This window comes from Uliginosibacterium sediminicola, from assembly GCF_039631295.1.
Classification (GTDB): domain Bacteria; phylum Pseudomonadota; class Gammaproteobacteria; order Burkholderiales; family Rhodocyclaceae; genus Viridibacterium; species Viridibacterium sediminicola.
This window is the reverse complement of sequence record NZ_JBDIVE010000007.1, coordinates 115,344-173,014: the sequence shown is the minus strand read 5'-3', so window position 1 is coordinate 173,014 and position 57,671 is coordinate 115,344. Positions and strand designations below refer to the sequence as shown.

The window sequence follows — 57,671 nt, the reverse complement described above, 5'->3', positions numbered from 1 at the left end:
TGTCGACGCCAATATCGCCACCCTGCGCAGCAAACTCGACGCGCCTTGTCTGGGCATCGTGCCGCGCCTGTCGCAGCCAGATCAAGCCGCCGGCCTGCTCACGCTGCCCTGAAGCGGCGCGCAGGTATACAATCGCGCCCAACTGAAACGGCGGACACGCATCATGAAAAGATCAAGACTGGGGCGCCGCAACGGCTTGCCGCAAGAAGCCGAACAATTGCTGTGGCTGGCCAGCGGACTGGCCGAATCGGGCAGCCGCGCTGAAGACATGTTCTGGGATTCACGCCTGGGCGAGCTGGTCGACAGCCTGCTGCAAGCTGGCGATGAAGAAGTGCTCAATGCTGCGCTCGACCATCTGTTCGCCGCCAATGCCGGCGCCCATGACGCACTGGCCGATGCCATCGAATCGCGTGCCGAGAGCGGCGCCGCCGACCCCTCACATCGTCAGGCCCTGCTGATCGCTGCGCCGGTGCTGTGCTGGTCGCGCTTCAGCATTCCGGCGGCCACCCTGTCGCCGGGCGCGCTGGCCAATCTGCGCGTGCAGCTCGGCGCGCATGTGCTGGCCGACAAGGTCAAGCTGTCGCTGGCCAATGTGCTGTTCAGCCCCGATCAGTTACCGCAGGGCTATTGCGAAACGGCGCGCTTCACGGCCGAACTGGCGCAAGCGGCCGAACGCAACCAGGACTTGAAGATCGATCCGGAAACCCTGCCCGAGACCGCACGCTTTCTCTCCGATGTGCGCTACCTCGTCGGCACCGTCATCGCCGAAGCGGGTGCGCCGATTTTCCGCTGGCAGGAAAAGGACATCAGCCGCGAGCTCGCCGCCACGCAATGGCGCAGCCAGGGCGGCGCCTGCCTGAGCCCGCTGCTGGCCGGTTGCGCGACCGAGCTGGTGCTGCCGGAGGCGTATTTTGCGGCCTGCCGGCAAGCTGATCGCGCCTCGCGTCCGTATTCGGTGCGTGCTTCGGTGGCTTTTCTGGCAACCACGCTCGACATTCCGCCGGCGCGCCTGCGCGCCGTCGTCGCGCCCTTCTTCGACCGCCAGCTGGAGGAATACCGCATTTCCTTCACCGCGCTGGACAACGGCAATGTCATGCACGGCGTGGTGTGGCCGCTGCTCGGCGCCGAAGACGACAACTCCGATGTGCCGCAGCAGATTCAGCAGGTGCTGCGCGACTGCGGTGTGAACGTGATCTTGCAGCTCGATCAGCGCTTCCCGATGGAGTATTGCGACGACTGCGGCTCGCCGATGTACCCCTCACCCGATGGCGAGGCCGTGCATGCCGAGCTGCCGGAGGAGTCGGCCGAACAGGTGCCGCGCCACCTGCACTGAGCGCGGCAGCCCGCACGGCATTTACTTGGCGTTGAGAACCTCGGCGAGGTTCTTGCCGCTCACGCGCACCTGGGCACGCACGGTGCCGCTGTCATCGACCGATTCCGGCTCCACGGCCACCTGGCCGCTGTCGAGCGCCAGTTGCAGGCGCTGCTTGGCCAGATCGCTGCCGGCCGGTACCAGGCTCTCGTCAATACCGAGGACGCGGTACTTGCGCCCTTGATGAAAGAAGGTATAGCCGTCGACGGCATAGGCGCGATCCGGAATCGTGCGCGCCTTCAGATCCGCGCTCTTGCCGCTATCAAGCGGATCTGTCGCCCCGCCATGCAAGGCTGCAGCCTCAGCACCGCTGCACTTGCGCTGGGTGCGATAACCCTTGGAGGTCTTGACCCGCACGTTGCGGCAGCGCGGCGTCTCACGCTCGCTCGCCACGCTGTTATCGGCCCGGGGCACGCTTCGCCCACCCGAACCGCCGGTACTAGCCTTGGATTTGCTGGTTTTCTTGCTTGTCGTGCTCTTCTTGGTGCCGGTCGCCTTCTTGCTAGCCGTCGTCGGCTTTTTCACGCTGGCGGCGCTGCTTTTCTGACTGTTCTTATTGGCCGCTTCGGCCGGCACGCCGGCGGCAAGCGCCAGGACGCAAGCCAGCTTGAGCAGGCAGGGAATGATTTTCCGCATCGAATTCAGATCTCCGCTCAGACGGACTGAGCATTGCTGTGGCTGGAGCTTGCCAGCTCCACCACATTGGAAGTTTCAGTGGACTCGCCAAGCTTGGTCAGGCGGCCATCGACGGACGCACCGCAATCCATGCGCAGCTGACGGTAGCTGATATTACCGGTGACGCGCGCATTGGCCTGCAGTTCGAGAAAGTGTTCAACTTCCAGGTCACCAACGATCACACCATTGATCACCGCATCGTGGCTGCGCACATTGCCGGTGATGCTGCCATGATCGCTGAGCACCAGCAGACTCTTCACACCCGGACGGCTCTGCACATTGCCACGCACATTGCCATCGATGCGCAAACCATCGACGAACACCAGGTCGCCATGTGCTTCCACATTGCTGGCAATGAGACTGGAGAGCTTGGTCAGTTCGATCGATGCGTCTTTCTTTTTGCCAAACATGGTGTGCCTCTGAAGGAAGTGCCCGAAGGTGCGGCGATTTTACTTGGCGGCGCTCTTGCCGCGCTGGCTACGGAAAAAATTCAGCTCCTGCTCAGCCTCACGCAGCGCCTGGGTTTGGGCGTCAATCTGCCGCGCAAGTTCCTCACGCGTCGCCAGCTCCTGCTGCAGGCGCAACTCGCCGAGCTTGAGCTGGCTCTGCAAGGCCTCGATCTCGCGCTGCAGCCTGAGCGGGTCAAGCCCGCCGGAGACGCCACGCAGATCGTGCAGGAACCAGCCGGCGGCCAGGCCGATCAGCAAAGCCAGGGCCAACACCCAGGCGGCACGCTGACGGCGCTGCGGCGACAGTGTGAACACTGCGCTGCTCAGCCGCTGCGTGAGCCGTTCAGGAGCGCGGCGTGGCAGACGCACGAGGGAGCACGCTCGAAAGGTATTGCATGGGATCAATGTAACGACCGTCACGGATAATCTCGAAATGCAGGTGCGGGCCAGTCGAACGACCGGTCGAACCCACGGCGGCAACCTGCTGGCCAGGCACCACGATATCGCCCTCCTTGACCAGCAGACGGGAGGCATGGGCATAGCGGCTGATCAGGCCATTGCCATGGTCGATTTCCAGCACATTGCCGAATTCGTTGTGCCAGCCGGCAAAGCGCACCGTGCCGCCACCGGCCGAATGAATGGCGGTGCCAAGCTCGGCGCGGAAGTCCAAACCGGGGTGAAAGGCCAGATGGCCGGTGATCGGATCGATACGATTGCCGAACGGCGAACCCAGCTCGGCCCCCTGCACCGGGCTGCGGTTGGGCAAGGCCATGTAGGCCACGCTGCGCGGGCTGGACTTCTCATCAATGTGCTGGAGCAGGGTTTTCAAGCAGTCGAGCGAGCCCTCGGCGCGCTTGACGCTCTCCGCACCGGCATCGCTGAGCGAGGCTTTCAGGCCACTGATGTCGCACACCGGCGCCAGCTCAGGGCCACCGGCGGCATCCTTGGGACGTGGTGAGGGGGCAAGAGGGGGTTGTGGCGGCGCAATGCCCGCCTTGTCCAGCTTGTACAGGCTGCCCTGGATCTGTTCGATCCCGCTGAGTTTCTTGAGCAGGCCGCTGGCGTTTCCCTCCAGGGCCATGATGCGCGCCGAGATTTCACCGAGGCGTTGCACGGCGAAGCCGTCACGCTCGGCATCCGCCTGGATCGGGTTAACCGTCTGCTGGCGACCGAGCGCCAGACCGGCGGCAAAAGCCAGGCAACCGACCAGCAGGCAGGCAGCGGCCGCCATGCCGAGCACGCCGTGCAGGCTCACCGCACGCACACCGGCACGCGTAAGGGATCGACTGGATAGCAGAAGCAGTGCCATGTGGCTCCTTCCCCTGGAATATCGAACGCCGAACGGTCAATGACCGTCGCGCCCGGACAGGTCCAATCCGGTACAACCGGATCAGGGCTTGGTTCGGGTAAGCGCGCATTGCCAGACGCAAGTCTGATGCGCAACTACGGGGGCGGAGTTTAGCACGACTCCCGAACTTGGCTTTTAAGGGCGCACAGAGGAGGAGTCCAGCGCGCCGGGCATGAGCGGTCCGTCGTGCGGACCAGCGCATGCCCGGCGGGCGCGTCGATCAGCGCGACGCGTGACTGGCCAGCTTGAGCCAGGTGGAGACGACGGTGTCAGGATTGAGGGAGATGGTCTGGATGCCCTCGTCCATCAGCCACTCGGCGAAGTCGACATGATCCGAAGGGCCCTGACCGCAGATGCCGACATACTTGCCCAGCTTGTTGGCCGACTTGATGGCCATCGACAACAGCTGCTTGACGGCCGGATCACGCTCATCGAAAGCATGGGCGACGAGGCCCGAATCACGGTCCAGGCCCAGGGTGAGCTGGGTCAGGTCGTTGGAGCCGATCGAGAAGCCATCGAAGAATTCGAGGAAGCGATCTGCCAGCAGGGCATTCGACGGGATCTCGCACATCATGATCAGCTTGAGGCCGTTTTCGCCACGGCGCAGGCCATGATCTTCGAGCAGTTCGACTACGCCGCGGGCCTCGTCGAGATTGCGCACGAAGGGCACCATCAGCTGCACATTGGTGAGGCCCATCACATTGCGCACCTGCTTCATGGCCAGGCATTCGAGCTCGAAGCAATCGCGGAAGCTGTGCGCGATGTAGCGCGAGGCGCCACGGAAACCGAGCATCGGATTCTCTTCCTCCGGCTCGTAGGCCTTGCCGCCAAGCAGCTTGCGGTATTCATTGGACTTGAAGTCCGACAGGCGGACGATCACCGGCTTGGGCCAGAAGGCTGCGGCAATCGTCGCCACGCCTTCAGCCAGACGTTCGATGAAGAACTGGCGCGGCGTCGCATAGCCACGCGAACGACGCTCGATTTCCTCGGCCAGGCTGGGCGTGGCCTGGTCGACTTCGAGAATCGCCTTGGGGTGGATGCCGATCATGTTGTTGATGACGAACTCCAGGCGCGCCAGCCCTACACCGCCATTGGGAATCTGCGAGAACTCGAAGGCCAGCTCGGGATTGCCGACGTTCATCATGATCTTCAGCGGGATCTCGGGCATCGCGCCCATGTCGGTGGTCACCACCTCGTAATCGAGGCGGCCACGATAGACGTAGCCGGTGTCGCCTTCGGCGCAGGACACGGTGACGCTCTCGCCTTCTTCGAGCACATCGGTCGCGTCGCCACAGCCGACGATGGCCGGAATGCCCAGCTCACGCGCGATGATCGCGGCGTGACAGGTGCGCCCGCCGCGATTGGTGACGATGGCTGAAGCGCGCTTCATCACCGGCTCCCAGTTCGGGTCGGTCATGTCGGTGACCAGCACATCGCCATCCTGCACGCGGCTCATCTGCGAAGCATCGCTGACCAGACGTACCGGCCCCTGGCCGATCTTCTGCCCAATGGCGCGACCCGAAACGAGCACGCGGCCGTGATGCTTGAGGCGGTATTTCTCCATCACCAGCGAGGAACTCTGCGACTGCACCGTCTCCGGCCGCGCCTGCAGGATGTAGAGCTTGCCATCCTGCCCGTCCTTGCCCCACTCGATGTCCATCGGACGCTCGTAGTGCTTCTCGATGATGCGTGCGTAGCGTGCCAGCTCCAGCACTTCCTTGTCACTCAGCGAAAAGCGGTGACGATCTACTTCGGCGACATCCTGCAGCACCGTGGATTTGCCCGCTTCGCGCTTGTCGGCAAACACCATCTTGATCATCTTGGAGCCGAGGTTACGGCGGATCACCGCCGGATTGCCCAGATCGAGCATCGGCTTGTGCACATAGAACTCGTCGGGATTGACGGCGCCCTGCACCACGGTCTCTCCGAGGCCGTAGGACGAAGTGATGAACACCACATCCTTGAAGCCCGATTCGGTATCCAGCGTGAACATCACGCCGGCCGCGCCGGTGTCGGAACGCACCATGCGCTGCACGCCGGCCGACAAGGCGACTTCGGCGTGGCGGAAGCCCTTGTGCTCGCGATAGGAAATCGCACGGTCGTTGTAGAGCGAGGCGAACACTTCCCGCATGGCGTGGAGGATGTTCTCGAAGCCTGAGATGTTGAGGAAAGTCTCTTGCTGGCCAGCGAAAGATGCGTCGGGCAGGTCTTCTGCCGTCGCCGAGGAGCGCACCGCGAAGCTGCCCTCGCCTTCGGCCACCAGACGTTCGTAATGCGTGCGGATGTCCGCTTCCAGTTGCGCCGGCAGCGGCGTTTCCATGATCCATTGGCGGATCTGCGCGCCGGTCCTGATCAGCGCTTCAACATCGTTGATGTCGAGCGACTCCAGCGCGGCGCGGATGCGCTCGGCCAGGCCATTGGTGGCGAGGAACTCGCGATACGCAAAAGCCGTGGTCGCAAAACCACCGGGAACCCGCACACCCGCTGCCGAGAGCTGGCTGATCATCTCGCCCAGCGAGGCATTCTTGCCGCCTACCTGCTCCACATCGGTCATGCGGAGCGATTCAAAAGGAATGACGTAAGAACTCATGCGGGCACCTCGATCTGGGGTCAAAAAATGCCGGTTATATGCTTCAATCAGTTGCATCCGGCTCTGATCGCAAGCATTCTATAGATCTATTTTTGTGCACTGCATGAGAGCTTACCCCAACCGCCGTGCCATGAAGCCCGTCTAGTCCAGATAGAGGATATACACGATGGACAACAAGCCAAGAAGGACCGTTTTCTTCGTTTCCGACGGTACGGGCATCACCGCCGAAACGCTCGGACACAGCCTGCTGGCGCAGTTTCCGGACTGCAGCTTCCGCCAGGTGCGGGCACCTTTCATCGATTCGCTGGACAAGGCCATCGACTGTGCGCGCAGCATCCGCGAGGCGATGAAGCGTGACGGCGCCCGGCCAATTGTGTTCAGCACCCTGGTGCAGAACGACATCATTGCTGCACTGCACGAAGGTGATGCGCAGTTCATCGACCTGTTCGGCACCTTCATCGCGCCGCTGGAAGTGGAACTCGGCGTCAAATCCACCCATGCGGTCGGCCGCTTCCACGGCATCGCCGAGAGCGAGGATTACAAGACGCGCATCGAAGCGATCAACTTCACCCTCGCGCATGATGATGGAATCACCGACAAGAACCTCGAAGAAGCCAATGTCATCCTCGTCGGTGTATCCCGTTCGGGCAAGACGCCGACCAGCCTTTATCTGGCCATGCAATACGGCGTCAAGGCGGCCAACTATCCGCTGATCCCCGAAGACTTCGAACGCAACAAGCTGCCCGGCGAGTTGCAGCGCTTCCGTGGCAAGCTGTTCGGGCTGACCATCAACCCCGAACGCCTCTCGCAGATCCGCCAGGAACGGCGCCCCAACAGCCGCTACGCCGCCATCGAGAACTGTCAGTCCGAGATCGAATCAGCGCAGCGCCTGATGCGCCGCGAAGGCATTCCCTTCCTCGATTCGACGACCCGCTCGATTGAAGAAATCTCGGCCAAGATCCTGCAAGAAATCCGCTTCGGCAAGCCGGTTTACTGAATCGCCGCTGCGCCTGCGGAAAACCCTTAGCACTGCAGCATCGAGCAGCTGGGCGCACTGCTTTGCTTGATCCGAATCAAGCAGGCTGTGCCAGAATCATTGACAGTTAGCTGCTACAGGAGCCGGGGGCCGCCTCATGGATGAGAAGCACTATCTTTCGCCGCTTTTCGAACCACAGAGTGTCGCCATCATCGGCGCCACCGAGCGTGAGGGCGCGCTGGGCCAGGTGCTGATCCGCAATATGCGCCAGGCGCAGTTCAAGGGCACGCTGTACGCCGTCAATCCCAAATACACGGCGGTGCAGGAGGTCAAGTGCTATCCGCATATCGGTGATGTGCCGGGCAAGGTCGATCTGGCCGTCATCGCCACGCCGGCCAGCACGGTGCCGGATGTCATCGCCGAATGCGGCAAGGCCGGTGTGCGCTCTGCGGCGGTGCTCTCCGCCGGCTTTGGCGAGAGCGGCGCCGCCGGCGCCCGGCTGGAAATGGATGCCGTGCGCAATGCGCGCAAATACGGCATGCGCCTGCTCGGGCCCAACAGCCTGGGCGTCGCCCGCCCCGCGCGGGGCCTCAATGCGACTTTCGCCCATGGTCAAGCAATCAGTGGCTCGATCGGCTTCATCTCGCAATCGGGCGCGCTCTGCGCGGCAATTCTCGATTACGCGCAGCCCAACCAGGTCGGCTTTTCGAATGTGGTCTCGCTGGGCATGTCCAGCGATCTGGATTTCGGCGAAATCCTCGACTACATGGTCTGGGATTTCCGCACCGAGAGCATCCTGCTCTACATCGAAGGCATCCGCGATGCGCGTCGTTTCCTCTCCGCCCTGCGCGCGGCTGCACGCGCCAAACCGGTGATGCTGCTCAAGGTCGGCCGTCACCCGGTCGGCCTGCGCGCAGCCCAGGTACATACCGGCGTCAATGCCGGTGACGATGCGGTGTTCGACGCCGCCCTGCGCCGTGCCGGCGTGATCCGCCTGTACAACCTCAGCCAGCTGTATGCCGCCAGCAAGGCGCTGTTTGCGCACTTCCGCCCGCGCGGCAATCGCCTCGCCATCATCACCAATGGCGGCGGCCCCGGCGTGATGGCGGCAGACCGCGCCGGCGATCTGGGCATTCCGCTGGCCGAGCTGTCGACCGCCACGCTGACTCGGCTCGACAGCATCCTGCCGCCGCACTGGTCGCTCGATAATCCCATCGATCTGATCGGCGATTCGGATCCGGACCGTTACGCCGGCGCGCTGGCCGCCCTGCTCGACGATGAACATGTCGATGGCGTACTGTGCCTGCTCACCCCGCAGGCGATGACACGGCCGACCGAGGTTGCTCAGCGCGTCATCGAACAATACAAGCGCACCGAAAAGCCCATCCTCACCTGCTGGCTTGGCGACGACCAGACGCGCGAAGCACGCGAAGCTTTCCGCATCGCCGGCATTCCCAGCCTGCGCACGCCGGAGACGGCGGTCGAGCTGTTCTCGCACATCAGCGCCTATTACCGCAACCAGCGCCTGCTCACCCAGGCGCCCGCCCCGCTGGTCGATGCGCACGAGCCGCTGACCGGCGCGGCGCGCCTGATCATCGACACCGCGCTAGCGCGCCGCCGTACCACCTTGCTGCGCCAAGAGACGATGGCCATCCTCGCCGCCTTCCACATGCCCATCGTGCCGATGCAGGTCGCGCACTCGGCCGAAGAGGCTGGCGAGATGGCCAAGCAGGCCGGCTTTCCGGTGATCATGCGGCCCAATCTGCCGGTGCCCGGCACGCGCGGCGCGGTGCTCACGCGCAAGAACCTCGCCAGCCTCGCCGCCACCTACATGGCTTACGAAGAGCTCACGCTCGAACTGCGCGGCCGCATGCCCGAGGCGCTCGCGCACGGCATCTGCGTCGAGACCATGGTCGAGCGCGAGTACTCGCGTTCGCTGATGCTGCGCGTGTGGCGCGATCCGGTGTTCGGCCCGGTGATCGGCTTCGGCGAGCGCAGCCTGGACCCGCAATACTGGCCCGACCGCGCCGTCGCCCTGCCGCCGCTCAATGCCTTTCTGGTGCACGACCTGATCAGCGGCACCCGCGCCGCCAAGATCATGGGCCCCTACGCCGGCATGCCGGCGGCGCGCATAGATTTGCTCGAAGACATCCTGCTGCGCGTCTCCGCCCTGGTCTGCGAGCTGCCGTGGATTCGCGCGCTGGAGATCAACCCGCTGTTCGTCGACGAGCGCGAAGCGATGATTGCCGATGCCAGCATCGAAGTCGGCCAGATTCCGCCCGGCGCCGGCGCCTACGACCACATGGCGATCCACCCTTACCCGAGCACCCTCATCTCGCACTGGCAGCTGCGCGACGGCACGCCGGTGCTGATCCGCCCGATGAAGCCCGAGGACGCCGAGCTGGAGCAAGACTTCGTGCGCAAGCTCTCGCCCGAGACGCGCTACTTCCGCTTCATGAGCGCGCTGCGCGAACTCTCGCCCAGCCTGCTCGCCAAGCTCACCCAGATCGACTACGACCGCGAGATCGCCCTCATCGCCCTGATCGAACAGGAAGGCGAAACGGTGCAGGTCGGCCTCAGCCGCTACGCCACCAATCCCGACGCCACCAGCTGCGAATTCGCCGTCGTCGTCGCTGACGAATTCCAGCACAGCGGCGTTGGCCGCTACCTGATGGAACGCCTGATCGACACCGCCCGTGCGCGCGGCCTGCAGCAGATGAAGGGCGTTTTCCTGTCGAGCAACGAGCGCATGCTGCGCTTTGTGAAGCATCTTGGATTTGAATTGCACAGCGACCCGGAGGATCATTCGCTCAAGCACGGCGTGCTGCAGTTGCAGCAGCGCTGAATCGAGCCCACGAAAACAAGGAACTCCTGGATGAGCACACGCTGTACATGGCCCGGCAATGACCCGCTTTACCTCGCCTACCACGATGAAGAATGGGGCGTACCGGTCCACGATGATCGCAAGCTCTTCGAATTCCTGATTCTCGAGGGCGCGCAAGCCGGCCTCTCCTGGATCACCGTGCTGCGCAAGCGCGAGAACTACCGTAAAGCCTTTGCCGGCTTCAACCCGCAGCGCGTGGCCAGCTTCAACGACACCGACATTACCCGGCTGATGGCCAACGAAGGCATCATCCGCAACCGCCAGAAAATCCAGTCGGCCATCCTCAACGCGCAGGGCTTCCTCAAGATCCAGGCCGAATTCGGCAGTTTCGATCAGTACCTGTGGGGTTTCGTCAGCGGCAAGCCGATCATCAATCACTGGCAAAGCGGCCAGGTTCCGGCGCGCAGCGAGATCTCCGACGCCCTCTCGCGCGACCTGCAGCAACGCGGCTTCAAGTTTGTCGGCAGTACCATTTGCTACGCCTACATGCAGGCCATCGGCATGGTCAATGACCACACCACCGACTGCTTCCGCCACGCCGAGCTGGCCTAAGCTCGCCTGCAGCACTCCAGCGCCCGCCCACGCAGCCAGAGCGGGCGCGGCCGGCACCGCAGGTATAATCGGCCGCATTGCCGCACCCATCCGCACGGAGCCACACCCGCATGAGCAGTCCAGTCAGCCAGCCGCAACGCATCGATTTCCACGGCATGCCCGCCATCCACCTGCGCGCGCCCGACGGCGCCGAAGCCATCGTGATGGAGCACGGCGCCCACATCGTGTCCTGGAAGCCCGCCGGCGGCGTCGAACGCCTCTACCTCTCGCCCGATGCGGTCTTTTCCGAAGGCAAGGCGATCCGTGGCGGCGTGCCGGTGATCTTCCCGCAATTCGGTGACCGTGGCCCGCTGCAAGGCCATGGCTTTGCGCGCAACCAGGTGTGGGAAGTGGTCGCCAGCCGCGCCGGCGAGGATCACGCCATGGCCCACCTGTGCCTGCGCGATTCCGACGCCAGCCGCGCCCTCTGGCCGCATCAATTCCTGCTGGAGCTGACGCTGAGCATCTCCGGCGCGCGCCTCGACATCGAACTCGAATGCAGCAATCCCGGCAGCGAGCCCATCTCCTTCATGGCCGCGCTGCACACCTACCTCGCCGTGCGCGAGGTCGAACAAGCCAGCCTGCAAGGTCTGCACGGCCAGCGCTACTACGACGCGGTGAAGAAGAAGGACATGCGCGAAACCGGCACCGAGCTGGTGATCGAAGAGGAAACCGACCGCGTCTACTTCGACACCCGCAACCCGCTGCTGCTCAAGGAGCCACATCGCGCACTGGCCATCCAGTCCGAACGACTCCCCGACACCGTGGTCTGGAATCCCTGGGTGGAACGCAGCATCAAGTTCAGCGACTTCCCCGACAAGGGCTTCCGCCACATGCTCTGCGTCGAAGCCGCCACCATCGAGCACCCGGTCCAGCTCGCCGCGCAACACAGCTGGTGGGGCCGCCAGACCCTGATGGCGCTCTGATCCGCCCGCCCGCGCTCACGCAGGCATGAGCCCGCCCATCCTGCCCGGCGCCGCCGCCAACGTACAAGACGCGCCGCCCGCTGAACACGGCGCGGCGCTCGCCCAGCCGCACGGCCCGGCTTTCATCTACGCCGGCAACGGCGCGCAGTGGGACGGCATGGGCCGCGCCCTGCTCGACGAGCCCCTGTTTGCCGACAGCCTGCGCGAGATCGACGCCCACTTCACGCCGCTCGCCGGCTATTCACTGACGGACGAGCTGGCCGGCCGCAATGGCGCCGCCCGCTACGCGCTGACCGAAGTCGCCCAGCCGGCGCTGTTCGCCATCCAGGTCGGCATTACCCGCCTGCTGCAGCACCACGGCTTTAGCCCCATCGTCGTCGCTGGCCACAGCGTCGGCGAAGTCGCCGCCGCCTGGGCCGCCGGCGCGCTGACACTGCGCGACGCCATCGAGCTGATCCACCGCCGCAGCGCCCTGCAAGCCACCACACGCGGCGCCGGCCAGATGTGCGCCGTAGCGCTCGACGCCGCCACCACCGAGTCCCTTCTGCGCGCCGAGCTGCTGCAAGGCGAACTCGTCATCGCTGGCATCAACAGCCCGCAAGCCGTCACCCTCGCCGGCCCCGCCGCCGCGCTCGACGCCTTTGAAGCACGCCTGCGCGCAGACGGCATCCAGCACAAACGCCTGGCTCTCGACTACGCCTTCCACAGCCCGGCGATGGACGCCACGCGCCAAGCCATCCTCGACGCGCTGCGCGAGCTGCCGCGCCACAACACAAGCATTCCTTTCGTCTCCGCCGTCAGCGGCGGCCCGCTGCCCGGCAGCGCGCTCGACGCCCAATACTGGTGGCAAAACATCCGCCAAGCCGTGCTCTTCAACGCCGCCATCAATCAGCTGATCGCCGACGGCATCAACATCTTCGTCGAAATCGGCCCCCACCCCATCCTGCGCGGCTACATCAACGACTGCTGCGCCCACACCCAACACCCCGCCACCATCCTCGCCACCCTCAGCCGCAAACACGACAACTTCAGCGCGCTCGAAAGCTGCATGGCGCGCATGCGGACTGCGGGGGTGGTGCCGATGGGTGATGCGGACTCCGCGCAGCGCTGACGCAACACGCCGGCGTTCTCGCCCAGACTGAATATTGATCAAGCTTAAACGCTGAGCGTTTTACGGCGCAGGTGCGCCCTTGCGCCGCCGCCCCGGATGCCAAGGTGATACATTCGCTACGCCTGCCATCAGCACCGTGCAAACGCTTGCAAGGCGAAGTCTTGCCCAGCTAGCGATGCCATCGGTAGCGCACTCAAATACACGAACTGACAAAAAGGAAAATGGAGAAAACATGAAACCAATGCTCTTGGCCCTCGCGGCCTCCGCAACTTTTCTGGCAGGCTGCACCTACAACGTTGCGCCTTACGGAGCTTCGGTAGAGAACGTGGGCGCCATCAAGGCCTACAAGTTGAAACCGGTTTCTATCGGCAAGTTTGAATCGAGCCGCCCCGGAAACGCCTCGATCACCTGCCGCGCAGCCGGCCCCGTCACGGTCTCCCCCAGCTTTGAGTCCTATATCGAAAAAGCCTTTGTCGACGAATTAAAGCTCGCCGGTATTTACGACCCCTCCTCGCCATTGGTACTGAGCGGAAAACTGGAGAAGGTGGACTTCAGCTCGGGCATCACCGATGGCAGCTGGAGCTTTACCCTGACCGTCACCAATGCACGCAAGGAGAGCTTCACGACCGAATCGAAATTCAGCTTCTCCGGTAGCTTCGTCGCAGAAAAAGCCTGCCAGGAAGTCGCCCAAGCCTTTGGCCCGGCTGTTCAAAAGCTCGTCAGCGACGTCGTCCGCGACCCCAAATTCCCGCGCATCGCCAACTGAGCACGTCACAGCAAATCCCGAATCCTCGGACGGCGAAATGAAACACATTCCGAGATTCGGGAACGATGGGGGCGATGGTTTGAGTCAGGTGCAATAACTGAAGGGCATTGCACCGGATGCTGATTGCAAAGATACTGGGGTGAAGTGCGCCGAAATCTGGTGCAATGCGCTAGCGCTTATTGCGCCCTACGGGCTAAAGAGAGAACTTGTTCGAGGCGACACCTTTGGCGCGGCCTTAACTCCACCGTTAGCAGCTACAGGTACCACTGTGAGTATTCTAAAGAACGCTGTCGATTCAATAGCCATTGGCCTTGAAGACTATTCCTCGCCAGATCAACGACGAATTCTTTCTTGCACGAGAAATGTATTCGCAGGAATCTTACTTCTGTTTAAACACAAGCTGAGCCTTTTAAGCCCCCTAAGCTCTGACGAGGCCCTGATCAAGCAGCGAGTTTTGCCCGTTCTTGATGAAAACGAACACGTGGAATGGAAAGGAAAAGGCAGCAAAACAGTTGACGTACAAGGCATTAAGGAGCGATTTGAGTCGCTAAAAATAGATGTCGATTGGAAGCGAATCGAAAAGATAAATAGCTTTCGCAACGACATCGAACACTACTTTAGCAATTTGAAGCACGAAGCCATTCAATCATTGCTCTCTGACACTTTTTTAATCATTAACGACTTCATACGAAAACATCTCAATAAAGACCCGAAGGAGTTGTTGGGAGACGAGGCATGGTCTGTGCTGATTGAAGTAAATGAGGTGTACGAAAGGGAGAGAGAAGAGTGTCTTTCAGCACTCCAATCGCTTAATTATTTTGATGATGAAATCCTCGTCGCATTTGAAAAATACTCTTGTGAAGAGTGCGGTTCTGGTTTGATCTTGTCATCCGTTGCCGGAAGCGAAGCCATAAACTCTAATTTCACATGCAAGTCGTGTGGAAAAATGCTTACCTATGAAGAGTTGGTAAACAAGGCTGTCACTGACCACTACAGCTATGAGGTTTATTTGTCTCACACTGACGGAGGGGGCTCACCGTTGGCGGATTGTCCTCAATGCGGGGGTTCGTACCTGTACGAGCGAGGCATATGTGCATCCTGTGGGCATACGTCAGAGCACACCTGTCAGCGATGTAGTTCAACAATTGCGCCCGAAGAACTGTTTTTCGCTCCTTTTTGCGGGTACTGCGCACATGTGATGTCAAAAGATGACTGATGCTGCTAACAATTCAATCCAAGGCCGTAAGTCGGGATGATTAAAACACTGCGGCAGGTCGGAAAAGCGAAACGCCTTCCGACATTCGAGAATGATTTGTAACGCAGACCTGAATTGGATGGCACAAACGTCGGAAGGCGCCTGCGGCTTTTCCGACCTACCGCCGTCATGGTCTGCTTTCTATTCTTCGACCGTCCCTACTCAGCTTGGCAGCCCTCTCCCGGCGCTCTCGCGCCACCCGCTCGCGGGAGAGGGGAAAAGCCGCCTCTCTGCGGCCCGCCTCACAGCCTCATCGCATCTGCGCGAGCACCCGCAGAAACAAGCACCTTCGCGGCTCTTTGCGGGCCTTCACGCCTTTGCGGTGAAGCCTTTGTTTTCAAGCTCAGCACACCACAAGCCGTTCGTGCAGAGTGCCGGGCGGAGCCCGGTGTATCGAGGCACGCGATCAATGAAGTTAGGCTCCGCCGGCAGCCCTCGATACGCGCCTGCAGCGCACTCGGGCCGAACGGGTGTTTGTATGTGCAGGCCGAATGCCCTCCCGGCGCTCCGCGCCCCCCTCTCCCGCTCACGGGAGAGGGAAAAATGTCCTTCTCTGCACCCCCGCCTCACAGCCTCATCGCATCTGCGCGAGCACCCGCAGAACAAACACCTTCGCGGCTCTTTGCGGGTCTTCGCGCCTTTGCGGTGAAAGATTTTAAGCTTGCACTCCACGAGAGCCCGTGCAGTGCGCCCCAGGCACCTGCCCCATGGCAACGAGGGCTCAGCCAGCGCTGGTCTGGATGGTGGCGAGGCCGCGGTCGAGGTGGGTGTTGAGTTCGTCGATCATCTCGCTGAGGCTCTCGCCCAGGGCGCAATCGAGGAAGCGGCGGTGATTGGCTTCGAAGTCGGGTTTGGGGGCGAGCGAGATCTGGCAGATGGCGAAGCCGAGTTGGATTTTCTGGCTCATCTGTTGCCAGAAGCTGGGCATCAGGTGGTTGCCGCACATCTCGAATACCAGGCCGTGAAAATCGGCTTCGGTGCGGATTTTTTCGCTGAGTTCATCGCGCCGGATGGCGTCCTGCATGCGTGCGAAGCGCTGCTGCAGCGCGTCGCGGAAGCGCTCGTCGCGCTGCGGCCAGATCCGTGTGTAGGCCTGGATTTCCAGGGCGCGGCGCATCTCGTAGACGTCGTGCAGCATCTGCGCATTCATCCCCGCGACAAAGGCGCCGGCATACGGGCGATTGGTCACCAGGCCGGCCTCGACCAGCTCGCGAATCGCTTCGCGCAGCAAGCCACGGCTGACGCCCAGTTGCGCTGTCAGGCGGCTTTCCACCAGCTGGGTGCCGGGTACGATCTGGCCGCTGATGATGGCCTGGCGCAGCGTCGCGGCGACCTGGTCGCGCCGGGTCTGCGCTGGGACGGGGGCAAGGCTTGCGAAGAGATCGTTCATGTCAGGCGCGCTGTGAGGCAAAGCGCTTTTCCAGTCGTGCGGCGAGGTAGCTGCCGGGGTAAATCAGCAGGAAGTAGATCAGCGCCACGGCGCTGAGGATTTCCAGCGGGCGATAAAAGGCGGATGACAGGGCGCGGCCCTGGTACATGAGTTCCTGCACCGTGATGACCGAGGCGATGGACGTATTTTTGCACAGTTCGATTGCGCGGTTGGTGAAGGCTGGCAGCATGCGGATGAAGGCTTGCGGCACGATGATGCGGCGCAAGGCCTGGGTGCTGCTCATGCCCAGCGCACGTGCGCCTTCCCATTGCCCTTGGGGCAGCGAGGCGATGCCGCCGCGAAAGATCTCCGAGCAGTACGCCGAGGCGTTGAGAATCAAGCCGGCCAGCGCAGCGCTGACCGGACTGAGCTGAATGCCGGTGATGATCGGAAAGGCATAGAAGAACCAGATCAGCTGGATCATCACCGGCGTATTCCTGAAGATCTCGACATAGGCTCGGGTCAGCAGCCGCAGGCTGCGGTGCCGGGTGCGACTCCCCAGGGAGAGGATCAGGCCGATGCACAAGGCAGCCGGAAAGGCGATGCTCCACAGCAAGGCGGTCATGCCGACGCCCTTGAGCAGCACCGTGTAGTTCTGCACGACGGCCGAGAAGTCCCAGACGAAGTCCATGGCCTAACTCGCGAGCAGGCCGCCGGCCCGCGCCAGGCGTCGTTCGATGCAATGCGCGCCGAGGCTGAGGACGAACAGGGCGATGAAGAAAATGGCGGCCACCACGGTATAGACCTCCAGCGGGCGGAAAGTGATCGAATTGACCTGCATCGCCTGATACAGCAGATCGGAGTACGCCAGGGTCGAGGCCAGCGCCGTGGTCTTGATCAGCTCGAAGCTGCGTTCCATGAAGGGGGGCAGCATGCGCTGCAAGGCTTGCGGCAGGATCACCCGCCGCAGCGCCTGGGCGCTGCGCATGCCGAGCGCGCGAGCGCCTTCCCACTGCCCGCGCTCAATCGACTGGACGCCGCCGCGAAACACCTCGGCATAGAAGGCGCCCGATTGCGTGGACAGCGCGAGAATCGCGGCCAGATACGGGTCAAGACTGACTTTGAGCAGCACCGGCAAGGCGTAGAACGCCCAGAAGAAATGCACGATGGGCGGTGTGTTGCGGTACCACTCGATGAAGGCCAGCGCCGGCCAGCGCAGCAGCGCGCGGCTGGACATGCGCATCGCCGCCAGCACGGCGCCGATCAGCACCCCGACGAGGATCGCCACCACGGCAATGCGCAGCGAGCCCAGGGCGCCGTCGAAGAGCATCTGGCGATACTCCCAGACGGCGGCGAAGTCCCATTGATAATTCATCTGAGCGCGTTCCGGCGAGGGTCCGGCTTATTTCTCGAGCGCTTCGCGGGTCACGCCCGGTTGCTTGCTCGGGTCCAGGCCCTTGGACTTGAGGTACTGCGTGTACAGGCTCTCGGTGGTGCCGGAGTTGTAGAGCTTGTCAAACTGCACATCGAGCAGATCCTTGAAGGCGCTGTCGCTCTCCTTGCGGATGCCGGCACTGGTCGGCAGCGCGACTGCGGGTTTGGGGATGTACACGGCACCCTTGTGGATCTTCGAATAGGCAATGGCCAGCGCCGGATGGTAGAAGCCGATGGCATCAACACGACCGGCATTGAAGGCGGCGACCGTCTCGTCGGTATTTGTGAAGCGCTCGATCTTGGCGTTCGGCAGGCGCTTGGTGAGATCACGGTCGGTTGCCGTACCCAGCGCCACGCCGATGCGGATATCGGCCTTGTTCAGGTCTTCCCAGTTCTTGACGACCAGGCCATCCTTGGCCAGCACACCTTGCGCGTACCAGAGCAAGGGCTTGCTCGGGAAGTCGATGGCGCGCTTGCGTTCCTCGGTCGCGTCGAGCACCAGCATGATGTCGATCTGGCCGGACTGCAGCGCGGCCACACTATTGCCCCAGGTCGTTTCGACGGGCACCAGCTTCACATTCAGGCTCTTCGCCAGCTGCTCGCCGATGAGCACACCGAGGCCGGTCCACTGCCCGGAATTGGGATCGCGGAAATACCAGGGATCGCCCGGCGCAACGCCGATGCGCAGCTCACCCGTTTGCTTGATTTTCTGCAGGCTGGAGCTTTGCGCCATCACCGGCGCAGCCAGGCTCAGGCTCAGCACGGCCAGCAGCGCCAGTGCCAGACGCCGCCAGAGCAGCAAAGCGAAATTCGTTTTCATGCGTGATCTCCCAGAAAGAAACAAAGGCTCAGAAGGTGCAGGATCGGCTTACTGTGCGGCACCGATCTTGCGCAGATAAAGTTGGTACAGGCGTCGCGTCAGCGGCCCCATCCCCGCGCCGGGCAAGCGACGTCCATCAATCGAGGCAACCGGCGTCAAACCGCCCAGGGTGCCGGTGACAAAGGCCTCATCGGCCGCGTAGACCTCGGCCAGGGTGAAGTCCCCCTCGAATACCGGAATGCCTGCCTCCCGCGCCAGCGCCAGAACGCTGCCACGCGTGATGCCCTTGAAGCAGTAACGCCCCGACGAGGTCCACAGCGCGCCGCCACGCACGATGAAGAAATTGGTGGAATTGCAGCTGGAGACAAAGCCGTTCGGATCGAGCATCAAGGCCTCGTCGGCGCCGGCGTTGATGGCCTGGATCAGCGCCTGGATCAGGTTCAGGCGACTGTGGGAATTGATGCGCAAATCGAAGACATCCGGTCCGCTGCAGCGGATCGTCGAGGTCTGCAGACGCAGGCCTTTCTCCTTCGATTCCGGACTCACCACCTTGTGCTCGGCCACGCAGACGATGGTCGCGCCGCCGATGATGAAACGCGGGTCCTGGTTGGCCGTCTTCTTGATGCCGCGCGTGATCATCAGACGGGCATGGGCGCCGTCACGCATGCCGTTGATCTCGAAGCAGCGCAGCACGATGTCCTTGATCTCCGCCTTGCTCAGGCCAATATCCAGCGCGATGCTCAGCGCCCCTTCGAACAGGCGGTCGATATGCGCATCGAATGAGACGACCTGGCCATTGACGATGCGCAGCCCCTCCCAGACACCATCGCCGCAGACATAGCCGGAATCGAAGATCGACACCTTCGCTTCATGGCGCGCGACGAATTCGCCGTTCAGATAAACCAGCACCTGCTCATTGCGCGGATCTGGCATATAGGCTTGCGAACTGCTGCTGGAGGGATCGGGAGAAATGGATGAGGACATCAGGGTCAGGTCCGGAGTAGAAATGCGTGCTCAGAAGTTGAAGGCCGTAAAGCGCTCGATGAAGCGCTGCGTGCGTTCTTTTTGCGGATGCTTGAGGACTTGGTCGGGCGTGCCGGCCTCGTGGATCTGGCCGTCGGCGAGGAACAGGATCTTGTTGGCGTAGTGGTAGGCAAAGCCCAGCTCGTGGGTCACCAGCAACATGGTGCGGCCCTCCTCGGCCAGACCACGGATCACGCCGAGCACTTCGCCCACCAGCTCCGGATCGAGCGACGAGGTCGGCTCGTCAAACAGCAGGACTTCGGGCTCCATCGCCAACGCGCGAGCAATCGCCACCCGCTGCTGCTGACCGCCGGAGAGCTGCGCCGGAAAAGCTGTGGCCTTGTCGGCAAGACCCACTTTTTCCAGCTGCAGCAGGGCCCGTCTGCGCGCTTCCTCGCGCGGCTGGCGCAGTACAGTCAGCAGGCCCTCCATCACATTGGCCAGCACACTCATGTGAGGAAACAGATTGAATTGCTGAAACACCATGCCCACCGACTTGCGCACTTCGCACAACTCGGCCTGCGCATAGCTGCGCTGGCGCGCGCTGCCCTGGCCGCTGGGGCGACCGATCGGACGCGCCTTGAGGCTGATTTCGCCCTCGCTGGGCAGCTCCATGAAGTTCAGGCAGCGCAGGAAGGTGCTCTTGCCCGAGCCGCTGGCACCGAGAATAGCGATGCGGTCACCGGGCTGCACATCCAGATCGATGCCACGCAGCACATGAAGATCGCCAAACCATTTGTGCAAGGCGCGTATTTGGAGGATAGGCGCCTCGGTGGCGGCCAGGGCTTGCTGCATTTTGTCTGATTATTCGACAATTATCGGAAGCCGACAAAGTAGCACCGCGACCACCAGTGCCGAACAACAGAATCTTTATAAGCTTATGAGAGGCGCACCAAGGCCCTGCTTGCAGCGACGCTAGGCCGAGCCCGGATAAAAAATGCGCCACACAGGGCGCACTTCAGTGTCCCGCACGCAAGCGGGCAGCAGGCGGCGAGTAATGTGGCAGGCGCTGGCCTGCAGACGCCGTCCGGGGTTCGCCCGGACGACTTCAGTCAAGCCGCCAGGCCGCGTTGCAGGTCGGCGATGATGTCGCTGACCGACTCCAGACCCACCGCCAGACGCAGCAGATTGTCGTGGATGCCGGCGGCGGCGCGGGCTTCGGGGCTGATGCGGCCGTGCGTGGTCGTTGCGGGGTGGGTGATCGTTGTGCGCGTGTCGCCGAGGTTGGCGGTGATCGACAGCATGCGGGTGGAGTCGACCACGCGCCAGGCTTCATCCTTGCCGCCCTTGACCTCGAAGGCGACGATGGCGCCGCCGCTCAGCTGCTGGCTGCGCGCCAGCTCGTACTGCGGGTGCGAGGGCAAGCCGGGGTAGAAGACACGTTCGATGCCGGGCTGCGCTTCGAGCCATTGCGCAACGGCCAGGGCATTGGCCGACTGCGCCTGCATGCGGATATTGAGTGTCTCCAGACCCTTGAGGATGACCCAGGCGTTGAAGGGCGAGATGCTCGGGCCGGCGGTGCGCAAAAAACGCAGCACTTCTTCGAGCAGCGCTTTGCTGCCGACCACCGCGCCGCCGAGCACGCGGCCCTGGCCGTCGAGGTACTTGGTCGCCGAGTGCACGACCAGATCGGCGCCCAGTTTGAGCGGCTGTTGCAGCGCCGGCGAACAGAAGCAGTTATCAACCACCAGCAGCACGCCGGCCGCCTTGGCGACGCGCGAGAGTGCGGCGATGTCGACCAGCTGGGTCAGCGGATTGGACGGCGTTTCGACGAAGATCATCCGCGTTGCCGGCGTCAGCGCAGCCTGGTAAGCCTCGATCGAGCTGGCTTCGACATAGCTGGTCGTGACGCCAAACTTGCTCATGTAAGCGTTGAAGAACTGGATGCTCGAGCCGAACAGGCTGTTGGAGGCGACCACGTGATCCCCCGCCTTGAGCAAACCCATGCACACCGAGAGAATCGCCGCCATGCCGCTGGCGGTGGCCACGCAGGCTTCGCCGCCTTCCAGCGCGGCTAGGCGCTTTTGCAGCATGTCGACGGTGGGGTTGCTGAAGCGGGCGTAGACCATGCCTTCTTCGCCGCCGACGAAGCGGCGTTCGGCCTGGGCGGCACTTTCGAAGACGAAGCTGGAGGTCAGGAACAGTGCTTCGCTGTGTTCGCCAAACTGGCTGCGCTGGGTGCCGGCGCGAATCGCCAGGGTGTCCAGATCGTAGTCGGCGCTATCGTCAAAATCGTTCATCGTCAGTCCTTGAATGCAAAAAACCCGTTCAGCTCTTGCGAGTCAGAACGGGTCTGAGCGTCGTTTTAGCTGGATTTATTACGCGCCCGCAAGCTGTCCATCAAATCGGCGCGAATCATGGGAGGAACTTAGCGCCGCAAGCGGCGCCCTGTCAAGGCAATTGGCTCAGGAGACCAGGTTGAGATCAAGCTGGCCTTCGCCGCCCTCGCCTTCCTCGCTGCTGCCAACCTTGGCATCGGCACGGCCGCCCTCGACGCTGCTGAGGTACTCCGGCGTGATGTCGCCAGTGATGTAGCGGCCATCGAAGCAGGACGATTCGAATTGCTTGATCGCCGGATTGAGCGAACCCACCGCTTCGGTGAGGTCTTCCAGGGTCTGGTAGATCAGCGCATCGGCACCGATTTCGCGGCCGATTTCCTCTTCATTGCGGAACGAGGCGATCAGTTCGGCGCGGCTGGGCATATCGATGCCATAGACGTTGGCGTGACGCACCGGCGGCGCGGCCGAGGCCATATACACCTTGGTCGCACCGGCGTCGCGCGCCATGTTGATGATCTCGTGGCTGGTGGTGCCGCGCACGATGGAGTCATCGACCAGCAGCACGTTCTTGCCAGCGAATTCCTGGTGGATCGCGTTGAGCTTCTGGCGCACCGACTTACGGCGCACGGCCTGGCCAGGCATGATGAAGGTACGGCCGATGTAGCGGTTCTTGACGAAGCCTTCGCGGTAAGCGATGCCCAGATTGCTGGCCAGCTCCATGGCCGCCGAGCGGCTGGAGTCGGGAATCGGGATCACCACGTCGATCTGCAGATGGGCGTAATCGCGGCGAATGCGCTCGGCCAGGCGGGTGCCCATCTTGACCCGGCTCTCGTACACCGAGATGCCGTCGATCAGCGAATCGGGACGCGCCAGATAGACGAATTCGAACATGCACGGCGCGTAGGGACGCGGCTCGGCACAGAGGCGGCTGGACAGCTTGCCCTGCACATCGACCAGAATCGCTTCGCCCGGCGCCACGTCGCGCAGCAGCTTGAAGCCCAGCACGTCGATGGCCACGCTCTCGGAGGCGACCATGTATTCCTTGCGCTCATCGACGCTGTTCTCGCCGATCACCAGCGGGCGGATGCCGTAGGGGTCACGGAAAGCCAGCAAGCCGTAACCGGCAATCATCACCACGGCGGCATAGGCGCCCTTGGCGCGCTTGTGCACGCCGGCGACGGCCTTGAAGATGGTCTCTTCATCGAGGCGGAACGAGCCGCCCGAAGCTTCCTGCAGCTCGTGCGCGAGCACGTTGAGCAGCACTTCGGAGTCGGAATTGGTGTTCATGTGGCGCAAGTCGGCGAGGTACATCTCGCGCTTGAGCTCGTCGGCATTGGTCAGGTTGCCGTTGTGCGCCAGCATCAGGCCGAAGGGCGAATTGACGTAGAAGGGCTGCGCTTCGGCCGGGTTGTAGGCCGAGCCCGCCGTCGGGTAACGACAGTGGCCGATGCCCCAGTTGCCTTCCAGATTGCGCATATTGCGCGTCCGGAACACGTCACGCACCAGGCCGGGGCCCTTGTGCATGTGAAAGCGGCCGCCGTCAGCTGTCGCAATGCCCGCTGCGTCCTGGCCGCGATGCTGGAGAACCTGCAAACCGTCGTAGAGAAGCTGATTGACGGGCGTCGTGGCCATCACGCCGATAATTCCACACATAGATCACCTGTACTTGATTCTTGCTGCCAGCTCCGCGGGGAGTCTGGGTTTTACTGCTATCACAATCGTTTCCAGTGGTGCGGCGAACCGCGATTCGCGCCACCAGGATTCGCGCGGCAAACTGGTCATACCCGCCAAAGCAACGGCCACCACGGCAATCAGGATGCCGCGCAGCACACCAAATATGGCGCCGCAAAGTCGATCCATCAAGCCCAAGCCCACCACCGCCAGCAATTCACGCAACAGAAAGCGCAACAGCCCGAGCACCAGCAGACTCAGCACCACAATCAGGCCAAAGGCGATCAGCTTCTGCAACCACAGCGCGGCCGCCACGGTGGCCAGATACGGCGCCAGCAGCGGCGCAAAATGCCAGGCCAGCACCAGAGCCAATACCAAGCTCACCAGGGCAAAAAACTCGCTGACCAAACCCCGCCACAGGCCCACCAGCACGCTGAGCCCCATGACGATCAGGAAGGCCAGATCAAACGCTGTCACTTGCCCGTTACGGTACCGCTAAGATTGGCGTGCTTGAGCTTGGCCAGCGCTGCATCAGCCGCAGCGCGGGTCTTGAAGGGGCCGACGCGCACACGCGTCTTGTCGGCAATCTTCTCAAGACTGGGCACCATGCCCTGCTGCTTGATCTTGGCGGCCACCGACTTGGCATTGTCGGCATCGCGATAAACACCCACTTGTACGAAGAAGCGCTGCGCCGGCTCATTGCCCTGCTCCAGCAAGGCCCTGGCGCGGGCCTCGGCCGACGCGGCGCTGCCCGGTGCAGACTTGCTGGCAGACGATGCGGCGCTGCTGGAGCGCGCCTGTGCGCTCGGGCTGCTTGCGGCGGAAGACGAGGCGTGGGTGGGCGCACTGCGCGGCGCACTCCCCGGGCTCGCCGGCGCGCTGGGCGCCACCGGCGTCAGTGTGTTGTTGACCACCGACAGCGCCGGCTCCGGATCGACCGGCACCACCACCGGCTGCGGCGCAGACTGCGCGGCCGACTGCGGCGCACTGCCGGCCGGCGCGGTATTGATCATGCGCGAAGTGAAGGTGCTGCCTTCCTGGTTGGGAATGCGGATCTGCAGATCGTTGCCGGTCGGGCGCGGTTCGCTGTCCATCACCATCGGCAGGAATACGGCGGCGGCCAGGCACAGCGCAATGGCACCGATCAGGCGGCGGCGCGCGCGTTTCTTCAACTCAAGCTGGGCGTCGTTGTCAGCCATGTCAGATCTGGGGGTCAGCGGGGCGTTTGCAGCGTTTGCATCACTGCGGCCACCGTCAGAAAGGAACCGAAGGCCACGATTCTATCACCCTCACCCGCCGCTGCCCGCGCTGCATTGAAGGCAGCCGCCGGATCGGCGAACAGTTCGACCGCTGCCTGGCTGCCGATTGCCTGCAGCGCCTCGGCCAGTACCTGCGCCTTGGCGCCACGCGGGCCGCCCAGATCGCACAGATACCAGCGGTCGACGCGGGCATCGAGCGCACGCAGGGTGCCGGGGATGTCCTTATCGAGCAGCATGCCGCACACCGCCAGGGTGTTGGAGAAAAAGCCCATATTGGCGAAATTCTCCGACAGCACCGCCGCCGCCTGCGGATTGTGGGCCACATCCAGCACCACCGCCGGGCGCCCCGGCAGTACCTGGAAGCGCGCCGGCAGCTCGACCAGCATGAGGCCCTGGCGTACCGCCTGCATCGGCACCGGCAAGCGCTCTTCGATGGATTCGAGTGCGGCCAGCACGCTGGAGGCATTAAGCAGCTGATTGGCGCCGCGCAAAGCCGGATAAGCCATGCTGCTGCGCCGCTGGCTGCGGCCACGGAACTGCCATTGCTGCTTGTCGCCAGAGAAGCCGAAATCCTGCCCCGAGACGCGCAGATCGGCGCCAATGTTCTTGGCGTGGCCGATCAAGGATTGCGGCGGCTGCGGATCACCGACAATCGCCGGCTTGCCCGGGCGAAAAATGCCGGCTTTCTCGAAACCGATGGCTTCGCGCGTATCGCCGAGGTAGTCCATGTGATCCATGGCCACGCCGGTGACGATGGCGCAATCAGGCTCGATGGCATTGACCGCATCCAGCCGCCCGCCGAGGCCGACTTCGAGAATCACCACATCCAGCTGACTGCGGCAGAACAGCCACCAGGCCGCCAGGGTGCCGTATTCAAAGTAAGTCAGCGGCACCGGCTCGGCGAGGCTGCAGCGCGCAGCCTCGACTGCCGCGAAGGCTTCGCACAGCGCTGCATCATCGGCTGACACGCTATTGAGGCGCACCCGCTCGTTGTAATGCAGCAGATGCGGCGAGGTGTAGAGGCCGACGCTGTAACCGGCGGCACGCAAGATGGCTTCGAGCATGGCGCAGGTCGAGCCCTTGCCATTGGTCCCTCCGACGGTGATCACCAGACCGCGGTGACGCGCCGGCAGCGCTGCGAGAACCTGCTTCACACGATCCAGGCCGAGGGCAATCGGCTGGGCGTGCTGACGCTCGATGTAGGCGAGCCACTCGCCCAGGCTTGCGGCAGAAAACATCAATTGATGGCAGGCTGGCCGGAGAGCAGGGTGAGCACGCTGGCGAGGCGCTCACGCAGCTCGCGGCGGTCGACGATCATGTCGATGGCACCCTTTTCGACGAGGAATTCCGAACGCTGGAAGCCTTCCGGCAGCTTTTCGCGCACCGTCTGCTCGATCACGCGCGGGCCGGCAAAGCCGATCAGCGCGCCGGGCTCGGCAATCACCACATCGCCCATGAAGGCGAAACTAGCCGACACGCCGCCCATGGTCGGATCGGTCAGCACGGTGACAAAAGGCAGACGCTTGGACGAGAGACGGGTGATCGAGGCCGTGGTCTTGGCCATCTGCATCAGCGAGAACAGGCCTTCCTGCATGCGCGCACCACCGGTGGCGGTAAAGCAGACGAAGGGCACGCCTTGTTCGTAGGCGGCACGCACGCCGCGTGCGAAGCGCTCGCCAACCACCGAACCCATCGAACCGCCGAGGAATTCAAACTCGAAAGCAGCCACCACCAGGGGCACCGTGCACACCGAGCCCTGCATGACGATCAGCGCATCGGCTTCGCCGGTGTCTTCATTGGCGGCAGCCAGACGGTCGACGTACTTCTTGCTGTCCTTGAACTTGAGCGGATCCACCGGCAGCACTTCGGCGCCGATCTCGAAACGGCCTTCGGCGTCGAGCAGCAGGTCCAGGCGATGGCGCGCACGGATGCGCTTGTGGTGGCCGCACTTGGGGCACACGTACTGGCTTTGCTCGATGTCCGAGCGGTACAGCACGGCTTCACAGGCTTCGCACTTGATCCACAGCCCCTCGGGGATGGATTTGCGCGTCGGTTGATCACGTTTGATCTTGGGCGGCAGTAGTTTCGTCAGCCAGCTCATGTCTACCTCGATTCTCTTGTTGTCAGGCGCGTGCGCCATCGATCGCAGCGCGCAGCTCGGCAACGAGACTGCGCAGGCGCTCGGTCAATCCGGCTTCGCCCTGCTCCACTTCTTGTACGATGCGCGCGCCGACCACGACTGCGTCGGCCACCGCCGCCACCGCCTTGGCCGAGGCCGCATCGCGAATACCAAAACCAACGCCGATCGGCAGATCGATCAGCTTGCGCAGATGCGCCAGCTTGGCCTCGACGCTGGCCACATCCAGATTGGCCGCACCGGTCACGCCCTTGAGCGAGACGTAATAAACGAAACCGCTGGCCAGCTTGGCCACCACGGCAGCGCGCTCGTCCGGCGTGGTCGGCGCCAGCAGGAAGATCGGGTCGATGCCGTACTGCTTGAGGATGGCGACGCTGGCGCCCGCTTCTTCGGGCGGCAGGTCGACGGTCAGCAAGCCATCGACGCCGGCCTCGGCGGCGACGCGCGCGAAATTCTCGTAACCCATGGCATCCACCGGATTGGCGTAGCCCATCAGCACCACCGGGGTATCGGCGTTGCGCGTGCGGAATTCGGCGACCAGGCCGATCACCTTGCGCAGGCTCACGCCATGCGCCAAGGCGCGCTCGCTGGCACGCTGGATCACCGGGCCGTCGGCCATCGGGTCGGAGAACGGCACGCCGAGTTCGATCACATCGGCGCCGCCTTCGACCAAGGCATGCATCATCGCCACAGTGAGATCGGGATGCGGATCACCCGCCGTGATGTAGGGAATCAGGGCCTGACGGCCAGCGGCCTGCAGGGCGGCAAAGGTTTTCTGGATACGGGACATGGATGGATGCGCTCAGAGCACGATGCCGGACAGGCGGGCAATCGTGGGAATGTCTTTATCGCCACGACCGGACAGATTGACCACGATGACCTGGTCAGACTTCATGGTCGGTGCGAGCTTCTTGGCGTAGGCCAGGGCGTGGCTCGATTCGAGGGCCGGGATGATACCTTCGAAGCGGCACAGATCGTTGAAGGCAGCGAGCGCTTCGTCGTCATTGATCGCCACGTATTCGGCGCGCTGGATGTCCTTGAGATGGCAGTGCTCGGGGCCGACGCCGGGGTAGTCGAGGCCGGCGGAAATCGAATGCGTCTCGATGATCTGGCCGTTCTCGTCCTGCATCAGGTTCACGCGCTGGCCATGCAGCACGCCGGGGCGCGCATTGGTGGTCAGCGGCGCGGCATGCTTGCCGGTCTCGATGCCGAAACCGCCGGCTTCCACGCCGATCAGGCGCACGCCGGGCACTTCGATGTAGGGGTAGAAAATACCGATTGCATTGGAGCCGCCGCCCACGCAGGCGATCACGGCATCCGGCTGGCGACCGATCTGCTCGGCACACTGCACCTTGCACTCCTCGCCGATCACGGCCTGGAAGTCGCGCACCAGCATCGGATAAGGATGCGGGCCGGCACAGGTGCCGATGATGTAATAGGTCGAGTCGACATTGGTCACCCAGTCGCGCATCGCCTCGTTCATGGCGTCCTTGAGCGTTTTCGAGCCGCTCTCGACCGCCACCACCTTGGCACCGAGCAGCTTCATGCGGAACACGTTCGGCGCCTGACGGGCAACGTCTTCAGCGCCCATGTAGACCACGCATTCCAGACCGTAGCGCGCCGCCACGGTGGCCGACGCCACGCCGTGCTGGCCGGCGCCGGTTTCGGCGATCACGCGCTTCTTGCCCATGCGGCGCGCCAGCAAGGCCTGGCCGATGGTGTTGTTGATCTTGTGCGCGCCGGTGTGATTGAGATCTTCGCGCTTGAGGAAGATCTGCGCACCGCCCAGTGTGTCGGACCAGCGACGGGCGTGGTAGAGCGGGCTCGGACGGCCAACATAGTGCTTGAGCTCGTACTCGAACTCGGCACGGAAGGCCGGGTCAAGCTGCGCCTTCTCGTATTCGACGCGCAATTCATCAAGCGCCGGAATCAGCGTCTCGGCGACGAAGATACCGCCGAACTGGCCAAAATGCCCGCGTGCATCCGGCAACTGGTAATTCTCGACAAGCCCTGCTTCACTGTTCATTTCGGCTATCTGCATCACGTACTCCAGCAATGAACGCCGCAATTTTGTCGGCATCCTTGATTCCCTTGGCCGCTTCGACCCCGCTGCTCACATCGACCGCCCAGGGGCGAACCCGCTGCACAGCCTCGCAAACATTCGCAGCCTCCAGCCCGCCGGAGAGAATCAGCGGCAAGGGCAAGGACGCGGGTATCAATGACCAGTCAAAGGTCTTCCCGCCACCCCCATAGCTATCGACCCATGCATCAAGCAAGAGTCCCTGGGCGTCGGGAAACGAAGCCGCGTATTCTAGCAGATCGACCCCCGGCTTGACCCGTGCAGCCTTGACGTAGGGAAGCCCGAAGCCGGCGCACTGCTCGGCGCGCTCATCGCCATGAAATTGCAGGCAATTCAGCGGCAAGGCGGCGATGTGCTGGCGGACAAAATCAGCTTCGGCATTGACGAACAAACCGACCACCGTGACAAAGGGCGGCACACGGCGGCACAGCTGGGCGGCGCGCTCGATGCTGATATAGCGCGGGCTGGGCGGATAGAAGACCAGGCCGATGGCGTCGGCACCGGCGGCGACAGCGGCATCGAGGTCCTCTTCGCGGGTCAGGCCACAGATCTTGATGCGGGTTCGAGGCGTTTTCATAGAGAGAACAAGCTGGGGGGAGCGAAGATCTGCCCCTGATCGGGCAGCTGCCATTGATCAGGATAGCGGATTCCGCACAAATACAAACCCGCGGGCGAAAAAGTGGGGGCCGCCAGGCGGCGGTCACGCATCTGCAGCAGCTGCGCCATCCACTCCGGCGGCGCCTCGCCACGACCGATGTGCACCAGGGCGCCGACCAGGTTACGCACCATATGATGCAGAAAGCCATTCGCCTCGAAGTCGAAGGCGAACAGCTCGCCCTTCTGCACGACCTGGGCCAGGCTCATGCTGCGCACCGGGCTCTTGGCCTGGCATTGCGCGGCGCGGAAAGCGGAAAAATCATGTTCGCCAGGCAAGCAGGCGCAGGCCGCCTGCATCGCAGCGAGCGACAGCGGCGCATGGCACCAGCCGACCTTGCCAGCGAGGATGGCCGGCCGCACCGTGCGATTGAGCAAGAGGTAGCGATAGCGCCGCGCCTGCGCCGAAAAGCGTGCATGAAACTGATCATCGACCTCCAGCGCCCAGCGCACACTGACCGAGCTTGGCAGATGCGCGTTCACACCGCGCACCCAGGCGCTCAGCGGGCGATGAGCAGCAGTATCGAAATGCGCGATCTGCGTCGTCGCATGCACGCCGGTATCGGTGCGCCCGGCGCAATGCAAGACCACGGGATGCATGGTGATCTGCGCCGCAGCTGCCTGCACCGCATCCTGCACGGTGCGGCCGTGCGGCTGCGATTGCCAGCCCTCAAACGCCGCACCATCGTATTCCACCGCAATGGCTATGCGAGGCACACACACGCTCCTGCAAAAACAGCCCACAGCGCCGCGATCCACACACAGTCCGCCGCCTGCAGCGCTTCCAGCTGCCACTCACCGTGCGTAGTTATGGCAACCGTGCCGGAGAGCCAGTCACGCCAGCCGTGCTGCGCCCGCCCGTGGCCGCCCGCCGTACTCTCCAACACCAGCATCATGCGTACAGCCAAGCGTGCCGCCGGGAAACCCACACGCGCAAACGGCGCGCTCAGCGCATACAACGCGCACACCCAATCCGCATCATCAAGCGCACGCATCAGCAGGCTCACCACGGCGCCAATGGCGGCCAGCGCGGCAAGATGAAAAAGGCTCAGGCGAATTCCGTCCCAGGTCGGACTGAAGGCAGACAAAGCGGGTATCACCAGGGTGCCCGGCGTCTGCCAGGCGAACAGAATGAGAATGGACAAGGCGATCCAGCGCAGGCGGCGCAGGATGCGGCGCAGACGTGGCGCCGCGAAACGGGCCGCCAGTGCTAGCAAGAGGACGCTGAAGCCGGCCAGCCAGACCTGCGGCAAAAGCTGGAGCACGCAGATCAAAAGCAAACCGGCCGTCACGAGGACGGCCGGGTGAGGCTTGGAAAAACTTGCCAACCCCATCAAGCCAGACGCGCCAGCAGCGCCCGCGCCTGCTCCTTCTGTTGGTCGGCGCCGTCGTTGATGACTTCTTCAAGCAATTCGCGCGCACCTTCCATATCGCCCATTTCCTCGTAAGCCCGCGCCAACTCCAGCTTGGTGCTGACTTCATCGTTGAGGTCGATCTCGGCGGGCAAATCGTCACCACCACCATCGCCCGCTTCTGCAGCCTCGAGCGCCAGCGGATCAGGCGACGCCGCATCGGGCACATTCAGGCCGGTACGGCTGATATTGGTGTCTTCGCCGAGCTCGAAATCAAAGTCCAGCAGACTGGTTTCGAAATTGGTCTTTTCCAGATCCACCTCGGCAACAGCCTGCGGCAGTTCATCATCCGTCAGCGGGCGGGTATGGATATCGGTCGCCATCAGCGCGCTCATTGCCTTGTCGATTTCTTCTTCCTCGGAAGGCGAGATCGGCGCAGACAGCGCATGCGCCGGCTCATCGTCACCAATGTCGAACTCCAGCGGCATGTCCACTTCGCTGCTGGCATTACCGGCATCCAGCGACAGCGGCTCGGGCTCCAGCGACAGCGGCGCTTCATCACGCGACTCGATGCGGGTTTCCGGTTCATCGCCCGCCGGCAGCTCCAGGTCGAGATTGAAATCGAGGTTCAGCGGCTCAGGCGTTGTTGCCGTCAGCGATTGCGGCATTTCCTCTTCGACCACATCGCCCTGATCGGTGAACTTGCTGATTTCGCCCGGCATGGTCCAGGTCGAACGCGCATCTGCCGCATCGCTATTGCCGAAACTCACGATGGGCGCCGCCATCTGCTCGGGTTCAGCCACAACGGCTACCGGCGCAGGCGCTGCTACAGGCTGCGGCGAGCCATACAGCGGATTGCCCGGATCCAGACGCGCGCCCAGAGCAGCCGCCTTGGCCCAGTCTTCACCCACCCCACCAGTCTGCGTGTAGAGGTCGGTGGCGATGGTTTCAAACTGCTTCAGGCTGCGGCGCTGCGCGTAGATTTCCAGCAGCTTGAGGTAGATCGCGGTGCGGGTCGGATCGTTCTTGAGCGCGTCGAGGAGGATTTCCTCCGCTTGCGCATCACGGCCGTAGGCCATGTACACATCTGCCTCAGCGACCGGATCGACGCCTTCATCGGTATCGATGGCCGACAGACCGGACTGGCTGAAATCGGTATGCAGCACGCTGGTGCCGGTATCGATAGTCTGCCCACCCGCGTTGCCGAACACCGAATTGGGGCTGGTCGAGGCATCGCTGAGCGTCGTCGTGCTGGCTGTCGCCGCAGCATTACGGCGGCGGTTGCGGATGAATACCAGCGCACCAAGCAAGAGTGCCAGCGCAGCCACTCCGAGCGTCAGCGGGCTGCTCAGAATGCCGGGTTCCTCAGGCTTGGGCTCTTCGGCAACAGGCGCCGAGACAGGTGCAGAGGCCACGGGGGCTGCCGATTGCGCGACCGGCGGCGAAGCTTCTACAGGTTCGGAAGCCGGCAGCAGTACGGCCGACTGAGCTTCAGCCGCTTCCTTGGCTGCCTTCTCACGTGCAGCGGCTTCATCGGCAGCAGCCTGTTCAGCGGCCAGCTTGTCAGCCTCGGCCTTTTCCTTGGCGGCTTGCTCTTGAGCAGCCTTGGCATCAGCCTCCGCCTTCAGCTTGGCGGCCTTTTCATCTGCAGCAGCTTTTTCCTTGGCCGCCTTATCGGCAGCCTTGCTGGCCTTTTCATCAACGGCCTTGCTCAATTCCTTGGCCTTGGCTTCGGCCGCCGCCGCTTGTTTTTGCGCCTCAGCCAGGCTGTCGTTCTTGAGCTTGACGAGTTTTTCGAGTTCCTTGACGTTGCGCTCCAGTTCCGCCGTACGAGACTTGGCTTCTTTCAGCGCTTTCTCACGGGCTGCGGCATCTTCTTCAAGCGCCTGGATGCGCCCGCTGGCCTTGCTGTCAGCCAGCGCGGCCGTGCCCTGCTTGTCGAGCTGGGTTTTACTGATCTTCAGCTGATCCTTGCCCGGTGCAGCCAGCGGCGATTTTTCTTCAACTCGGGAGCTGAGCTTGCCAGAAGCCGACTGGCCGCCCTGAGCATCCTTGGCGGCGCCCTGTGCGACGGCCGCAGCGGCATCCTGCTTCAGCGCTTCGAAGCTGGAGGCCTTGACGATGATCTGGCGTGCTTCCGAGCGCTCGATCTGCGCTGCGTCCTGAATCGACGGCACCTTGAGGATGCTGCCTGCCGCCAGCTTGTTGATATTGCCGCCGGCAAAAGCCGACTGGTTGCTGCGATACAAAGCCGCCATCATCTGATCACGGGTGATCTCGACCGATTTGAGCTTCTCAGCAATGCCGGACGCCGTATTGCCGGGCTGAACCTTGTACTCCTCGGGGCGATCTTTGCTGTCGGCCTCGGATTCCGCAACTTTCTTGGGCTCGGCCGCCTTGGCTGCACGTGCCGTGCGAGCGCTGCGTGCGGGCTTGCTTGCCGGCGCAGCAGACTCACGCACTTCCGGCGCAGGCGCCGGTGCGCTCAAGGGCGCCGGACGCTCGCTACGCACGGCCGGCTCAGTGATTTGCGGCAAAGCCCTGCTGCCCGAGCTTTCTGCCGGATCGAGCAGGAAGGTGTATTCACGCACCACGCGACCGCCGCCCCAGTTGAGTTCGACGAGGAAGTCGACGAAGGGCTCGTTGAAGGGGCGATCCGAACTGATTTTGACCACCGCACCGGCCGGGCCGCGACGCTCGACACTCATGCGAATGCTGGCGAAATCCGGGATGTAATCAATGCGCGAGCGGGTATGTGCTTCGGCCGAGGCCAGTTTGGCCGACATCGCCTCCAGCTCGTCCGCCGTCGCTGACAACTCCACTTCCGCACGAAGCGGCTGACCAAGTGCGCTGAACACATTGATGCGACCCAGACCGGCGGCTTGCGCCTGCCCGTAGAGGGTCGCCATCAACGCTGCCAGAAGGGTGCTACGAAGGAACGATTTTTTCATAACGCTTCGAATGGCATCGCCAAATGGCAGCCTTGGTGTGGTTATAGCAAACTTCAAAATAACATCAATGAGTTATCGTCGCAAGCTCATGCATTACCTGAATTAAGATCCAAGCCGGGCGGAACGCGACATATTTCACCGCCCGCCCTGCTCAGACCATTGGCATCAGCGTGTCACAAGAATACGCAGCATGCGGCGCAAAGGTTCTGCCGCACCCCATAACAATTGATCCCCGACCGTGAATGCTGTCAGATATTCACCACCCATGGCCAGTTTGCGCAGCCGACCGACGGGTACGTGCAGATGACCGGTCACTGCAGCCGGCGTCAGCTCACGCTCAGAGCGTTCGCGCTCGTTCGGAATCACGCGCACCCAGTCATTGGCTTGAGCCAGAATCTCGCTGATTTCATCCAGCGGCACATCCTGACGCAGCTTGATGGTCAACGCCTGGCTATGACAACGCATGGCGCCGATGCGCACACACAAACCGTCGACCGGCACGCTGCCCGGGGTGCGGAACGCCGGCTTGCCGAGAATCTTGTTGCATTCAGCGCCGCCCTTCCACTCTTCCTTGCTCGCGCCGTGTTCATACGGCACGTCAATCCACGGAATCAGGCTGCCGGCCAGTGCGGTATTGCGGAAATTCTGCTTGGGGAAATCGTCGCTGCGGATGGTTTCAGCCACCTTGCGGTCAATATCCAGAATCGCCGAGGCCGGATCCGCCAGCAGATCGGCCACTGAACCGTGGATGCGGCCCATCTGGGCGATCAGCTCGCGCATGTTTTGCGCGCCGGCGCCAGAGGCGGCCTGATAGGTCATCGAGGTCGCCCACTCGATCATGTCGCGCTGAAAAAGACCACCCAGGGCCATCAGCATCAGGCTGACCGTACAGTTGCCGCCGATGTAGTTCTTCACGCCGCGTGCAAGGCCGTCTTCGATCACGTCCAGATTGACCGGATCAAGCACGATGATGGCATCGTCCTTCATGCGCAGCGAAGATGCGGCGTCGATCCAGTAGCCATTCCAGCCGCTGGCGCGCAGTTGCGGGAAAACTTCGTTGGTATAGTCGCCGCCCTGGCAGCTGAGCACCACGTCGAGCTTGCGCAGCTCGTCAATGGACTTGGCATCCTTGAGACTTTCGCTCGTATTGCCGAACGCCGGCCCCTGGCCGCCCACATTGGAGGTGGTGAAGAACACCGGCTCGATGTGCGCGAAATCATTCTCTTCCTGCATGCGCTGCATCAGCACGGAGCCGACCATGCCACGCCAACCTACAAAACCAACTCGCATTTCAATTTCCTTTTTGGATTCCAGTCTCCGCCTGGCATTTGCCGGATCCGCCTGTCCCGCCGCCGGCGGAAACGAGAGCGGTGGCACAGGACGAAGCTAAGCCGTCGTGGTTTTGGTTTGGGTTTTGATTTGGGTGACGACGGACGTGGCAAAACCGCCAACCGTTGCGGTAGCGATCATGTGCAGCGCGAAACGCGAAGCCGATACGTTCATCATCTGGCAGATTCCAAGTGCGGAAAACCGCTTGGCAAAGCCCTCAAACGCTCCGACAGCGGACGCCGGAGCTTGCCCATACGTGCGCGTTGCGCACAGACCAAGTCTTAGAGGCATAACTCTAGCGCAAGCCGGCCGGCACGCAAAGCCGGCGCCAGCAGGTTTTCATGAGTCTCGCAACAATCTTCAGGAGCCTTTGCGCCTGCTCTGCTCATACAAAGGCATGACCACCGGCACGGTCGCCCGCAAATCGGCTTGTCGCTCGTCGCTGGGCGGATGCGAGGAAAAGATCTTGGGCGGCGCCTCACCGCCGAGTCGCGCCATCTTCTGCCACAAGCTGACCGCACCACGCGGATCGAAACCGGCACGCGCCGCCAGTTCCAAGCCAATCCGGTCGGCTTCGGACTCCTGCTCGCGCGAATTGGGCAGCATGAACGCAGCCATCGACGCCGACTGCGCCAGATCCGCCGGCACATCGACTCCCAGCGCTGCGCCGCCCAGCAGCAGGCCAAAGGAACCTGCCTGCGCGGCGATCACACGCGGCTCGCGCTCCAGCGCATGTTCGCGCAAGGCATGCGCGATTTCATGGCCGATCACCGCCGCCAGTTCATCATCGGTGATCTGCAGCTGCTCGATCAGCCCCGTGAACACCGCGATCTTGCCGCCCGGCATGCACCAGGCATTGACTTCCTTGCTTTGCAACACATTGACCTGCCACGCCCAGTCCCTCGCTTCGGGACGGAACACCACGACCTGGGGAATCAGTCGATTGGCGATGCGGCGCACGCGCTCGGTCTGGGCCTTGTCGGGGTTGAGCTGCCCTTTCTGACTCGCCGCCTTGAGTGTCGAGGCATAGCTGAGGGCAGACTCGCTGTTCATCTTGCGCGAAGCAGAGTCGAGCGAGCCCATGATTTGCTGCGAGCGATTGACGCCGACCACGCCGGGCTGGGTCGTCTGCACCGTCTGACAGGCCGCCAGCGCACACGCGGCCAGCATCAGCGCCCCGCTCTTCAGCATTCCTTCAAGCCGCATCAGCCCCTTCATCGATTGCTCCCAAAAGATTTGATTGCGGTTTATGCCACACCATGTGGCACCAGCAAAGCCCCAGCATGGCGCCCAGCGCATGAGCCCCGGCCGCCACAGGCATCAGTCGCGCGGCGAGGGAATCTCTTGCTGAGCGTTCGGTGCCAGCGCTGCAATGCGCGGTGCGTCGGCCGTGATGTCGGCGTTCTGGGCGCGCTGGCGCAGCGCGTGATCGATCAGCACCAGGGCCAGCATGGCCTCGGCAATCGGCGTAGCGCGAATACCGACGCAGGGATCGTGGCGGCCGGTGGTCATCATCTGCACCGCTTCGCCCTGCTTGTCGATGGAGGCGCGCTCCTGCGGGATCGACGAGGTCGGCTTGATCGCCATCGCCACACGAATGTCCTGGCCGCTGGAGATGCCGCCCAGCACGCCACCAGCGTGATTCGACATGAAGCCTTGCGGCGTCAGCTCGTCACCATGGTAGCTGCCGCGCTGCGCGACGGTCGCAAAACCGTCGCCGATCTCGACGCCTTTGACGGCATTGATGCTCATCATCGCGTAGGCGATGTCGGCATCGAGGCGATCAAACACTGGTTCGCCCCAGCCCGGCGGCACGCCGGTGGCGATGACTTCGATCTTCGCGCCGATGGAATCGCGCTCGCTGCGGATCTGGTCCATATAGGCTTCGAGCTGCGGAATGATGCTGGCGTTCGGCGCAAAGAAGGCGTTCTCGCTGACATGCTGCCAGCCTTCAAAGGGAATCGCGATCTCGCCAAGCTGGCTCATCCAGCCACGGATGACAATGCCGAATTTCTCGCGCAGCCACTTCTTGGCAATCGCGCCAGCCGCGACACGCACCGCCGTCTCACGCGCCGAGGAGCGGCCACCACCACGGTAATCGCGCACGCCGAACTTGTGCGCATAGGCGTAGTCGGCGTGGCCGGGACGGAAGGTATTGGCGATCTTCGAGTAGTCGCCGCTGCGCTGATCCTGGTTACGGATCAGCAGCGCGATCGGCGTGCCAGTGGTCTTGCCCTCGAACACGCCGGAGAGAATCTCCACCGTATCGGGCTCCTTGCGCTGGGTGACGTGGCGCGAGGTGCCCGGCTTGCGGCGATCGAGCTCGATCTGGATATCCGCCTCCGTCAGGGCCAGCCCCGGCGGGCAACCATCGACGACGCAGCCGATGGCGGCACCGTGCGACTCACCAAACGAGGTGACGGTAAAGAGCATTCCGAATGTGCTACCGGGCATGGCGTGGCCTGTTGTGCGGGTTAATCGGGCATTTTATCAGGGCGTGAAGAATGCTTCCAAATGCTCGAACACGCGGCGGTCGGCCGGCTGCCGTGAAACCGACAGCACATCGACCAGCTTTTCCGCCTGGCTGATCATCTGGTCCAGCCGCTCATCCTCGCGAACCAGCAGCCAGATGCGGCTTTTCTGCCCATCGCCGATGGGCATGCAGAGAATGCCCTCGACATTGAACGCGCGGCGCGCAAACAGGCCACAGACATGCGACATCACGCCCGCGTGGTTGCGCACGGTCAGTTCCAGCACGACCTTGGCGGACAAACCCGGTTCTGCAATCGTATTCATCTCAGCCTCCGATCATTTCAGTGTTGGCCGCGCCGGGCGGCACGATGGGCAGCACTTGCGCATCGACATCGATGGAACAGTGGATCAGGCACGGGCCCGGACGCTGCAGCGCGGCGGCCAGCGCCGCACGCGGATGTTCGGCCTGGTCCAGATCAACCGCGTCGATGCCATAGCCTTCGGCGATGCGGATGAAGTCCGTGCGGCGCTTGTAATCGACAGCGAAGAAGCGCTTCTTATAGAACATTTCCTGCTGCTGATGCACCATGCCCAGCGACTGGTTGTTCATCAGGATGATCTTCACATTGGCCTGCTCGTCGGCCATCGTCGCCAGCTCCTGGATGTTCATCTGCAAGCTGCCGTCGCCCGAGAAGCACACCACGGTGCGATCCGGCTCCGCGAGCGCGGCACCAATGGCGGCCGGCATGCCGAAGCCCATGGTGCCCAGCCCGCCCGAAGTGAGCCACTGACGCGGCCGGCGCAGCGGATAAGCCTGCGCCACCCACATCTGGTGTTGACCGACATCGGTGGCGATGATGGCATCATCGTCCAGCGCTTCGGCCACCGCAGCGATCAGGCCGTAGTGGGTACGCGAGTCATGCACGCCGGGCATCTGCAAGGGATGCTTGGCTTTCAGCTCGCCAACGCGCTTGAGCCACTGGCTGCGCAGCTGCACCTGCAGCATCGGCAGCAAGGCATCCAGCGCATGGCCGACATCGGCATTGATGCCGACATGCGGACGGCGGATCTTGCCCAGCTCGGCCGGATCGATGTCGATGTGAATGATCGCGGCATCCGGACAGAACTGTTCTGCTTTGCCGATGGCGCGGTCGTCAAAGCGGGCGCCGAGCACGATCAGCAGATCCGCTTCGTTGAGAATGTAGTTGGTGAAGCGCGCGCCATGCATGCCCAGCATGCCCAGCGACAGCGGGTGATCGACCGGCATGCAGCCCAAGGCCATCAGCGTCATGGTGGTCGGCAAGCCGGCTTGCTCGGCCAGCATCACGGCCTGCGCCGAAGCGCCCGCAGCGACGATGCCGCCGCCCAGATAGAGCACTGGCGACTTGGCGGTATTGATCAGCTCGGCAGCACGGCGCAGCGCATCGAGGTCCAGCAGCGGAGCCGGATCGGGGCGACCGAGCGGCGGCAGCTCGGCGATATCGATCTTGGCCAGCTGGACATCCTTGGGAATATCGACCCACACCGGCCCCGGACGGCCCGATTCGGCAATGCGGAAGGCCGCGGGAATCACATGCAGCAGCTCGGCGACATCGCGCACGAGGTAGTTGTGCTTGGTCACCGGAATCGAGATGCCGTAGGTATCGACTTCCTGGAACGCATCGGTACCGATCATCGACAGCGGCACCTGGCCGGTGATACAGACCAGGGGAATCGAGTCGAGCTTGGCATCGGCAATCGCCGTGATCAGATTGGTCGCACCGGGCCCGCTGGAGGCCATGCACACCGCCGCACGGCCCGAGGCGCGTGCCATGCCCTGGGCGATGAAACCGGCACCTTGTTCGTGACGCGCCAGCACGTGGCGGATCTTGTCGCTCTCGGCAAAAGCATCGTAGAGCGGCAATGCGGCCCCGCCGGGAATGCCGGTGACCGTCGTGATGCCTTGCTGTTCAAGCAGGCGGACGACGAGCTGGGCTCCTGTAATTTGCATGACAAAACTCCTTATTCGTTGGCCTGCGGCCAAGTCTTACCGGGAGAGATCCGGACGGTGTTTGTGTCAGACAAAAAAAGAAAACCCCGTCCGGCTTGCGCCGGCGGGGTTGAAATTCTCGAGTGTCTGACTCGGTTCCCGTTACGGCGCGCTGGCAGCTACGCTTACTACGCGTACGACTACGGCGACCGCTACAGAGCGGAAGGCAGCAGACGGAGCGAAGGAGGCACAGCGCGCAACGAGATTCACGGTAATCGGACCAAACAAAAGTGAGAAACGCGATTGCATTCAAGCACAATCGCAGAGATGTGACAAGTCTGCTTTTCGGCAACAAATCCGGAAGCTTGAGTCATTCCCGTTCCAAAGCGCGAAATAAATCACGGCCGAAGCGCGTAAACGCTCACTCTGCGGGAAGCTCACGCAGGGCGCGCCTCAGAATTTTTCCTACGTTGGTTTTGGGTAAATCCTGACGGAACTCGATCAGACGCGGGCGTTTGTAAGCCGCCAGATTGGCCTTGCAATGCGCGTTGAGGGCCGCCTCGTCGAGCGCTGCGTCGCTCTTGACCACAAAGATCTTCACCGCCTCCCCCGTGCGTTCATCGGGCACGCCGATGGCGGCCACCTCGCGCACCCCCGGACAAGCCGCAACGACATCTTCGACCTCGTTCGGATAGACATTGAAGCCCGAGACCAGAATCATGTCCTTCTTGCGATCAACCAGATGCACAAAGCCCTGCTGATCAACAATGGCGATATCGCCAGTGCGCAGGAATCCATCGGCGGTCATGACCTTGGCTGTTTCCTCTGGCGCACGGTAGTAGCCCCGCATCACCTGCGGCCCGCGCACACAGAGTTCACCAGCCTGCCCCACGGCGAGCTCGCTGCCGTCTTCCGCGCGGATCGAGATATCGGTCGAGGGAATCGGCAAGCCGATCGAGTGATTGAATTCGGCCTGATCCAGCGGATTGATGCACACCGCCGGCGAAGCCTCCGTCAAACCGTAAGCCTCCCCCAGAGTCACCCCGGTCACCTGCTTCCAGCGCTCAGCCACCACCTGCTGCACGGCCATGCCGCCACCGAGCGAACATTTGAGCGAGGAAAAATCCAGCGCTGCAAAACCGGGATCGTTGAGCAAGGCATTGAACAAGGTGTTGACGCCGGTGATGACGGTGAAACGATGCCGCCCCAGCTCTTTGACAAATCCCGGAATATCGCGGGGATTGGTGATCAGCACATTGCTGGCGCCGAACTTGATGAAGGTCAGGCAGTTCGCCGTCAGCGAGAAGATGTGATAGAGCGGCAAAGCGGTAATCACCACCTCGCTACCCTCATCGATGCAGGGCTTGATCCAGGCATGCGCCTGCTGCAGATTGGCAATCAAATTGCCGTGCGTGAGCATGGCGCCCTTGGCCACGCCGGTCGTTCCGCCGGTGTATTGCAGATAGGCCAGATCGTCCTGCCGCACATCCACAGGCTGCATGGGCTGCCGCGCGCCGGCTTTGAGCGCTGCACGGAAAGACACGCAGCCGGGCAAGGACCAGGCCGGCACGCGCCGCTTGACGTAGCGCACCACCAGATCGATGAGCACGCCCTTGGCGCCCAGCAACTCGCCGATGCGGGTCACCACGACATGCTTGATCTGCGTCTGCGCAATCACTTCCTGCAGGGTGTGGGCAAAGTTCTCCAGCACCACGATCACGTCAGCGCCGGAGTCGCGCAGCTGATGCGAGAGTTCGCGCGGCGTGTACAGCGGATTGCAGTTGACCACCGTATATCCGCCACGCAAGGCGCCGAACATGCTGATCGGATACTGCAGAACATTCGGCATCATCAGCGCAACACGCACGCCGCGCGGCAGCTGCAATGTCGTTTGCAACCAGGATGCGAACTGCGCCGAATATTCATCAAGCTGGCGGTAGCTCAGATGGCGACCCATGTTGATATAGGCCGTGCGCTCGGGCCAGCGCTTTACGCTGCGTTCGAAAAGATCACCGAGCGAGGAGAACTCATTGACATCAACTTCGGCAGGAATCCCTGGCGGGTAGCTCCTGAGCCATAATTTCTCCATCCTGTTCCTCGTTCCTGACTGGAATCTTGTTGGCATTATCGGCTGCTTGCGGGCATGACTGAAGCCGCAGTGCAGCATGCACGCCTTCGGGGGTGAAGACGCAAAACGGGCGATCCATGCAGATCGCCTCGACAGCCAGGGCGCCGCAGCGCAGCAGCGTCCGGCAAGCCGGACTCAGTGCGGGACGCGGCTTACTCAGTCGGCCGCTTCTTCTTCGGCCGGCCAGTTCTTGATGAAATTCTTGAGCATGCGGTTCTCAAAACCCTGCTCTTCGAGCATGGCGCGCGCCACGTCGTGGAAGGAAATCACGCCCAGCAGGGTCTGCTCCTGCATCACCGGCAGATAGCGCTGGCGGTGTTCGACGATCAAGCGCTGCAGCTCGGCCACTTCCATATCCGGCGCGGCAACCACAGGCTGGCGCATCATGGCGCCCGCCACCTTGGCTTCGCGCCAGTTCTGGCCGGCCTTGGCGAGTGCGGCGAGCAATTCGCGGAAGGTCAGCAAACCCACCATCTGGCCATTATCGACCACCACCAGCGAGCCGATATCGAGTTCGGTCATGGTGCTGACAGCATCCTGCAGCGTGTGCTGCGGGCTGATTGAGTACAGCACCGTGCCCTTGATGGCGAGAATTTCACTGACGAGCATACAAGTCTCCTGCGTAATTGGCGGGAATCATAGAGCAAGAGCCGGGCCGCGTGAATCCGTGTGGGCTGATATATGTCTCATTCGACTTCAATATTTGTTCCATCAGCAAAAACTAACAGGCCGCGCACTGTTTTGGCGGGAATCAGATGCTGCAGCGCAATGCAATAGTCCTGCACCTGACTGCGGTACTGCTCCAACAGCGCTGTCTGTGCCGTGCCGCTCTTGTAATCGAGCACCCAGGCCTCGTCGGCAAACTCCACCCAGCGGTCGATACGCCCCAGACGCCCGTCAGGATGCAGGACATCGCTCTCGTTGCGCGCACGCAGATACTGCTGCGGATCGAAAAAACGCCGCAAGGCAGGCCGCGCCAGCATTGCCTCGCCAGCGGCGCGTACGGCTTCGCTCACCTCCGGCACCGGCCAGGCGGAGAGGCGCGCTTCCAGCCAGGCATGCAAGGCGCTGCCGAACTCAAGGCCGGCAGCCGATTCCTGCTGCGCTGCAGGCGGCGCACGCCTGAGTTGCCCGATCCGCAGGGCGCTGCGCGGGCGAGCTGCTGCGGCCAACGGGCTCGCAGCGGCGGCGGCATCCGCGGAGAGAACGGTCTGGGCAGGCAAGCTGCCGAGCACACCCGATTCTGCGCCCAGGCTGCGTAGCGCGGCATCGATGCGCTTCCAGGCGGTCGGCGCATTTTGTGTGCGCGAAGGTTCGATGCCGCTGACCATCAGCACCTGTTCGGCGCGTGTGATGGCGACATAGAGCAGGTTCAGCTCTTCACGCTCGGCCGCCGCTTTTTCGGCTTCGAGCAGATCGCGCCGGCTGGGCCCGGCTTCGCCGAGGCGGCCGAGCAAGGAGAAATGCTGCGGCGCATTCTGTTCGACCGGCCATTGCATCGCCACGCCATAGCCTTCGCCACTTTTCGGCGGCGAGTTGGCGTCGATCAGCCAGACAATCGGCGCTTCCAGCCCCTTGGCGCCGTGAATGGTCATGATGCGCACGCGGCCACCATCGCTCGCGCCCTCGCCGGCGCTGGCCACCAGGCCCTCGTCCGGTGCTTCTTCGTCCGAACTCGACAAGCGCCGCAGTTCGTCGACAAAGCGCGTCAGGCTCGGATAACGCCCGGCATCGACATTCAGCGAGAGCTCCAGCAGCGCTTCGAGATTGGCGTGCACACCGGGCCACAAGGCCTCGGGCAGCGCGGCGCGGGTGCGGGCGAACCAGTCGGATTCGTGGAAGATGCGGTCGATCAGGTCGTGCGCCGGCAAATGGGCTGCGCTGGCCAGCCAGCCGGAGAGCAGCCGGGCAGCGCGCTGCAAGGCGACCTGAGATTCATCTTCGCCCAGCGCTTGCAACTGCGGCCACCAGGCGCCGGGGCGCGCCGAGATGCGCAGCAGTTCTTCATTCGAGAGATTGAATGCCGGCGTGCGCAAGCAGTGGGCGAGCATGATGTTATCCGCCGGATCAGCGAGAAAACGCAGCACGGCGAGCAGATCCTGCGCCTCCAGCGTGGCCAGCAAACCGCCCTGCCCCGGACTCACGAAAGGAATCCCGGCTGCGCGCAAGGCGGCCTCGTAACTGGCCAGCTGGGTCTTGCGCCGCGTGAGGATCAGCACATCGGCATAGCGCGCCGGACGCTCGCCATGGCGACCACGCACCTGCCACTGCGCAACGATCTGTTTGATCCGCGTGGCGACGAGTTCGGCTTCCTGGCTGCGGCGCAAATCCTCGGCGTCGATGCGTGGCGTGCTGAGCGGATGACGCATGCTGGGCGATTCATCCTGCACTGCATCTTCTTTGGCCGCGCCAGCAATCAGCGGCAAGACCTCGACGCGCGTGGGCCAGGCCGCGACATCGCTGCGCTCTGCCGTTTGCGGCACGAAACCGGGCATCTCGGCAAAGACTGCATTGACCAGATCGACGATGCCCTGGGCATTGCGGAAGGTGTGCGCATTGCCCACGCGCAGGGCGCCGAATTCCTGTTCGAAATACTCCGCCGCTGCCGTGAACAGCTTCGGTTCGGCGCGCCGGAAACGGTAGATCGACTGCTTGGGGTCGCCAACCAGAAATACGCTCGGCCGCGTCAGGCCGGCGCCGGCATAGCCGTCCAGCCAGCCGCGCAAGATGCGCCATTGCAGCGGATTGGTGTCCTGAAACTCGTCGAGCAGGATGTGCTTGTAACGCGCATCGAGCCTCGCCTGCAGCCAGGCCGCCGTGCCCTCTTGGGTCAGCAGGGCATCGATCTCGGCTTCGAGGTCGGAGAAGTCCATCACCCGGCGCGCGCGCTTGAGTTCTTCCAGCTTGCCGAGCAAGGCCTGGCCGACGCGCAGCGCCTGCTGATTGAACAGCGCATTGCGCTGATCCTGCAGCGCGCCCAGCGCATCGAGCAGCGCGCCGGTCAATTCGCCGAAACGGCGCAGCAGGAAGTCGACGCCTGCCTCTCCCTGCGCGGCCTGATAAGCCTTCACCGGCTTGAGCGCGCGCGGCTCGTCGGCCTTGGTCAGCAGCGCACTGCGCAGCGCCGCGAAACGCGCCTCGCGTTCCGGCAACGCCAGCGCGGCGATCAGCTTGTCAGCCATCTCGCCACCAGCCTTGCTGCTGCCCGGCAAGCGCTGGGCGAATTCAGCAATTTCCTGCTCACGCGCGGCGCTGAAAAAGCGCGCCAGGGGATCCTGGCCCACGCCAAACTGCGCCGCCAGCTCGGCCAGCACGCCTTCGAATCCGCCCTGCTCGCCCAGCCATACGCGCCACTCGGCACGCCGCTCGACGAAGGCCTTGAGCAGCTTCTTCGTTGAATGCGCGCCGAGCTCGGCGTAGAGCCACAACAAGGCCTGCGCCACCTCCGCCGCCGGCGCGCGCGCGCACTCGGCGGCCAGCGCTGCCCAGGCTTCGTCGAGCAAGCTGCCCGCGGCTTCATCCAGCGAACGGCCGGCGAGTCCGCTCTCCAGCGGCGCGCCGGAGAGCAGGCGCGCAAACCAGCCGTGGAAGGTGGTAATCGTCACGCCCGGCTCGGCCTGCAGCAGGGCTTCGAACAAGCTACGCCCACGCGGCAGCGCGCGTGCTTGGTCCGCCGACAAACCGCGCTCGGTCAGCATGGCCAGCGCCTGCGCATCCGGCAGATTCGCCAGCTCGGACAGCAAGGCGCGCAAACGCGCCTCGATCTCGCGCGCCGCCTTGCGCGTGTAGGTGATCGCCAGAATCTCCCCCGGCTTCACACCCGCCAGCAGCAAGCGCAGCAAGCGTGAGGACAGGAGCCAGGTCTTGCCACTACCGGCGCAAGCCTCGACCGCAACGCTGTGCGCGGGATGGAGGGCGAGGAAGCGTTGCTGTTGGCGGTGTTCGGGGGTCAAATTTAAAATCAACTATTTTTGAGACAAAAAGTTAGGGCGCAGCGCGATTCGATGTTGCCCCACATTGATCTGCGTATTTCATACACCAATTCATAAGCCAACTAGGTCAGCAATTGCATCCCGCAATCTCTGACCGCCCCGCGATCAAAGCTTGCCGTGTAATCGCAGCCTGCTGCGTTGCCGGCACGCTCAATCAGGCAGTCGGAAAAATCGGCGCCTCCATCCTTGAAGCGGCGCAGTGCTCGCCACACCAGCTCGGCATCAGCAACGACGATTTCGCGTGTGCGCAGCAAGGTTTCAAGCACATTGCAGATCGCTGGCTTGTCGCTGGCGTAACAGCGGCTGAGCACCCAGACCAATTCGACGAGCGCAACCAGGCTGACGTAGCCGGGCGCATCAACAGTTAGCGATTCGATCAATTGCGTGGCCAATGCGGACTGCTGCGCATCGTCCTGCACGATGTAACGCACCAGCACATTGGTATCGAGGCCAATCATTTGGCGCTGGAGCCTTGCGCGGCAATCGCCGCGTTCATGTGATCAATGCTCACGGTAGCAGGCGGCTTGCTGATCAGGCCTTTTAATGCAGTGACCGATTGCGTAGCCGCGACGATTTCGAAACGCCCCGGTTCGAGCTGGACAAAGTCGACCCGGTCGCCTGTGCCAACGCCCAGCGCCGCACGCACCGCAGCCGGAATGGTGACTTGCCCTTTGGTGGTGAGCGTAGCGGTAGTCATTCTGGCGCTCCTTGAATGGATATCTCCTTACATTAGAGTAAGGATCTGCAGACAGCAATGCAAATCTGCCAAGCCTTTCGTCGCGAGGGCAAGCGGCCGCGCCGCCCTCGATACAGCGCAAGCTGCGGCACTCGGGCCGAACGCCTGGGTGTGTGCGGCGTATCTCGCTCAACAATCTATGAAAAGGATAGCACTCAGCTCACCCACTCCTTGCGGCACAAGCCACGCATCTCGCAGTACGCGCAGGCCAGCGCGGTGCCTTGCGCCGGCATGGCGGCGCCGTCGTGCAGGGCGTTGAAGCTGTCGGTGATGCAGTCGAGCAGCGCTGCAGCGCGCTCCTCGGGCTCGGCGAGCGGCGCAGTGCCGAGCGCTTCGCCATCGAGGGCGACATAGGCGGCTTCGGCGACATGGCGGCCTTGCAAGACGGTGTAGAAGGCCAGTTGCACGTCGTCGGGGTCCTTGACTTGCTCACGCAGGGCCTTCAGGCCGCGCGATTTGTAATCGAGTAGCGCATGCAGCCCTTTGCCGTCGGCATCGACGCGGTCGAGACGGCCGAAGAGGTGCAGGCTGCGCCCGCCGCCCAGCTCGTGCTCCAATTCGATATTCACTTCCCCGCCCTGCCAGAACCAGCCCCCGGCTTCGCGTTGGCGCTGCCAGGCCAGGTAGTCGGCAAGCTGGGCGCGCCAGCGCAGGCGCCAGGCGTGATCCTGGAAATTGCGCTCGATGGCTTGCGCAAAGGCTTCTTCGGTAATGGCTTCGAGCGCAGCGAGCAGCACCTCGTCCGACTCGGCTTCGAGTCGCGGAAACTGGCTGTGGAAGCGATGCAGGATCAAGTGAAGCTGCTCGCCGAAATCCTTTTTCTCCATGCCCTCGCTGAGTTCTTCGAGTTCGCCCAGGCGCAGCACGTAGCGCGCAAAGTAGCGATACGGGCAATCGACGAGGGCTTTCAGGCCGCTGGCGGAGAGCCGTTGTGGAATCCGTTCGGGCGGCGCTGCCGGCGCGGCAGGCGTCGTCGCGCCAAGCTGCGGACTCGCCGGGCAAGGCCGCGCGCGTGGGCGGATCAGGCAATCGCCGTCGCGACTCAGGGCAGTTTCCAGCAGGGCCACTTCGGCGGCCGGCATCAGCGCTTCATCACGCCGCTGGCTTTGCCAGGCGATGCACGCCGCATCGCTGGCGAGCAGCAAGCCGGCGAGGTCTTCGCGCAGCTGCAGGCGCTCGCTGGCCAGGCCCGGCAAGCCGAGTGCGCGGCGCACGCCGGCGTGAGTCAGCCAGCCAGGCGCACCGGGCGGCGCGAGGTGTTCGCTGTCAGCGCCAATCAGGATCGCCGCATCGAAGTGACGCAGGCGCGTCGCCGCCAGGTGGGTCATGATCACCGGGCTGTCGATGCTTTCGTCGCGATACAGCTGGGCATCCATCTGGCGATTGAACCAGGTGCGCCAGGCGGCAAAGCGGAAGCGGCTGTCGCGGCTGCCATCCTGCTCGGCCAGCTCGGCGATACGCGTCTCCAGCCATTCCAGCCACTGACGGCCAGCCTGGTCCTGCTGGAAATGCGGCAGCGCCCCGAGCAATTCCAGGCTGCTCTTGAGGCGCCGCAGCCATTCAGCGATGCCCGCCGACTGCTCGGGCTTGATCAGCGCGCGGGCAGCAATCAGGCGGTCGAGCAGCAAGGCCGATTCCGGCGCCAGATTCTCGGCAGCGCGCAGGCGATCCAGTCCGTTCGGGATATGCGTTTGGCGGATCAGGCGGTCGAGCGCATCGACGCCGCGCGCGCGGCTCAGCGCGTCGAGATCGGCAAACAGCAGCGGGGCGCGCAGCAAGTCGATGAGCGCGCGGTGCCAGGCATCGGAGGCGAGCACTTCAAGCCAGGCATCGACCACGGCGGCAACCCGCGTCGTCACCATCTTCCAGCCGGTTTCGTCCTGCACCAGCACGCCTTCGCGTTCGAGCAAGGCACGGGCTCGCCGCGCGGCGAGGCGGTCACAGGCGATCAGCGCGATGCTGCGCTTGCCCGCCTCCAGCCAGTCGAGCACCTGATCGGCCACCGCTTCGCCCAGTGTTTCCAGGCTGTCGGCGGCCAGCAGGCTGAGGCGCTCACGCGTGTCGCCAATCAGCGCCGGCGCAACATCGTGCATGCGCTCGCGCAGCGCGGGGGCATCTTCTGCGGCGGGCCAGACGCGAGCCAGCAATTGCGCCAGAGCGCCCTCGGCGAGGGCGCGATCGGGTCGCAGCAACAACACCGGCACACGCTGCGCGGCCTGATCGATCAGCGCCTGCAGGGGTCCGGCTTGATGTGACTCCAGCATGATGATCAGCGGACCATCGAGCGCAGCCAACCACTGCGCGGCGGCGAGCAAGCGCGCGGCCACCCGCGAGGGCTTGCCCTGCGCCTCGGCGCGCCAGAGCGCGTTGACCAGTTTTGCTTCGAAATTGAGGGCCTGACTATTGCGCAGCTCGAATGCTTCTTCGAGACAGGCCAGCAAGCCCGCTTCGTCATCCGGCAAGGGCGCGGCGTGCTCGGTGAGCGTGTCGAAGAGCTGGGTCAGCTCGGCGACCACATCCCACAACATGCCCTCGTCCAGCCATTCACGACTGCGCAGCAAGGCGTGCAGCATCAGCTGCCGGCGCGCATCCGGCATTGCCTCAAGGCTCGCGAGCCAGGGCGCCACCATGCCCGACAAGGTATTGCTACGCGGCAGCAAGACCGCGCCGCCGGCCAGCTCGAACAAGGCGGCATTGAGCGGCGCAGCGAGCTTGAGATTGGGCAGCAGCAAGCTGGCGTGCGAGAGATCGCAGGCCTGTGTGGCCTGACCGGCGAAATCGAGAATATGGCGGGCGGCGGCAGGCAGAAAGCTGCGATCCGGCGCCAGGGAGTGTGAAACGAGGCTCATGCCGCGATGCTGCCACGTCTGCCAAGAAAAAGGCGCAAGCCCGGATGGTCTTGCGCCTTGTCGTGTCGCCTGCGAACCCTGATGGTCCGCATGGGCTCAGCGTTCCAGCTTGTCTACCTTGCCCTTGACCTTGGCCCACTCGTCCGCATCGGGCAGCGGGTCCTTGCGTTCGACGATCAGCGGCCAGGTCTTGGCCAACTCGGCATTGATCGCCGCAAACTGCTCCTGCCCGGCCGGCAGGTCGTCTTCGGCAAAAATGGCTTCAGCCGGACATTCGGCAACGCACAGCGTGCAGTCGATGCACTCATCAGGATCGATGACGAGGAAGTTCGGGCCTTCATGGAAGCAGTCCACAGGGCAGACGTCGACACAGTCGGTGTACTTGCACTTGATGCAGGACTCGGTCACAACATAGGTCATGGGGTCATTTCTCCAGCGATGGCAGACTAAGGATGCTGCCTTGATTCGTGCCGAATATACCGCAAGCGGCTTGGCTTGGGCATTGGCTACGGGAATGCAGGCATGAAAAAACCCCATGCCTGCGAGCATGGGGTTGGCGGACTTGCAACAAGAGAACCTGGCGCTGTCCTTACTTCTTGGCCTTTTCGCTGCTGCTCGCTGCAGCGGCGGGTTTGGCGTCTTTCTTGTCGGCCTTGGGCGGCTTGGCATCCTTGGCCGGCGCGGTCGCCACAGTCGTCGTACCACTGACCGCAACTTCACTCTTGAGCTTGTCGAAGACCTTGTCGCCAATTCCCTTGACGCTCTTGAGATCCTCGACCGACTTGAAGTTACCGTTGGCCTTGCGGTACTCCACGATGGCCTTGGCCTTGGCGGCACCGATACCGGGCAGGCTTTCGAGTTCCTGTTCGGTCGCGGTGTTTATATTGACGGCCGCCATGGCCATACCGATGGAGGCAATCAGACTCATCACAACAAGCAGCAGTTTTTTCAGCATGTGAGACTCCTCTGTAAAGTGGGGTTGCAGACGCTTTATGCGTCTTGCAAAAGCTTAACGCAGTACTTACCCACTCCGGTTGACACGTCCTGAAATTCTTCTGCATAACCGGCCGCACGCAACGCTGAGATATCGGCCTGAGTGAAGCTTTGATATTTGCCTTTGAGAATGTCCGGAAAGGGAACATATTCAATCAGCCCTTGAGTCTGCATCTCGCCCAGGCTCAGCACAGGCTGGCCTTCGTGTTGGCGACAGGCATTGATCACCGCTACGGCAATGTCATTGAAGGACTGTGCACGGCCGGTACCCAGATTGAAAATACCCGATACGGATGAGTTCTCAAGGAAGTGCAGATTGGCCTTGACGATATCTTCGACAAAGACGAAATCGCGCAGCTGGCCGCCATCGGCATAACCATCGGAGCCAACGAAGAGCTTGACGCGCCCTTCCTTGCGGAACTGGTGGAAGGCGTTGAAGGCCACCGATGAACCGGCACCCGCCTTGTGCGCCTCACGCGGACCATAGACATTGAAGTAGCGGAAGCCGACGACCTGCGAGGCGATGTCGGGCATCGCACGACGCACTACCTGATCAAACAGGAACTTGGAGTAGCCATACACGTTCAAGGGCGACTCGTACTGACGCTCTTCGCGAAACACGCTGCTGGCGCCGTATGTCGCCGCCGACGAGGCGTAGAGATAGGGAATCACCTGGTCGGCGCAGAAATCGAGCAACGACAAGGAGTAACGGTAATTGTTGTCCATCATGTAGACGCCGTTGTGCTCCATGGTGTTGGAGCACGCGCCCTGATGCAGGATCGCTTCGATGCCGCCATCGAACTCGCCCGCCTCAATGGCGCGCAGGAATTCGTGTTTATCGATGTAGTCAGCGATATCGCAATCCACAAGGTTCTTGAATTTTTCAGCCTTGGAAAGATTATCGACCGCGATGATATTGGTGATGCCGCGCGCATTGAGCCCGGCAACGAGATTGGAGCCGATGAAACCTGCTGCTCCGGTGACGACGTAATAACGGCCCATTATTGACCTCAGAATTCCGCGCGCATTTCATCGAGCGTGACCGTTGCCGTTCCCAGCTTGGCCACCACGATTCCCGCGGCGTGATTGGATAGTTGCATGGCGCTGGCCAAGTCGCAGCCACTGGCAAGCATCACCGCCAGGGTTGCGATGACGGTATCGCCCGCGCCGGAAACGTCGAACACCTCTTGCGCGCGCGTGCCTTCATGCACCGCGCCTTGCGCCTGGAACAGGGTCATGCCCTCTTCCGAACGCGTCACCAGCAAAGCTTCGAGGCCCAGCGCCTGGCGCAGCTTCTGCGCGCGCTCGGTGAGATCCGCTTCGCTGTCCCATTTGCCAACAACCTGTCGCAATTCCGAACGGTTGGGTGTCAGCAAGCTGGCACCTTTGTAGCGACTGTAGTCATCGCCCTTGGGGTCGACCAGCACAGGTTTGCCGGCAGCACGCGCCAGATCGATCATCTGCTGCACGTCAGCCAGACCGCCCTTGCCATAATCGGAGAGCACCACGATGTCATGCGCAGCCAGCTCTTCACGGTAACGCGCCAGCTTGTCGGCGAGCACGCTGGCCGAGGGCATGTTCTCGAAATCGATACGCAGGAGTTGTTGCTGGCGCCCCAGCACACGCAGCTTGACCGTAGTGGACAGCTGGGCATCCTTGCACAGCAAGGCGCGCACATTGGCGGCCTGCAGCAGGCCTTCAAGCGCCTGGGCTGCCTCGTCCTGGCCGACGATGGACAGCAGGCTGACCGTCGCCCCCAGCGAGGAGGCATTGCGCGCCACATTGGCAGCACCGCCCGGACGTTCTTCACTGCGCTCGACACGTACCACGGGCACCGGTGCTTCGGGCGAAATGCGATTGACATCACCGAACCAGTAGCGGTCCAGCATCACATCGCCCACCACGAGGATACGCGCCTTGCGCGTATCGGGAATCGACAGTTGCATCACGACCTCACTTGCGCCCGATGCCCGAATATTCGAGACCTGCTGCGCGCGGCAGCTCGGGCGAGAAGATGTTGCGGCCATCGATGATCACCGGGCTCTTCAGCCGCGCGCGAATCGCGGCGAAATCCGGGCTGCGGAACTCCTTCCACTCGGTCACGATGACCAGGGCGTCGGCGCCTTCGAGTGCGGCCATCGGCTGTTCGGCAAAGCTCAGGCGCTCATCATCGCCAAAGATGCGCTTGGCCTCGTGCATGGCGACCGGGTCGTAGGCGGTAATGCGTGCGCCACGCTTGAAGAGTTCGTCGACGATGACGCGGCTGGGCGCCTCGCGCATGTCGTCGGTATTCGGCTTGAAGGCCAGGCCCCACAGCGCGAAGCGCTTGCCGGCAAGGTCTTCACCGAAGCGCGCGACGATCTTGTCGACCAGCACATGCTTCTGACGCTCGTTGGCGGCTTCCACCGCCTGCAGCACCAGCATCGGCTGCTCGGCCGCGTTCGAGGTGCGAATCAGCGCCTGCACGTCCTTGGGGAAACAGGAGCCGCCATAGCCGCAACCGGCATAGAGGAAGTGCCAGCCGATGCGCGGATCCGAGCCTATGCCCTGACGCACCAGTTCGATATCGGCGCCGAGTTTTTCGGCCAGCAAGGCCAGCTCGTTCATGAAGGAAATACGCGTGGCCAGCATCGCATTGGCGGCGTACTTGGTCAGTTCGGCCGAGCGGATATCCATCACCAGCAAGCGCTCATGGTTGCGCTGGAACGGCGCATAGAGCGCGCGCATCAGATGAATGGCCTGATCGTCCTCGGCACCGACGACGATGCGGTCAGGGCGCATGAAGTCCTCGACCGCCGCGCCTTCCTTGAGGAACTCGGGATTCGACACCACGCTGTAGGGCACATCCACGCCACGTGCGGCCAGTTCCTCGGCAATCGCCGCGCGGACCTTGTCACCGGTGCCGACCGGCACCGTGGACTTGTCGACCACCACTTTGTAATCGGTCATGTGGCGGCCGATATTGCGGGCGGCAGCGAGCACATATTTCAGATCGGCCGAGCCGTCTTCGTCCGGCGGCGTGCCGACGGCGATGAACTGGACGGTGCCGAAATCAACGGCCTTCTCGACCGAGGTCGTGAAGTGCAGGCGGCCGGCAGCCACGTTGCGCTTGACCATCTCCAGCAAGCCCGGCTCGAAGATCGGGATACCGCCTTCTTCGAGGATGCGGATTTTGTCCTTGTCCAGGTCAAGGCACAACACGTCGTTGCCGACCTCAGCCAGGCAAGCGCCCGACACCAGTCCAACGTAACCCGTACCGACAACAGTAATTTTCATAATGACTCTTCAGATGAATTGATCAGACAGCTGCTGCCCTCAGGGCACCAGGTCAAATTCTTCGGTGCGACGTGGCGGATAGCTTTCCCAGTCACCACATGCCGGACAACGCCAGTAGAACTGGCGCGCCTTGAAGCCGCAATGATCACAGCGATAACGCGCAACGCGGCGTGTGTGGTCATTGATCAGGCGCTTGATCAGCTCGACGTCCTGGCGCTTGTCGGCCGGCACCGTGAACACCGCCGCTTCGAGCAGCTTGTCCAAGCCTAGCACCGTGGGATTGCGCTTGATTTCATCGCGCACAAGGATGTACGCCTGCTGCGCGCCACCATGCTCCATATCCCACTGGAAGACGAATTCCAGCAGATCCAGCGAGGGATAGCGATCCAGGTAGTAACGTAGCAGCTGGATGCCCCGCTCCGCCTCACCCGCGCGCTGATAGGCGGCCATGATGCGCTCAGCGACTTGCGAGAGGAATGCCGGATCCATCTGCTCGACCCGCTTCCAGGCGGCCAGGGCCTCAGCTTCCTGGCCCTGCGAGAGCAGGACGTCGCCCTGCAACATCAGCGCACGCACACAGCGGCTATTGACGCGCAAGGCCGCATCGATCTGCGCCAGCGCGGCAGCATGATCGGAATGCGCAAAGTCGACGGTCGCCAGCTCGCAGTGGAAATTGGCGATCTCCTTTTCCCAGCGATGATCGTTGGCCGGCATTTCCTGCGCGATCTCGATGGCACGCGTCCAGTTCTTTTCCTGCTGGTAGATTTCCAGCAAGGCGCGCAGGGCGACTTCCTTGCGCGCACTATCGCGCAAACGCATGTAGGCCGCTTCGGCGCGATCAAGCAAGCCGGCCTTGAGATAGTCCTGACCCAGCGCTTCAAGCGCTTGCAGGCTTTGCTCCTCGCTCAGGTCCTCGCGTTCGACCAGGTTCTGGTGAATGCGGATGGCGCGATCCACCTCGCCGCGCCGGCGAAACAGACTGCCCAGCGCGAAATGCAGCTCAACCGTTTGCGGGTCGATGCGCAACGCATCGAGGAAAGCGTCGATCGCCTTGTCCGGCTGTTCATTGACGAGGAAGCTCAGGCCGGAGAGGTAGCTGCGCGGCAAGGAGCGCGATTCGCGTAGCAAGTGGCGGATGTCGATACGTGCGGCCAGCCAGCCCAGCGCGAAGAAGAATGGCCACGACAGCAGCCACCAGAATTCAAAGTCCATCGAAGTTCACGGGGCTCAGATTGATTCGGGGTATTGCGGACGCGCGCCCTTGGGCATCGTTGCCGCATCGGGACGCAGCTTGCGCAAGCGCGCAATTTCGCGCCTTTGCGCCACCAGGGTGGAAATCAGCGCAGTCACGCCGACCAGGGCACCTCCGGCAAAGCTGAGCAGGATCAGCAGCACCAGCGGCAATTGCCATTCGGCCCCCATGAAGAATTTCAGGCTCACCAAGGCATCATTCTTGATGGCAAAGCCCAGAAGAAGGATGAAGACCAGCAGGCGCAGCAACCAGACGAGTATTCGCATCCGGCGATTATACATTGAGCGAGCAGGCAAAAAAGAAGGCGGTCCGCAGACCGCCTTCCGGGTATTGCTATAGCGCCTCAATCAGCCGGGCTCGCCGCTCTGGTCTACGCGTTCGCGCAGCTCCTTGCCCGCCTTGAAATGCGGAACGTATTTTTCCGGAACCAGCACCTTGTCACCCGACTTAGGGTTACGGCCTACGCGAGGCGGGCGATAGTTCAACGAAAAGCTGCCAAAACCACGAATCTCGATGCGCTGGCCGCGTGTCAGGCACGCGGCCATCTCGTCGAGAATCACCTTGACGGCGAAATCGGCATCCTTGATGCCTAACTGCGGGAAGCGTGCAGTCAGGCGCTCAATCAGTTCCGACTTGGTCATGACGACGAAAATGCGTCCGGATTACTGCGAGCCGCCAAGCTTGGCCTTGAGCAGCGCGCCGAGGTTGGTCGTGCCGCTGGCAGCATTGCCACCATCAGCAGCCAGCTTGCTCATCGCTTCGTTCTGCTCAGCCTGATCCTTGGCCTTGATCGACAGGCTGATCGAACGGGACTTGCGGTCCACGTTGATGATCAGCGACTCGAGGCTCTCGCCCAGCTTCAGAACGCTGGAGAGGTCATCGATACGATCACGCGAGAACTCGGACGCGCGCAGGTAGCCTTCCACGTCGTTGCCCAGATCGATCACGGCACCCTTGGCATCAACCGACTTGACCGTGCCCGTCACCAGGCTGTTCTTGTCGTGGGTTGCCACGAAGGTGGTGAAAGGATCCCCATCGAGCTGCTTGACGCCCAGCGAGATGCGTTCCTTCTCGACGTCGATGGCCAGCACGACAGCTTCGAGCTCGTCACCCTTCTTGAAGTTGCGGATCGCTTCTTCGCCCGTTGCCGACCAGGACAGGTCGGACAGGTGCACCAGACCATCGATACCGCCAGGCAGGCCGATGAACACGCCGAAGTCGGTGATCGACTTGATAGCGCCGCGCACGCGGTCACCCTTCTTGTGGTTGGCCGCGAAGTCATCCCACGGATTGGCCTTGCACTGCTTCATGCCCAGCGAGATACGACGACGGTCTTCGTCGATTTCGAGGATCGCCACTTCGACTTCGTCGCCCAGCTGGACAACCTTGGTCGGGTGGATGTTCTTGTTGGTCCAGTCCATTTCGGACACGTGGACCAGACCTTCGATGCCTTGTTCGACTTCAACAAATGCGCCGTAGTCGGTGATGTTGGTGACCTTGCCGAACAGGCGGGTGCTGGCCGGGTAGCGGCGAGCGATGCCAACCCACGGATCTTCGCCGAGTTGCTTCATGCCCAGCGAAACGCGGTTCTTCTCTTGGTCGAACTTCAGCACCTTGGCGGTCACTTCGTCGCCCACCGTCAGCACTTCGGACGGGTGACGGACGCGGCGCCATGCCAGGTCGGTGATGTGCAGCAGGCCGTCGATACCACCCAGATCCACGAATGCGCCGTAGTCGGTGATGTTCTTGACGATACCCTTGACGATGGTGCCTTCGGCCAGGTTGGACAGCAGCTTTTCGCGCTCCTCACCCATGCTCACTTCGAGCACGGCGCGGCGCGAAACCACGACGTTGTTACGCTTGCGGTCCAGCTTGATGACCTTGAATTCGAATTCCTTGCCTTCGTACGGGGTCGTGTCCTTGACCGGACGCATGTCGACCAGCGAACCCGGCAGGAAGGCACGGATGCCGTTGGTCATGACGGTCAGACCGCCCTTGACCTTGCCCGTCACCACGCCCTTGACCAGGGTGCCATCGGTCAGTGCGGTGTCGAGGAAGTTCCATGCAGCGATGCGCTTGGCCTTGTCGCGCGACAGACGGGTTTCACCGAAACCGTCTTCGAGGGACTCGATAGCGACCAGCACGAAATCGCCGGGGGTTGCTTCAAGCTCGCCGCGATCATTGCGGAACTCGTCGAGCGGAATATAGCTTTCAGACTTCAGGCCAGCGTTGACGACAACGAAGTTGTTGTCGATGCGCACGACTTCAGCGGTGATGACTTCACCGGCGCGCATTTCCTGGCGATTGAGGCTTTCTTCGAAGAGCGCAGCAAAGCTGTCTTCGAAGTTTTCGGTGGAAACTTCTGAGGAGATGGACATGTGTAGGAGGCTCGGAGCGTCACGCGAACGCGACGTAAATCAGTAAGTTGAACACACCGGACGCTGCAGGGCATCGACAAGGCGTCAATGCTTGTCGTCAATACCCGGCAATGACCAGACCGTCAGGCCTTGGCAGACAAGGCGGCGTGGGCGTGATCGAGCACGAATTGCACGGCTTCTTCAATTCCCATCGCGGTCGTATCCAGCAAGACCGAATCAGGGCCCTGCTTGAGCGGCGCCACCGGTCGCGATGAATCGCGCAGGTCACGCTCCCTCAATTCGAGCACAAGACTGTCAATGTTAGCCGACAAACCTTTGTCGATCA

The 57,671-nt window shown here is 62.7% G+C and carries 53 protein-coding genes (2 of these 53 cut by a window edge); 9 read left to right on the top strand and 44 right to left on the bottom strand.

Going from position 1 to position 57,671, the window contains the following annotated elements; genetic code table 11:
- Together bioD and ABDB84_RS13710 are read left to right on the top strand one after the other, a co-directional pair.
- Positions 1–112, top strand: the 3' portion of a protein-coding gene (bioD, locus tag ABDB84_RS13715; protein WP_345920311.1) for a dethiobiotin synthase. The gene continues 560 nt to the left of window position 1, outside the view; only the last 112 of its 672 coding nucleotides appear in the window; its start codon lies off the left edge, out of view; it ends in the stop codon at positions 110–112.
- Between the two features lie 51 nt (positions 113–163).
- Positions 164–1,333 carry a DUF2863 family protein gene (locus tag ABDB84_RS13710; protein ID WP_345920310.1) on the top strand — a complete coding sequence of 390 codons (1,170 nt, stop codon included), beginning with the start codon at positions 164–166 and terminating at the stop codon, positions 1,331–1,333.
- 21 nt (positions 1,334–1,354) lie between these two features.
- Here the strand turns inward: ABDB84_RS13710 and ABDB84_RS13705 are convergent, their stop codons facing one another.
- From ABDB84_RS13705 to ppsA, 5 genes are all read right to left on the bottom strand, one after another.
- Entirely contained in the window at positions 1,355–2,008 is a 654-nt protein-coding gene (locus tag ABDB84_RS13705) for a RidA family protein (RefSeq protein WP_345920309.1), read from the bottom strand.
- Positions 2,009–2,025: 17 nt separating this feature from the next.
- Positions 2,026–2,457 carry a bactofilin family protein gene (locus ABDB84_RS13700; RefSeq protein ID WP_345920308.1) on the bottom strand — a complete coding sequence of 144 codons (432 nt, stop codon included), beginning with the start codon at positions 2,455–2,457 and terminating at the stop codon, positions 2,026–2,028.
- A 39-nt stretch (positions 2,458–2,496) separates the two neighbouring features.
- Positions 2,497–2,811 carry a hypothetical protein gene (locus ABDB84_RS13695; protein ID WP_345920307.1) on the bottom strand — a complete coding sequence of 105 codons (315 nt, stop codon included), beginning with the start codon at positions 2,809–2,811 and terminating at the stop codon, positions 2,497–2,499.
- 28 nt (positions 2,812–2,839) lie between these two features.
- On the bottom strand, positions 2,840–3,805 hold the full coding sequence (locus tag ABDB84_RS13690; protein WP_345920306.1) for a M23 family metallopeptidase: 966 nt from the start codon (positions 3,803–3,805) through the stop codon (positions 2,840–2,842).
- A gap of 259 nt (positions 3,806–4,064) precedes the next feature.
- Positions 4,065–6,434: a phosphoenolpyruvate synthase gene (gene ppsA, locus ABDB84_RS13685; RefSeq protein ID WP_345920305.1), complete on the bottom strand. Its 2,370-nt coding sequence runs from the start codon at positions 6,432–6,434 to the stop codon at positions 4,065–4,067.
- Between the two features lie 166 nt (positions 6,435–6,600).
- Between ppsA and ppsR the strand changes: the two genes are divergently transcribed.
- From ppsR to ABDB84_RS13650, 7 genes are all read left to right on the top strand, one after another.
- Entirely contained in the window at positions 6,601–7,431 is an 831-nt protein-coding gene (ppsR, locus tag ABDB84_RS13680; protein ID WP_345920304.1) for a posphoenolpyruvate synthetase regulatory kinase/phosphorylase PpsR, read from the top strand.
- 136 nt (positions 7,432–7,567) lie between these two features.
- Positions 7,568–10,255 carry a bifunctional acetate--CoA ligase family protein/GNAT family N-acetyltransferase gene (locus ABDB84_RS13675; RefSeq protein WP_345920303.1) on the top strand — a complete coding sequence of 896 codons (2,688 nt, stop codon included), beginning with the start codon at positions 7,568–7,570 and terminating at the stop codon, positions 10,253–10,255.
- A gap of 30 nt (positions 10,256–10,285) precedes the next feature.
- A complete protein-coding gene (locus ABDB84_RS13670; RefSeq protein WP_345920302.1) occupies positions 10,286–10,846 on the top strand; it encodes a DNA-3-methyladenine glycosylase I in 561 nt (186 codons plus the stop codon).
- Between the two features lie 110 nt (positions 10,847–10,956).
- Positions 10,957–11,811, top strand: coding sequence for a D-hexose-6-phosphate mutarotase (locus tag ABDB84_RS13665; RefSeq protein WP_345920301.1), 855 nt, complete (start codon positions 10,957–10,959; stop codon positions 11,809–11,811).
- A gap of 25 nt (positions 11,812–11,836) precedes the next feature.
- A complete protein-coding gene (locus tag ABDB84_RS13660) occupies positions 11,837–12,922 on the top strand; it encodes an acyltransferase domain-containing protein (RefSeq protein ID WP_345920300.1) in 1,086 nt (361 codons plus the stop codon).
- A 232-nt stretch (positions 12,923–13,154) separates the two neighbouring features.
- Positions 13,155–13,688, top strand: a complete 534-nt coding sequence (locus tag ABDB84_RS13655) for a YajG family lipoprotein (RefSeq protein ID WP_345920299.1) — start codon at positions 13,155–13,157, stop codon at positions 13,686–13,688.
- A gap of 139 nt (positions 13,689–13,827) precedes the next feature.
- A complete protein-coding gene (locus ABDB84_RS13650; protein ID WP_345920298.1) occupies positions 13,828–14,904 on the top strand; it encodes a hypothetical protein in 1,077 nt (358 codons plus the stop codon).
- 760 nt (positions 14,905–15,664) lie between these two features.
- Here the strand turns inward: ABDB84_RS13650 and ABDB84_RS13645 are convergent.
- The 39 genes from ABDB84_RS13645 to cmk all read right to left on the bottom strand — a co-directional run.
- Positions 15,665–16,333, bottom strand: coding sequence for a GntR family transcriptional regulator (locus tag ABDB84_RS13645; RefSeq protein WP_345920297.1), 669 nt, complete (start codon positions 16,331–16,333; stop codon positions 15,665–15,667).
- Position 16,334: 1 nt separating this feature from the next.
- A complete protein-coding gene (locus ABDB84_RS13640; RefSeq protein ID WP_345920296.1) occupies positions 16,335–17,003 on the bottom strand; it encodes an amino acid ABC transporter permease in 669 nt (222 codons plus the stop codon).
- Between the two features lie 3 nt (positions 17,004–17,006).
- Positions 17,007–17,687, bottom strand: a complete 681-nt coding sequence (locus ABDB84_RS13635; RefSeq protein WP_345920295.1) for an amino acid ABC transporter permease — start codon at positions 17,685–17,687, stop codon at positions 17,007–17,009.
- Between the two features lie 27 nt (positions 17,688–17,714).
- The gene (locus tag ABDB84_RS13630; protein ID WP_345920294.1) at positions 17,715–18,566 is read right to left on the bottom strand and encodes a transporter substrate-binding domain-containing protein; all 852 of its coding nucleotides are present in this window, start codon (positions 18,564–18,566) and stop codon (positions 17,715–17,717) included.
- A 48-nt stretch (positions 18,567–18,614) separates the two neighbouring features.
- Positions 18,615–19,550 carry an aminotransferase class IV gene (locus ABDB84_RS13625; protein WP_345920293.1) on the bottom strand — a complete coding sequence of 312 codons (936 nt, stop codon included), beginning with the start codon at positions 19,548–19,550 and terminating at the stop codon, positions 18,615–18,617.
- Positions 19,551–19,580: 30 nt separating this feature from the next.
- Complete coding sequence (locus ABDB84_RS13620) at positions 19,581–20,384, bottom strand: amino acid ABC transporter ATP-binding protein (RefSeq protein ID WP_345920292.1); 804 nt, start codon at positions 20,382–20,384, stop codon at positions 19,581–19,583.
- Between the two features lie 257 nt (positions 20,385–20,641).
- Positions 20,642–21,829, bottom strand: a complete 1,188-nt coding sequence (locus ABDB84_RS13615) for an O-succinylhomoserine sulfhydrylase (protein ID WP_345920291.1) — start codon at positions 21,827–21,829, stop codon at positions 20,642–20,644.
- Positions 21,830–21,994: 165 nt separating this feature from the next.
- On the bottom strand, positions 21,995–23,521 hold the full coding sequence (purF, locus tag ABDB84_RS13610) for an amidophosphoribosyltransferase (protein ID WP_345920290.1): 1,527 nt from the start codon (positions 23,519–23,521) through the stop codon (positions 21,995–21,997).
- 3 nt (positions 23,522–23,524) lie between these two features.
- On the bottom strand, positions 23,525–24,016 hold the full coding sequence (locus tag ABDB84_RS13605) for a CvpA family protein (protein WP_345920289.1): 492 nt from the start codon (positions 24,014–24,016) through the stop codon (positions 23,525–23,527).
- Positions 24,013–24,738 (bottom strand): SPOR domain-containing protein, encoded by a 726-nt coding sequence (locus ABDB84_RS13600; protein ID WP_345920288.1) that lies wholly within the window; start codon positions 24,736–24,738, stop codon positions 24,013–24,015. The genes ABDB84_RS13605 and ABDB84_RS13600 overlap by 4 nt, the downstream gene beginning before the upstream one ends.
- 14 nt (positions 24,739–24,752) lie before the next feature.
- Positions 24,753–26,036 (bottom strand): bifunctional tetrahydrofolate synthase/dihydrofolate synthase, encoded by a 1,284-nt coding sequence (gene folC, locus ABDB84_RS13595; RefSeq protein ID WP_345920287.1) that lies wholly within the window; start codon positions 26,034–26,036, stop codon positions 24,753–24,755.
- Entirely contained in the window at positions 26,036–26,899 is an 864-nt protein-coding gene (gene accD / locus ABDB84_RS13590) for an acetyl-CoA carboxylase, carboxyltransferase subunit beta (RefSeq protein ID WP_345920286.1), read from the bottom strand. Before accD ends, folC begins: the two co-directional genes overlap by 1 nt.
- Positions 26,900–26,921: 22 nt before the next feature.
- Positions 26,922–27,725, bottom strand: a complete 804-nt coding sequence (gene trpA / locus ABDB84_RS13585) for a tryptophan synthase subunit alpha (protein ID WP_345920285.1) — start codon at positions 27,723–27,725, stop codon at positions 26,922–26,924.
- Positions 27,726–27,737: 12 nt separating this feature from the next.
- Positions 27,738–28,976 (bottom strand): tryptophan synthase subunit beta, encoded by a 1,239-nt coding sequence (gene trpB, locus ABDB84_RS13580; RefSeq protein ID WP_345920283.1) that lies wholly within the window; start codon positions 28,974–28,976, stop codon positions 27,738–27,740.
- Positions 28,951–29,592, bottom strand: a complete 642-nt coding sequence (locus tag ABDB84_RS13575) for a phosphoribosylanthranilate isomerase (RefSeq protein WP_345920282.1) — start codon at positions 29,590–29,592, stop codon at positions 28,951–28,953. Before ABDB84_RS13575 ends, trpB begins: the two co-directional genes overlap by 26 nt.
- On the bottom strand, positions 29,589–30,386 hold the full coding sequence (truA, locus tag ABDB84_RS13570) for a tRNA pseudouridine(38-40) synthase TruA (protein WP_345920281.1): 798 nt from the start codon (positions 30,384–30,386) through the stop codon (positions 29,589–29,591). Before truA ends, ABDB84_RS13575 begins: the two co-directional genes overlap by 4 nt.
- Positions 30,374–30,934, bottom strand: coding sequence for a hypothetical protein (locus ABDB84_RS13565; RefSeq protein WP_345920280.1), 561 nt, complete (start codon positions 30,932–30,934; stop codon positions 30,374–30,376). Before ABDB84_RS13565 ends, truA begins: the two co-directional genes overlap by 13 nt.
- A 68-nt stretch (positions 30,935–31,002) precedes the next feature.
- Complete coding sequence (locus tag ABDB84_RS13560) at positions 31,003–33,930, bottom strand: motility hub landmark protein FimV (protein ID WP_345920279.1); 2,928 nt, start codon at positions 33,928–33,930, stop codon at positions 31,003–31,005.
- 207 nt (positions 33,931–34,137) lie between these two features.
- Positions 34,138–35,262, bottom strand: coding sequence for an aspartate-semialdehyde dehydrogenase (gene asd, locus ABDB84_RS13555; RefSeq protein WP_345920278.1), 1,125 nt, complete (start codon positions 35,260–35,262; stop codon positions 34,138–34,140).
- Between the two features lie 399 nt (positions 35,263–35,661).
- Positions 35,662–36,507, bottom strand: coding sequence for a M48 family metallopeptidase (locus tag ABDB84_RS13550; RefSeq protein ID WP_345920277.1), 846 nt, complete (start codon positions 36,505–36,507; stop codon positions 35,662–35,664).
- A 114-nt stretch (positions 36,508–36,621) separates the two neighbouring features.
- Complete coding sequence (gene aroC / locus ABDB84_RS13545) at positions 36,622–37,755, bottom strand: chorismate synthase (RefSeq protein ID WP_345920276.1); 1,134 nt, start codon at positions 37,753–37,755, stop codon at positions 36,622–36,624.
- 36 nt (positions 37,756–37,791) lie between these two features.
- Positions 37,792–38,097, bottom strand: a complete 306-nt coding sequence (gene ilvN / locus ABDB84_RS13540) for an acetolactate synthase small subunit (RefSeq protein WP_345920275.1) — start codon at positions 38,095–38,097, stop codon at positions 37,792–37,794.
- A 1-nt stretch (position 38,098) separates the two neighbouring features.
- The gene (ilvB, locus tag ABDB84_RS13535; protein WP_345920274.1) at positions 38,099–39,763 is read right to left on the bottom strand and encodes an acetolactate synthase large subunit; all 1,665 of its coding nucleotides are present in this window, start codon (positions 39,761–39,763) and stop codon (positions 38,099–38,101) included.
- A 400-nt stretch (positions 39,764–40,163) separates the two neighbouring features.
- Complete coding sequence (locus tag ABDB84_RS13530) at positions 40,164–41,831, bottom strand: AMP-binding protein (protein ID WP_345920273.1); 1,668 nt, start codon at positions 41,829–41,831, stop codon at positions 40,164–40,166.
- A gap of 195 nt (positions 41,832–42,026) precedes the next feature.
- Complete coding sequence (locus tag ABDB84_RS13525; protein WP_345920272.1) at positions 42,027–42,479, bottom strand: CBS domain-containing protein; 453 nt, start codon at positions 42,477–42,479, stop codon at positions 42,027–42,029.
- Positions 42,480–42,556: 77 nt separating this feature from the next.
- On the bottom strand, positions 42,557–45,823 hold the full coding sequence (locus ABDB84_RS13520) for a UvrD-helicase domain-containing protein (RefSeq protein WP_345920271.1): 3,267 nt from the start codon (positions 45,821–45,823) through the stop codon (positions 42,557–42,559).
- Positions 45,824–45,924: 101 nt separating this feature from the next.
- Entirely contained in the window at positions 45,925–46,320 is a 396-nt protein-coding gene (locus ABDB84_RS13515) for a type II toxin-antitoxin system VapC family toxin (RefSeq protein WP_345920270.1), read from the bottom strand.
- Positions 46,317–46,559: an AbrB/MazE/SpoVT family DNA-binding domain-containing protein gene (locus ABDB84_RS13510; protein WP_345920269.1), complete on the bottom strand. Its 243-nt coding sequence runs from the start codon at positions 46,557–46,559 to the stop codon at positions 46,317–46,319. Before ABDB84_RS13510 ends, ABDB84_RS13515 begins: the two co-directional genes overlap by 4 nt.
- A 194-nt stretch (positions 46,560–46,753) precedes the next feature.
- Entirely contained in the window at positions 46,754–49,447 is a 2,694-nt protein-coding gene (locus tag ABDB84_RS13505) for a PD-(D/E)XK nuclease family protein (protein WP_345920268.1), read from the bottom strand.
- Between the two features lie 96 nt (positions 49,448–49,543).
- The gene (gene fdxA / locus ABDB84_RS13500) at positions 49,544–49,867 is read right to left on the bottom strand and encodes a ferredoxin FdxA (RefSeq protein ID WP_345920267.1); all 324 of its coding nucleotides are present in this window, start codon (positions 49,865–49,867) and stop codon (positions 49,544–49,546) included.
- 169 nt (positions 49,868–50,036) lie between these two features.
- Positions 50,037–50,402 carry a ComEA family DNA-binding protein gene (locus ABDB84_RS13495; protein ID WP_345920266.1) on the bottom strand — a complete coding sequence of 122 codons (366 nt, stop codon included), beginning with the start codon at positions 50,400–50,402 and terminating at the stop codon, positions 50,037–50,039.
- 35 nt (positions 50,403–50,437) lie between these two features.
- Complete coding sequence (gene rfaD / locus ABDB84_RS13490; RefSeq protein WP_345920265.1) at positions 50,438–51,442, bottom strand: ADP-glyceromanno-heptose 6-epimerase; 1,005 nt, start codon at positions 51,440–51,442, stop codon at positions 50,438–50,440.
- An 8-nt stretch (positions 51,443–51,450) separates the two neighbouring features.
- The gene (rfaE1, locus tag ABDB84_RS13485; protein WP_345920264.1) at positions 51,451–52,386 is read right to left on the bottom strand and encodes a D-glycero-beta-D-manno-heptose-7-phosphate kinase; all 936 of its coding nucleotides are present in this window, start codon (positions 52,384–52,386) and stop codon (positions 51,451–51,453) included.
- 7 nt (positions 52,387–52,393) lie between these two features.
- Complete coding sequence (locus tag ABDB84_RS13480; RefSeq protein ID WP_345920263.1) at positions 52,394–53,716, bottom strand: UDP-glucose dehydrogenase family protein; 1,323 nt, start codon at positions 53,714–53,716, stop codon at positions 52,394–52,396.
- Positions 53,717–53,755: 39 nt separating this feature from the next.
- Positions 53,756–54,928, bottom strand: a complete 1,173-nt coding sequence (lapB, locus tag ABDB84_RS13475; RefSeq protein ID WP_345920262.1) for a lipopolysaccharide assembly protein LapB — start codon at positions 54,926–54,928, stop codon at positions 53,756–53,758.
- A gap of 15 nt (positions 54,929–54,943) precedes the next feature.
- Entirely contained in the window at positions 54,944–55,234 is a 291-nt protein-coding gene (locus tag ABDB84_RS13470; protein WP_345920261.1) for a lipopolysaccharide assembly protein LapA domain-containing protein, read from the bottom strand.
- A gap of 81 nt (positions 55,235–55,315) precedes the next feature.
- Complete coding sequence (locus tag ABDB84_RS13465) at positions 55,316–55,609, bottom strand: integration host factor subunit beta (RefSeq protein WP_345920260.1); 294 nt, start codon at positions 55,607–55,609, stop codon at positions 55,316–55,318.
- Between the two features lie 21 nt (positions 55,610–55,630).
- Complete coding sequence (gene rpsA / locus ABDB84_RS13460; protein WP_345920259.1) at positions 55,631–57,346, bottom strand: 30S ribosomal protein S1; 1,716 nt, start codon at positions 57,344–57,346, stop codon at positions 55,631–55,633.
- A gap of 122 nt (positions 57,347–57,468) precedes the next feature.
- Positions 57,469–57,671, bottom strand: partial view of a (d)CMP kinase gene (gene cmk, locus ABDB84_RS13455; protein WP_345920258.1) — the final stretch only. It continues 469 nt past the right edge of the window; only the last 203 of its 672 coding nucleotides appear in the window; its start codon lies beyond the right edge, outside the window; the stop codon is at positions 57,469–57,471.

Excerpts from the sequence above, each read along its gene's own strand:
- rfaD (WP_345920265.1), bottom strand. The coding sequence starts at position 51,442 with ATGGGCCGTTATTACGTCGTCACCGGAGCAGCAGGTTTCATCGGCTCC.
- accD (WP_345920286.1), bottom strand. The coding sequence starts at position 26,899 with ATGAGCTGGCTGACGAAACTACTGCCGCCCAAGATCAAACGTGATCAA.
- ABDB84_RS13465 (WP_345920260.1), bottom strand. The coding sequence starts at position 55,609 with ATGACCAAGTCGGAACTGATTGAGCGCCTGACTGCACGCTTCCCGCAG.
- ABDB84_RS13645 (WP_345920297.1), bottom strand. The coding sequence starts at position 16,333 with ATGAACGATCTCTTCGCAAGCCTTGCCCCCGTCCCAGCGCAGACCCGG.
- ABDB84_RS13635 (WP_345920295.1), bottom strand. The coding sequence starts at position 17,687 with ATGAATTATCAATGGGACTTCGCCGCCGTCTGGGAGTATCGCCAGATG.
- ABDB84_RS13705 (WP_345920309.1), bottom strand. The coding sequence starts at position 2,008 with ATGCGGAAAATCATTCCCTGCCTGCTCAAGCTGGCTTGCGTCCTGGCG.
- trpA (WP_345920285.1), bottom strand. The coding sequence starts at position 27,725 with ATGTCCCGTATCCAGAAAACCTTTGCCGCCCTGCAGGCCGCTGGCCGT.
- ilvB (WP_345920274.1), bottom strand. The coding sequence starts at position 39,763 with ATGCAAATTACAGGAGCCCAGCTCGTCGTCCGCCTGCTTGAACAGCAA.
- ABDB84_RS13630 (WP_345920294.1), bottom strand. The coding sequence starts at position 18,566 with ATGAAAACGAATTTCGCTTTGCTGCTCTGGCGGCGTCTGGCACTGGCG.
- ABDB84_RS13640 (WP_345920296.1), bottom strand. The coding sequence starts at position 17,003 with ATGGACTTCGTCTGGGACTTCTCGGCCGTCGTGCAGAACTACACGGTG.
- ppsA (WP_345920305.1), bottom strand. The coding sequence starts at position 6,434 with ATGAGTTCTTACGTCATTCCTTTTGAATCGCTCCGCATGACCGATGTG.
- fdxA (WP_345920267.1), bottom strand. The coding sequence starts at position 49,867 with ATGACCTATGTTGTGACCGAGTCCTGCATCAAGTGCAAGTACACCGAC.
- ABDB84_RS13470 (WP_345920261.1), bottom strand. The coding sequence starts at position 55,234 with ATGCGAATACTCGTCTGGTTGCTGCGCCTGCTGGTCTTCATCCTTCTT.
- rpsA (WP_345920259.1), bottom strand. The coding sequence starts at position 57,346 with ATGTCCATCTCCTCAGAAGTTTCCACCGAAAACTTCGAAGACAGCTTT.
- ABDB84_RS13480 (WP_345920263.1), bottom strand. The coding sequence starts at position 53,716 with ATGAAAATTACTGTTGTCGGTACGGGTTACGTTGGACTGGTGTCGGGC.
- ABDB84_RS13690 (WP_345920306.1), bottom strand. The coding sequence starts at position 3,805 with ATGGCACTGCTTCTGCTATCCAGTCGATCCCTTACGCGTGCCGGTGTG.
- ABDB84_RS13710 (WP_345920310.1), top strand. The coding sequence starts at position 164 with ATGAAAAGATCAAGACTGGGGCGCCGCAACGGCTTGCCGCAAGAAGCC.
- ABDB84_RS13655 (WP_345920299.1), top strand. The coding sequence starts at position 13,155 with ATGAAACCAATGCTCTTGGCCCTCGCGGCCTCCGCAACTTTTCTGGCA.
- lapB (WP_345920262.1), bottom strand. The coding sequence starts at position 54,928 with ATGGACTTTGAATTCTGGTGGCTGCTGTCGTGGCCATTCTTCTTCGCG.
- ABDB84_RS13665 (WP_345920301.1), top strand. The coding sequence starts at position 10,957 with ATGAGCAGTCCAGTCAGCCAGCCGCAACGCATCGATTTCCACGGCATG.
- ABDB84_RS13700 (WP_345920308.1), bottom strand. The coding sequence starts at position 2,457 with ATGTTTGGCAAAAAGAAAGACGCATCGATCGAACTGACCAAGCTCTCC.
- ABDB84_RS13600 (WP_345920288.1), bottom strand. The coding sequence starts at position 24,738 with ATGGCTGACAACGACGCCCAGCTTGAGTTGAAGAAACGCGCGCGCCGC.
- ABDB84_RS13550 (WP_345920277.1), bottom strand. The coding sequence starts at position 36,507 with ATGCGGCTTGAAGGAATGCTGAAGAGCGGGGCGCTGATGCTGGCCGCG.
- ABDB84_RS13530 (WP_345920273.1), bottom strand. The coding sequence starts at position 41,831 with ATGGAGAAATTATGGCTCAGGAGCTACCCGCCAGGGATTCCTGCCGAA.
- ABDB84_RS13495 (WP_345920266.1), bottom strand. The coding sequence starts at position 50,402 with ATGCTGAAAAAACTGCTGCTTGTTGTGATGAGTCTGATTGCCTCCATC.
- ppsR (WP_345920304.1), top strand. The coding sequence starts at position 6,601 with ATGGACAACAAGCCAAGAAGGACCGTTTTCTTCGTTTCCGACGGTACG.
- folC (WP_345920287.1), bottom strand. The coding sequence starts at position 26,036 with ATGTTTTCTGCCGCAAGCCTGGGCGAGTGGCTCGCCTACATCGAGCGT.
- ABDB84_RS13675 (WP_345920303.1), top strand. The coding sequence starts at position 7,568 with ATGGATGAGAAGCACTATCTTTCGCCGCTTTTCGAACCACAGAGTGTC.
- ABDB84_RS13575 (WP_345920282.1), bottom strand. The coding sequence starts at position 29,592 with ATGAAAACGCCTCGAACCCGCATCAAGATCTGTGGCCTGACCCGCGAA.
- ABDB84_RS13615 (WP_345920291.1), bottom strand. The coding sequence starts at position 21,829 with ATGAACGATTTTGACGATAGCGCCGACTACGATCTGGACACCCTGGCG.
- aroC (WP_345920276.1), bottom strand. The coding sequence starts at position 37,755 with ATGCCCGGTAGCACATTCGGAATGCTCTTTACCGTCACCTCGTTTGGT.
- asd (WP_345920278.1), bottom strand. The coding sequence starts at position 35,262 with ATGCGAGTTGGTTTTGTAGGTTGGCGTGGCATGGTCGGCTCCGTGCTG.
- ABDB84_RS13660 (WP_345920300.1), top strand. The coding sequence starts at position 11,837 with ATGAGCCCGCCCATCCTGCCCGGCGCCGCCGCCAACGTACAAGACGCG.
- ABDB84_RS13525 (WP_345920272.1), bottom strand. The coding sequence starts at position 42,479 with ATGCTCGTCAGTGAAATTCTCGCCATCAAGGGCACGGTGCTGTACTCA.
- ABDB84_RS13515 (WP_345920270.1), bottom strand. The coding sequence starts at position 46,320 with ATGATTGGCCTCGATACCAATGTGCTGGTGCGTTACATCGTGCAGGAC.
- ABDB84_RS13505 (WP_345920268.1), bottom strand. The coding sequence starts at position 49,447 with ATGAGCCTCGTTTCACACTCCCTGGCGCCGGATCGCAGCTTTCTGCCT.
- ABDB84_RS13670 (WP_345920302.1), top strand. The coding sequence starts at position 10,286 with ATGAGCACACGCTGTACATGGCCCGGCAATGACCCGCTTTACCTCGCC.
- purF (WP_345920290.1), bottom strand. The coding sequence starts at position 23,521 with ATGTGTGGAATTATCGGCGTGATGGCCACGACGCCCGTCAATCAGCTT.
- ilvN (WP_345920275.1), bottom strand. The coding sequence starts at position 38,097 with ATGAATACGATTGCAGAACCGGGTTTGTCCGCCAAGGTCGTGCTGGAA.
- ABDB84_RS13510 (WP_345920269.1), bottom strand. The coding sequence starts at position 46,559 with ATGACTACCGCTACGCTCACCACCAAAGGGCAAGTCACCATTCCGGCT.
- ABDB84_RS13560 (WP_345920279.1), bottom strand. The coding sequence starts at position 33,930 with ATGGCGACCCTCTACGGGCAGGCGCAAGCCGCCGGTCTGGGTCGCATC.
- ABDB84_RS13625 (WP_345920293.1), bottom strand. The coding sequence starts at position 19,550 with ATGTCCTCATCCATTTCTCCCGATCCCTCCAGCAGCAGTTCGCAAGCC.
- ABDB84_RS13620 (WP_345920292.1), bottom strand. The coding sequence starts at position 20,384 with ATGCAGCAAGCCCTGGCCGCCACCGAGGCGCCTATCCTCCAAATACGC.
- trpB (WP_345920283.1), bottom strand. The coding sequence starts at position 28,976 with ATGCAGATAGCCGAAATGAACAGTGAAGCAGGGCTTGTCGAGAATTAC.
- rfaE1 (WP_345920264.1), bottom strand. The coding sequence starts at position 52,386 with ATGCAACTGTCGATTCCCGATACGCGCAAGGCGCGTATCCTCGTGGTG.